Genomic DNA, 56,514 nt, shown 5'->3' with positions numbered 1-56,514 from the left:
GATCAAGACCGCCGGCGCCAATGTGTCACCGGCCGAAGTAGAACGCGCCATCGCGAAGGTGACCGGCGGCGCCGTCGCCCATGTGGTCGGTGTCCCCGACTCCGACCGCGGACAGCTGGTGGCCGCCGTCGTCGTGCAGAGGGATGGGCATCCGGATCTGGAGTCGCTGCCAGAACTGCTGAAGCCGGAGCTGTCGGCCTACAAGATCCCGCGCCGCTTCACGGGGGTTCCTGCTGCCGAGATCCCACTGCTGACCAGCGGCAAAGTCGACCGCCTCAGGTTGGCGGAGGTCTTCGATGTCTGACGCCACGACCATCGACGCCCTGGTCCGATCCCGGGCCGGCTCACAACCGGACAAGCCCGCGGTCATCGATCCGGCCGGCCGGCTCAGCTACGCCGAGCTCGACGCGTCGTCGCGGGACCTGGCGGCGGTCTTCGTGCAGGCCGGCGTCGGCAAGGGCACCCGGGTCGGGCTGATCATGCCCAACGGCGTCGACTGGGTGCGAACCGCGATCGCGCTGACCCGCATCGGCGCGGTACTGGTTCCGCTGAGCACCCTGCTGACTCCACCGGAGCTGACCGCCCAGCTCCGCGTCGCCGCGGTGCAGTTCCTGGTCAGTGTCGAAGAGTTCCGTGGCCGCCGCTACCTCGACGGCCTGGATACAGCTCATGCGCCCCTACCTGCGCTGCAACAGATCTGGACAACAGACCGATTGGCCGCCGCCGTCCCCGCCGAGGCCGGGCCCGCCGGAATCGTCGACGCGCTGGCCGCAAGCGTCACGCCCAGCGATCCGCTGGTGATCATGTTCACCTCCGGCAGCAGCGGCCCGCCGAAAGGGGTGCTGCATTCGCACGGCAGCGCACTGGGCGCCGTGCGCGCCGGTCTGGCGGCCCGCTGCATCGACACCGACACCCGGCTGTATCTGCCGATGCCGTTCTTCTGGGTCGGCGGTTTCGGCGGCGGCGTGCTATCGGCGCTGCTGGCCGGGGCAACCCTGGTCACCGAAGAGATCCCGCAGCCCGCGACCACCCTGAAACTGCTGGAATCCGAACAGGTCACGCTGTTTCGCGGCTGGCCAGATCAGGCCGAAACCCTGGCCCGTCATCGCGGGGCCGCCGACCTGTCGGCGCTGCGGCCCGGCAGCCTGGAGGCGCTGCTTGCTCCGGAGTTGCGCTCGCAGCCCGGGGCGCGGGCCAACCTGTTCGGGATGACCGAGTCGTTCGGGCCGTACTGTGGCTACGCCGCCGACACCGACATGCCGCGGTCGGCCTGGGGAAGCTGCGGAAAACCGTTCGACGGCATGGAGGTTCGGATCGTCGACTTGGACACTGATGCACCGGTCTCCTCCGGGACGATCGGCATGATTCAGCTGCGCGGACCGCACATCCTGCTCGGCATCTGCCGGCGCAGCCGCGAAGAGACGTTCACCGTCGACGGCTTCTACCCCACCGGCGATCTGGGCCGCCTCGACGACGACGGGTTCCTGTTCTACCACGGCAGATCCGACGACATGTTCAAGGTCAGCGGCGCCACCGTGTACCCGAGCGAGGTGGAGAAGGCTTTGCGAGTCATCGACGGTGTCGAGGCCGTCTTCGTGACCAACGTGCCCGACGCCGGCCGCGAGCGAGTCGGAGCGGTGGTGACCGGCGATGCGCTGGGGGTCGAGCAGTTGCGGGAGCAGGCCCGCGCGCTGCTGAGCCCGTTCAAGGTGCCGACACTGTGGCTGCTGGTCTCAAGTCCCGACGCCGTGCCACGCGGGCCGACCGGCAAGATCGACAAGCGCCGGCTGCGAGAGATGTTGGCCGAGGCGAATTACCTATAAGTCAAGGAAAGAAACTGATATGCCACGAATCGCTCCAGTCAAGCCCAAAGACTTCTCCGAGGAGTTCCGAGCCGCCCTGGCAATGTTGCGCCCGCCGAACCCGCGTCATCAGCCACTGCCCACGACGGACCGGCCGAAGGCACTCAACACCCTCGGGACGCTCGCCCATCACCCCGAACTGGCCCGCGCCTATTTCACGTTCAACGGTCATCTGCTGCTGGGTACGACGCTGACTGCGCGGCAACGCGAGATGGTCGTCATGCGAGTCGCCGCGCTGCGCAAGTCCGGTTACGAGTGGTACCAACACCTTTTCATCTCGCGCGACGTCGGCCTGACCGACGAGGAGATCGGACGCATCGCCTACGGCCCCGACGCCCCACTGTGGAGCGCACTGGAGGCCAACATCTTGCGCGCGGTCGACGAGATCATCCTGGACGGCGGGATCCGCGAAACCACCGTGACAGCGCTCAAAGCCGAGTTCGATACCCGCCAGTTGCTGGATCTGGTCTTCACCGCCGGTGGTTACGACATCCTGGCACGCATGTTCAAGTCGTTCGACGTCGCCCTCGACGATGACATTCCCGAGCTGATGAGCCGATACGATCAGCTCTTCACCGAGGAGCGCTGAGCTTCTTCGCCGACTCCACCACGCCGCGCTCGACGAGGTGCTCGAGCATCGGCGCCGCACCGGCAGCCAGATGCTCGGCCATCGCGGCGCGGGCCAGCTCCTCGTCACGCTTGGCCAGCGCCGCCAACACCGCGCGGTGGTGCCGGGTCGACTTGGCCGGCCAGCCCGAAACGGTAGGAAACACCGATTCCGGTGCGTAGCGGGTGATCTGGTACATCAGCTGGGCAAGCTTGGGCGAGTCGGCCGCGACGTTGATGGCCCGGTGGAACTCATGGTTGAGCCGCACCGCGGCCTCTTCGTCGTCGCCGGCATAGGCGGATTCGAGTTGGTCCTGGATGTCTTCGAGCTCACGCAGCTGGTCATCGGTGATGCCGGCCGCCGCCCGCGCGGCGAGTTCACCACCGATATGCGCCTGGACATCGGAGACATCAGTGATGTCACGCTGGGTCACCGGCAGCACCACGAATCCGCGGTGCGGCTGCTGGTCGAGCAACCCTTCGGCGCGCAGCCCGAACAGCGCCTCACGCACCGGGGTCACGCTGACACCCAGCTCGGCCGCCAGTTGGTCCAGCCGCACGTACGCTCCGGCGGCGTAGTCCCCGTTGAAGATCCGCTTGCGCACGAAGCGGGCCACATCCTCGGAGAGCTGTGACCGCGCCGGGAAGTCCGGGACGCTCACCGGTCAGACCCGGTAGTCGGCGAGCAGCCGCTTGCTGATGATCTGCTTCTGGATCTCGCTGGTGCCCTCACCGATCAGCAGGAACGGGGCGTCACGCATCAACCGTTCGATCTCGTACTCCTTGGAATAGCCGTAGCCGCCGTGTATCCGGAAACTCTGCTGGGTGACCTCCGAGCAGAATTCGCTGGCGAGGTACTTGGCCATCCCTGCGGCGACGTCGTTGCGCTCCCCCGAGTCCTTGAGCCGGGCCGCATTGACCATCATCAGATGTGCCGCTTCGACTTTGGTGGCCATCTCGGCGAGCTCGAAGGCGATCGCCTGGTGCTCGGCGATCGGCTTGCCGAAGGTTTCGCGCTGCTGGGCGTAGCGCACCGCGAGTTCGAACGCCCGGATTCCCACCCCGCACGCCCGGGCCGACACGTTGACCCGGCCGACTTCGATGCCGTCCATCATCTGGAAGAAGCCCTGCCCGGGCGCCCCGCCCAGTACGTCGTCGGCAGCGGCGGCGTACCCGTCGAAAATCAGCTCGGTGGTGTCGATGCCCTTGTAGCCGAGCTTGTCGATCTTGCCTGGGATGACCAGTCCGGGTAGGACTTCGCCGAAGCCGACCGGCTTTTCCACCAGGAACGCGGTCAGGTTCCGATGCGGTTTATCGGCGCCCTCGTCGGTGCGCACCAGCACGGCGATCAGCGTGGAACTGCCGCCGTTGGTCAGCCACATCTTCTGTCCGCTGATGGTGTATCCGCCGTCTGCCTGTCGGGTGGCGCGGGTGCGGATCGCCGCTACGTCAGAACCCAATTCGGGCTCGGACATCGAGAATGCGCCCCGGGTCTCACCGGTGGCCATCCGCGGCAGGAAACGCTGCTTCTGCTCGTCGGTGCCGTGTTGGCGCAGCATGTAGGCGACGATGAAATGAGTGTTCAGCACGCCGGAGACACTCATCCATCCGCGAGCCAGCTCTTCGACGCAGAGCGCGTAGGTGAGCAGCGATTCCCCCAGACCGCCGTACTCCTCGGGGATCATCAGGCCGAACAGGCCCATTTCGCGCATCGCGTCGACGATGGTCTGCGGGTAGCTGTCGGTGCGCTCCAGCTCGGCCGCCGCCGGAATGACGTCCTTGTCCACGAAACGGCGTACGGTGTCGAGGATCTCGGTCTGGAACTCGGTGAGCCCCAGGGTCTGGGCGAGCTTGGTCACCGCGCACCTACCCTTTCGAAGATTGCGGCCAATCCCTGGCCGCCGCCGATGCACATGGTCTCCAGCCCGTAGCGGGCACCGCGGCGGTTGAGCTCGCGGGCCAGGGTGGCCAGCATCCGCCCGCCGGTGGCGCCGACCGGATGCCCCAGCGAGATCCCCGAACCGTGCACGTTGGTGCGTTCGCGATCCGCGGCACCGAATTTCCACTCGGCCATCACCGCCAGAGCCTGGGCGGCGAAGGCCTCGTTGAGTTCGATCAGGTCGATGTCGGCCAGCCGAAGCCCGGCCTTCTGCAGAGCGACGTCGGTCGCCGGCACCGGGCCGATTCCCATGACGTTGGGCGGGACTCCGGCAACACCCCACGACACCAGCCGAACCAGCGGCGTCAAGCCCAGCTGCTCGGCGTTCTCCGGCGTGGTCACCACGCACATCGACGCGGCGTCGTTCTGGCCGCTGGAATTGCCCGCGGTGACGGTGGCCTCCGGGTCACTTTTGCCCAGAACGGGTTTCAGCTTGCTCAGGGACTCCACCGAGGTGTCGGCCCGCGGGTGCTCATCGGTGTCGATGTGTTCCTCACCGGCGCGGGCGCGCACGGTGACACCGATGATCTCCTCGGCGAGCACACCGGACTGCTGAGCCGCCACCGCACGCCGGTGCGAGGTCACGGCCAGCTCGTCCTGTTCGGCGCGGGAGATGCCGTATTCGCGGCGCAAATTCTCGGCGGTCTCCAGCATGCCGCCGGGTACCGGGTAGTGCCGGCCGCCGGCGGTCGTGCGGCCGCGGGCCAGTCCGTCGTGCACCCGGACGCCACCGCGGGCCCCGCCCCAGCGCATATCGGTGGAGTAGAACGCCACGTTGCTCATGCTCTCGGCGCCGCCGGCGATCACCACCTCGCAGTCGCCGCTGCCGACCTGCAGGCAGGCCTGCAGCACCGCTTGCAGTCCCGAACCGCAGCGGCGGTCGACCTGCATACCCGGAACCGTCACCGGCAGACCGGAATCCAACGCGATCACCCGCCCGATGGCCGGCGCCTCACTGCTGGGATAGCAATGCCCCAGCACCACGTCGTCGATGGCCTCGGCGGGCAGTCCGGTGCGGTCCAGCAGGCCTTTCAGCGCGGCGACGCCGAGCTCGACGGCGGTCAACGACTTGAACATCCCGCCGTAGCGGCCGATCGGGGTGCGGACCGGCTCGCAGATCACCGCCTCCCTCGGCCGACCAGACATGAAAGCCCCCATTTTCGACCCGATTTGGGGGCTTTCGCGTCTTCTCGCGCCGGTCACAGGTGCGCTCATAGGTGCCTGCCGCCGGTCACCTCGAGCACCGTGCCGGTCATATACGAGGAGAGGTCGGAAGCCAGGAACAGTGCGACGCTGGCAACCTCGTCGGGCTCACCGGCCCGGCCCAACGGAACCTCGGCCACCTTGGAGTCCCAAATACGCTGCGGCATCGCCTCGGTCATCGCCGAGCGGATCAGGCCCGGCTGGATCGCGTTCACCCGCACCCCCAGGTACGCCAGTTCCTTGCTGGCGGCCTTGGTCATGCCGACGATGCCGGCCTTGGCCGCCGAGTAATTCGTCTGCCCGACCATGCCGACCTTGCCGGAGATCGAGGACATGTTGACGATGGCGCCGCGCTTCTGCTCGCGCATGATCGCCGCCGCCGCACGCAGTCCGTTCCAAGTGCCCTTGAGGTGCACGGAGATGACCTGGTCGAACTGCTCCTCGGTCATCTTGCGCATGGTGGCGTCGCGGGTGATACCGGCGTTGTTCACCATGATGTCCAGCGCGCCGAACGTCTCCACAGCGGCCGCGACCAAGGCGTCGACTTCGGAGGAACTGGTGACATCGCAGCGGACCGCCCGGGCCACCTCGGATCCGCCCAACTGTGCTGCGGCCTCCTCGGTGGCCGCCAGGTTCACATCGCCGATCACCACCCGGGCGCCTTCGGCGATGAATCGCTGCGCGATGGCGAGACCCAGACCCTGGGCGCCGCCGGTGATGACCGCCGTTTGACCGGTCAGCAAGGACACTGCATCACCTGCCTTCTCCGAGATGTTTGCGCCATCATATTTCATATATGATTCTCGTCGGTAGCCGGTCGTTCCCGTGTCGGACGTAAGGAGAAGCGGCGTCAATGAGTGAAGTCAGCGACGAGGATTTCGCCGAGATCCTGTCCCAGACCCGCCGATTCGTCCGCAGCTCCGTTGTCCCGCGCGAGGCCGAGATCCTCGCCGACGACCGGGTTCCCGACGACCTGCGCGAGCAAGCCAAGGCGATGGGCCTGTTCGGCTACGCCATCCCGCAACAGTGGGGCGGGCTGGGCCTGGACCTGCGCCAGGACGTCGAACTGGCCATGGAGTTGGGCTACACGTCGCTGGCGGTGCGCTCGATGTTCGGCACCAACAACGGGATCGCCGGTCAGGTACTGGTCGGGTTCGGCACCGAGGAACAGAAATCCCGGTGGCTGGCGCCCATCGCCTCCGGTGAGGTCGTCGCCTCTTTCGCCCTCACCGAGCCCGGCGCCGGCTCCAACCCGGCCGGACTGCTGACCAAGGCGCTCCGCGACGGTTCGGACTGGCTGATCACCGGGCAGAAGCGGTTCATCACCAACGCCCCGACGGCAGATCTGTTCATCGTCTTCGCCCGCACCCGTCCGGCCGACGACCAGGGCGCCGGTATCGCGGTCTTTCTGGTGCCCGCCGACGCCCCCGGTGTCGTGGTAAGCCCCAAGGACGCCAAGATGGGTCAGGAAGGCGCCTGGACCGCCGATGTCGGCTTCACCGACGTGCGGGTCCCCGACGCGGCGCTGGTCGGCGGCAGCGAAGATCTCGGCTACCGGGCGGCGCTGACATCGCTGGCGCGCGGCCGGGTGCACATCGCCGCACTGGCGGTCGGTGCCGCCCAGCGTGCCCTCGACGAATCGGTGGCCTACGCCGCCACGGCCACCCAGGGCGGTACCCCGATCGGCAATTTCCAACTCGTGCAGGCGATGCTCGCCGACCAGCAAACCGGTGTGCTGGCCGGTCGGGCCATGGTGCGGGACGCGGCGCGCATGTGGGTCGCCGATGAGGACCGGCGGATCGCCCCGTCGGCGGCCAAGCTGTTCTGCACCGAGATGGCCGGCAAGGTCGCCGATCTGGCGGTGCAGATCCACGGCGGCTCCGGCTACATGCGGGGGGTACCGGTCGAACGCATCTACCGCGACGTCCGGCTGCTGCGGCTCTATGAGGGCACCAGCGAGATCCAGCGCCTGATCATCGGTTCGGGTCTGGTCAAAGCCGCGCAACGACAAGCGTGAATCACCAACGGAGGGAACAGCAATGACGGGACGATTGGCCGACAAGGTCGCGTTCATCACCGGCGCGGCACGCGGGCAGGGGCGTGCGCATGCGGTGCGGATGGCCGCCGAGGGCGCCGACATCATCGCGATCGACGTGGCCGGCAAGCTCCCGGACTGTGTGCCCTACAACCCGGCGAGCCCGGAGGACCTGGCCGAAACAGTGCGCCTGGTGCAGGCCACCGGTCGGCGCATCGTGTCCGCCGTGGTCGACACCCGCGACTACGACGGGTTGCGCGAGGCCGTCGCCGACGGGGTCGCCACCCTGGGGCGGCTGGACGTCATCGTCGCCAACGCCGGTGTCGCGGCCCCGCAGGCCTGGGATGCGATCACCCCGGAGAACTTTCGCGATGTGCTGGACATCAATGTGACGGGCACCTGGAACACCGTGATGGCCGGTGCGCAGCACATCATCGACGGGGGCCGCGGCGGCTCGATCGTCTTGATCAGCTCGGCGGCCGGGATCAAGATGCAGCCGTTCATGGTGCACTACACGGCCAGCAAGCATGCTGTTACCGGGATGGCCCGCGCCTTCGCCGCCGAACTGGGTAAGCACGGGATCCGGGTCAACAGCGTGCATCCCGGCCCGGTCAACACCGACATGGGCACCGGCGACATGGTCAGCGCACTGGGTCAGGCCATGGAAACCAACCCGCAGTTGTCGCACATGCTCACGCCGTTTCTGCCCATCTGGGTGGCCGAACCGGAGGACATCGCCGGCACGGTGTGTTGGCTGGCCGGCGACGACTCGCGCAATGTCACCGCCGCCGCGGTTCCGGTGGACCAGGGCTGCACCCAGTACTGAGGCAGTCATGGAACGGTTCTGCGCAGCCCTCTCCGCGGGCCTGAACAGCTACGGCGCAGCACCGTGCATCGAGTTCGAGCGAACCTGGTACTCGGGCAACGACATCACCGGCTACTTCGCGTCGGTCGAAAACCTGTTGGCCGAGGCCGGAATCGCTGCCGGCGAGCCGGTCGGTGTCGTGGTGCGCAACCGGGTTCCGCACGCCGCGGTGATCCTGGGGTTCATCGCCGCCGGACGCCCGGTCACGATGATCTACTCCTACCAATCGGCCGAATCCATCGCCCGCGACATCACCGCGCTGCGCCTGTCGGCGATCCTGGCCGACCGGCAGGACTGGACCGCACCGGTGCGCCGGGCCGCCGAGCAGATCGGGGCCGCGGGACTGGCCCTGATCCCGCGGCCGCTCGCCGTGCAGACCGTCATGCCACGCGCCAGCGAGATCCGGCCCGAGCCCGCACTCGCGGCCGGGCTGCACATCCTGACCAGCGGCACCACCGGAGCGCCCAAGCGGGTAGCCATACCGATGTCGGCGCTCCAGCACACGGTGCTGACCATGACCGTGGGCCAATCTCCCTCGCCCGACGATCCGCCCGAACTGGTGTATTGGCCGTTCGGCAGCATTGGCGTCTGTCAACTGCTGGTCGGCCCCTACCTCGGCAAGCGGGTGGTGCTGCTGGAGAAGTTCACCGTCGACGAGTGGGTGCGGGCGGTGAAGACCTACCGGATCAGGCGCACCGGCGTCCAGCCGGCAATGCTGCGAATGCTGCTCGACGCCGACGTCGCCGAAGCAGACCTTGCCTCGCTGGAGTATCTGCCTGGCGGCTCCGGACCGCTGGAGCCCGCTCTACGCGAGGAGTTCGAACGCCGCTACCGAATACCACTGTTGTGGGCTTACGGCGCAACGGAATTCGCGGGATCGGTATGCGCCTGGACCCCGGAGCTGTTTCGACGCTACCGCGATACCAAGGCGGCCAGTTCCGGAAAGCCGCTGCCGGGCGTGCAGGTTCGCATCGTCGACGCGGTCACCGGCGCGGCCCTGCCGATCGGTGAGCGCGGGGTTCTGGAGGCCCGGGTGGAGGTGCTCGGCCCGGAGTGGATCTGCACCACCGATCTGGCGTCGGTGGATTCCGACGGGTTCGTCACGCTGCACGGCAGAGCCGACGGTGCGATCAACCGCGGTGGTTTCAAGATCCTGCCGGAGACGGTGCGCGCGGTGTTGGTCTCACATCCGGCCGTTCGCGACGCCTGCGTGGTCGGCATCCCCGACCGGCGGCTGGGCCAAGTTCCAGCGGCTGCAGTCGAACTGCGGCACGGTGGCGCCACCCCCTCGGCCGAGGAGCTGATGACGCTGGTCCGCGACGCACTGCCCAGCCATCATGTGCCGGTGGCGATCGTCGTCGTCGAACAACTGCCGCGCAATGCCGCGCTCAAAGTGCGGCCCGCCGATGTCGCCGCGCTGTTCGACGCGCGACGGTCATGAGTGCGGCCCGAGCCTGAGCGGTAGCGCGGGCAGCGCGCACGTCGCCGACGGCCAGGTGATCTCTGGTACGAAACCCGGCGCGAGCCCGAAATCGGGAATGCGGGCCAGCCATTCCGAGACCACGAGCCTAAGCTCCATACGAGCGAGGTGTGAGCCCAGACAGCGGTGTGGCCCGCCGCCGAATCCCCAGTGTTTGTGCACCTTTCCATCGAGGATGAGTTCATTCCCGGAAAACTCGTCGCTGCCGTCTCGATTGATCGCACCGAGGCAGAGGCGGACCTGGGCGCCCGCGGGAATCTCAACGCCGGCGATGGTGACCGCGCGTGTCGTCGCTCTCCCGACGACGGGTGCCGCAGGTTCGAGGCGGATCATCTCCTCCACGAAGACCGCGACACCGCCGGGATCGTCGCGCAATTCCGTACGCAACCCGGGTCGGCGGGCCAGTTCCAGCATCGTCATACCGATCATTGCGGTGACGGTGTCCAGCCCGGCCAGCACGAACACCAGGGACAGTCCGATGGCCTCATCGTCGTCGAGCGGGTCTGCGCCGCGCAATAGTTCCGAGAGAATGCCGGGACGCGGTTCCTTGCGTTGTCGCGCAACCGCTTCCGTGAGGTAGCCGAACAGCTCCACCGTCGGGGTCAGATCCACGCTAGCGGGGTCGTCGGTCAGACCCAACGCGATGATCGCGTCCTTCCAGGCGACCAGGCAGTCCCGATCCTCCAGTGGCAAACCGAACAGCGTGAGGAACACCTGCGAGGGGTAGGGGGTGGCCAATTCGGCCATCACCTCACACCGATCGTGCTCGGCGATCTCGGCGATGATCTCGGCGGCCTGCGACTGCAGCGACGGCAGCAGGGCCATCAGGGTCTGGGGGCTGAAGTAGCGATGCAGCAGCTGCCGGTACCGGGTGTGGTCGGGCGGGTCGAACCCCAATGGCACCAGCGGAACCGGGCTGATCATGTCGTCGTAGGGGATCCTCGAGGAGAAGACCTCCCAGTTACGCAGCGCGGCAAGCACATCATCGCGTCGGGTGAGGTAGTACGCGCCCTCGCCGTACACCACGGGCCCGAGATCATGCAGCGCCGCCCACCCTTTACCACGATCGTGGGCCATCGGCAGGTCGGCGTAGGCGAAGTGCGGCAGTGCCGGCGCTACATGCATATCGGTCATGACCGCGCCGGACTGCACGGCTGGGCCGATCCCGGGTCCAGATGCAGCACCTGGCCGGGCGGCGCGGTGCAGACCGCAGAAACGGTGTTGTCGGCGAGATGCCGGATACCGCCCCGCCCGACATCGCCAGTCCTCCACTGCATAACCCGTAGCTTGTCCGGCACCTCAACCACCCTGCTGTTGTGCGGCTTGCTGTCTGGCCAGCCGGGCCTCGTAGCGGTCGACCAGTTCCCGGAAGCCGAGCCGGTCATACTGCGGGACGGGCTGAATCCCCCAGATGTCCTTGGCGGTGTCCTTGCCCTCGGCCCCCTCGGGAGGTCCGAGCGGCGGGTAAGGGTACTTGCACTCGAGGGTGTCGTCGGAGTAGCGCACCTTGAGCAACTCGCTACAGATCTGGGTGAGGCTCAGCGTCGGGTAACCGTAGTAGACCGCCATGAACGGCAAGGTGAAAGCGCCTTCGATGACGAGCGCGACCAGACACACCAAGGTGGCGCGCTTGATCCAGGTGTGCATACGGGCGTAGTAGGGCGTGGTGCCCGGGGGCAGGTCTTCGGCGGCAGGGGTTTCCATCGTGGCGCTCCTTGGTCAGTCGGTGAAAATTTCGCGATTCACCGTGTGCAGATACGGAATGGCGAGGAAGGGGGTGATGTAGAAGATGTCGTAGAGCCACCAGCCGATGACGGGGAAGATCACCCCGGCGAACCGCACGTCGGCGAACATAGTCATGTTGAACACGTAGAGAATCCAGATCAGGACGCCCATCCAGCAGGTGACGATCATCCATTGGTGGCCCCAGCGCTTCATCTGCAAGAAGCCGATCGCCGCGGCGCAGCGCATCGCGAACACCGTGAGGATCATGCCGAAGACCATGGATTTCTCCCCGGGCCCGGCAGCACCGCCGACCCACAGTTCGTTGTAGTGCCAGAAATAGCCGGCATCGAACATGTGACCCCAGCCGATCATCAGCACCCGGTTGATCAGGGTGTGGTTGGCGACCAGATCCAGCGACCAGCCCAGGCTGTTGAGCATGCCGTCGATCAGTACCAGGTAACCGATCAGGGTGACGATCATGGGCCGCACCGACAGGCCCGCCCGCTGGGCCTCGCGCTGCAACCACACCCCGCGCATGAAGATCGGGAAGCCGATCAACCCCGGCGCCCACATACCCATGAGCGCCGCTCCGACGATCATCCATTTGTCGGCCTGCCACTGGGCGAGACGGGACTGCTCCTGATGCTCGTGCAGACCGACCGGCGAATTAGCGGTGGTCACAAGTACCACCAACCCCGTTCGAACGACATGTACAGCTGGATCAGGAACATCGTGAGCAGGTAGCCGTAGATGACGATCTGGAAGACGATCAGGGCCCGCTTGCGTTTCCGCTCTCTCTGGTCGGCCATTTCGGATTTCCTTTCTAAAGCTTGTCGGCGTCGAGCAGAACTGCGGCCGCGATTTCGCGCAGCCCTTCACTGATGGCCCCATCGGTGCTCAGCGGCGCAAGGATGCATGCTTCGGCCGCCTCCAGTTCGCCGGCGCCGGCCGCGATGAGCTGCGCCGCGGTGACCAGGGCCCGGGTCGAGGGCGGCTCGAAGTGGAACGCCTCGTCGGCGGTGCGGATGGCGATAGCGCACTGCACGAGTCGCTGCGCGGCGGCGAGCTCGATGCCCGTCTCCGCGACCACGGCCTGCGCCTCCCGTTCGGGGGGAAGGTAGGTCATCGGCAAGGTGGCGAAGCGCTGCCGGAATGACGGTTTGAGCTCTTTCAACGAACTCCGGTACGCCGGGTTGTAGGAGCACACGAGCATGAAAGCGTCTGGCGCCCGGATCACTTCGTCGGCGCGGTCCAGATACAGGGTGCGCCGATGATCGGTGAGCGAGTGCAGAATCGCCAGTGAGTCATGACGCGCCTCGACCACTTCGTCGAGGTAGCAGATGGCACCGGTTTTGACCGCCCTGGTCAGTGGTCCGTCGATCCAGGTGACGTCACCGCCGGTCACCATGAAGCGTCCGACGAGATCTGAGCTGGTCAGGTCATCATGGCAGCTGATGGTGACGACGGGCCGCCCCAGCAGCGATCCCATATGCTCGACGAACCGGGTCTTACCGCAGCCGGTAGGACCGGTCAGCATCACCGGAGTCTTCCGAGTGAAGGCCAGCTCGAAGAGTCGGACCTCGCTTCCGTTCGAATAGTATGTGTCGCTACTCATGTGACTCCTCCCCTATGTACTGATCAGTTCGCGGTGCACGCGTGCCAGTACGCGCGGCAGTTCTTCCACCCGGCTGATCCGTTGCGAGCGTTTGGGTCCGAAAACCTCGGGCAACGGGTCCACGCGTGTCGGTCCGACGCCCACGTAGTAGACCGACACACCGGCGTCGTTGGCCTCCTCCACCGCATGTGCGGCGTCCTCCCAGGCGTACCTACCCTCATAGCCTTCGTCGGAGATCATCCCGTCGCCGATGATGATGAGTAGTCGGCGCTCGGAGGGCTGGTCCAGCAGTCGGCTGGTCAGATGCCGGATCGGGGCGCCGAGACGGGTGTAACCACCAGTGCACAACCCCAGACCGCTCGGCGGGACGAAGCGGGCTTCTGGAAAGTCCTTCAGACAACGCACTTCCACCCGGTGCCTGGTGTTGCCGGTGAACACGAAGATCCCGTGCCGCTCCCGCGCGTGGGTCATTGCGCGGGACAACGCATCTGCGCAGGCCAGCTCGAGCCGGAACACCCGTCCCCCGTGTACCCCCAGTGAAGAGCTGCCGTCGAGCAGCAGCGCGGTGCTGACATCGCGGTTACAGGGCAACAGCTCGCGGAACAATCGAGGTTCGCCGGCCTCCCCGGTGCGCAGGTCGACGTAATGGCGGACGTACTGGTCGATATCGAGATCCGACCCGTCTTCGAGCCGGTTCACCATCGCGCGATGGGTGTCCTCCTGGAACCATTTGCGCAGGTCAGCCGAGGCCGTGGTGGGGGCACCGACTCGTCGGTCACGCGCGAGCTCCACAACGGCCACGTGGCCGGGCATCAGGCGTTGGGTCCAGGAGTTCCACTCCGGATACGGGATTCCCGGACGGTGCTCAGGGGTGACATCGGTGTCGTTGTCCTGCGGCCGGCTCGGGGGAGGCAGGTTCGGATTGCGAACCCCACCGTCACCGCCGACGGGCACCGAATAGGGTCGCGGCATCCGTGTTTGCGTCGTGGTCCAGGGCATCCTGCCGAACTGCCGCCGCAGTCTGTCGGTCAGCCCGGTGGGCGCTGTATAGATCGCCGGCAGCTGGCCCAGCAGCGGGTCGAGCTCTGCCGGATCCGATCCCCGGGCCATCGCGATGGCCCGACCGATCATGTCCCGCGCCTCGAGCTGCGGGTCTGCCGGTACGAGTTCGGGTAGCAGACGGCCGAACTCGGATATCAGGCCCGGCCACCGCGACGCGATCCAGCCCAGAGCGACGCCGGCTTCCACGACGGTCAGCGCCCGCAGTTCGCGTGTCGACAGTTCGTTGATTCGGTACTGACCCAGCCGGTCCTTCGACGATGCGCATTGCAAGGCGATACCGCAGGTCAACGATCGCCGGGTCCAGTCGGCCCGCAATACCGGGTAGGGCACGTGCACGTGACTGCGCGACGCGCTGAGGCTGAATCCGCGGTGGTCGCCGGTGACCAGCCGCACACCGGCGCGGTTCTCCTCGCTCAGGGCGACCGCGGTGACCGAGCAGCTGCGTTCCAACGCCATGGCGGCCGTCTGGTCGAGGTCAGTCATGAACCGTCAATCCCGGGCAGTGGCGCGCCGGCCTCAGAACGTGCCGATGTTGGAGAACATCCAATACCAGAACCAGATGACCAGACCGGTGCCGCCCCACGCCGCGACGTAACGCAGAATCTCCCAGACGTAGTCCATGGTCGGACCTCCTTGTTGACGGGTTCGGGCCACGCCCTGCGGCGCAGGACAGCTTGTTACGCACGCTGTTTCGTTGGCCACCGCGACACCGCCCGACGACCGCGATGGCCCGCGTGTGGCGTCGGCGGGTGCCGCACCGGACCTGGCGCACCTGTGGGGTCATGGTGCACTGTTTCTAACCCATTGACTGACTTCAGTCAATAGAACGGTTGTGGTGGAAGTCGACCCGACTCGAAAATCCACCGCCCGAGACGGGTTCAATCGGTGAAAATCTCGCGGTTCACCGTGTGCAGATACGGGATCGCGAGGAACGGGGTGATGTAGAAGATGTCGTAGAGCCACCAGCCGACGACCGGGAGGATCACCCCGGCGAACCGCACGTCGGCGAACATCGTCATGTTGAACACGTACAACACCCAGATCACCACGCCCATCCAGCAGGTGACGACCATCCACTGGTGACCCCAGCGCTTCATCTGCAGGAACCCGATCCCGGCCGCGATCCGCATGGTGAAGACGGTGAGGATCATGCCCGCTTCCATGGCCTTTTCGCCGGGACCGGCAGCGCCGCCGACCCAGAGTTCATTGAAATGCCAGAAGTATCCGGCGTCGAACATGTGGCCCCAGCCGCTGAGCAGCACCCGGGCCAGCAAGGTGTGACTACCGATCAGGTCGAGAGCCCACCCCACGGTGTTGATCGCCGCGTCGACAATGACCAGGTATCCCAGCAGGGTCACCAGCATCGGCCGCACCGACATGCCGTTCCGCTGCGCCTGCCGTAGTAGCCACACGCCCCGGAGGAACAACGGCAGGCCGAAAATGCCCAGTGCCGCAGTGCCTATCAGGATGCTTCCACTGATCAACCATTTGTCCGCCTGACGCTGAGCTAGGCGAGACGCTTCCATATGCTCATCGACCGGCGGTGCACTGCGCATGCTGACTGACTCTAGTCATGCAATATCGCCGACGACAAGCATTGATCAGGCGAGCACGGCCATGCTGTGCATGGTGCGTTTCGCCAGATCTTCGAGCAACTCGTGACGCATCGGATCGTTGGTGGTGATCGCCAGTGCGTAGATGCCGAGCAAGAAGAACACCGCGCTGTTGATCGGCCGGACCTCCGAATCCACCTCCCCCTCGGCCTGGGCCTGCTCGATGCGCTTGCCCAACAGCAGCACCAGGGCGTGGTCACTACCGCCCTCGGCGGCCGGGCGGGTCTGGGAGAAGTGCAGCGCCAGGAAATCCTTGAACAGCAGCTCGCCGAGGCGGCGTTCCAGCCCCAACACCAGTCGCACCGCCTCGGTCAGGGCGGATTCCAGGTCATGTCCCTTGTCCAGGTACCGGCCGAAATGCTTTGCCATCCGGTCCTCTTCGCGCTTCTCGAGTTCCAGCAGCACGTGTTCCTTGGTGGGGAAATGAAAGAAGAACGTCCCGTGCGCGACACCGGCGGCGGCCACGATCGCGCCCACGTCCGCCTGGGCCATCCCGGTCCGCTTGAACTCGGCGGTCGCCGCACCCAGCAGTCGCTCCCGCGTCTGCAGCCGCTTGGTTTCGCGCGCCGACATCTTCTCCGTCTTATCCACCACGGCCAAGACAGTATCGCCTCGACGCCAGCACCCGCACTAGATGACTTAGGTCATCGTCGCGGTCTCCTGCGAAGACGCGGCGATCAGGGCGCGGATGTTGGTCTTGCAGCGCCCGCACACCGTGCCCGCACCGGTGCACTCACCGACCTGCTTGGTGGTCGAGGCGCCGGCCTCGACGGCGTCGATCACCTGCTGGCTGGTCACCCCGACACACAGGCAGACGTACATGACGCCTCACGCCCCGGACTCGGTCTCCAGTCGCGCCTTGTCCACCTTGCCGGTGGCGTTCAGCGGCAAGCGGTCCACGAACGACACGTACCGTGGGGCCTTGAAGCCGGCCATCCGGTCCCGGCTCCACGTGATCAGATCCGATTCCGAAATCTGCCCGTGGGAGGCCTCTTTCACCACGAACGCCTTGCCGACCTGGCCGAGGCGCTCATCGGGCACGCCGATCACCGCGACCTGTGCCACGGCGGGATGCTCCCGCAGGAAGCCCTCGATCTCGGCGGGATAGGCGTTGAAGCCGCCGACGATGAACATGTCCTTCTTGCGTCCGACGATCCGCAACCGGCCGGCATCGTCGATCGTCCCGGCGTCGCCGGTGTGCAGCCAGCCCTGCGCGTCGATCGCCTCGGCGGTCGCCTGCGGGTCGTCGAGGTAGCCGGCCATCACGTTGTAACCCCGGACCAGAACCTCGCCGTCATCGGCGATCCGCAACTCGACGTCCTCGCACGCCACGCCGGCCGTGGTCGCGATGTCCTCGAATGAGTCGCCGCGGCGCGAGGCCGTCACCGTACCGGCTTCGGTGAGCCCATATCCGGTCATGATGGACTGGAACGGCAATTCGCTGCGGATCCGCCGGATCAGATCCACCGGGATATCGGCGGCGCCGGTGACCGCGGCGCGCAGCGACGACAGGTCACGCCCGGAGGCCGCGTCCAGTAGCGACTGATACAGAGTCGGCGGCCCCGGCAACATGGAGATCCGTTCGGTCTCAATGAGTTCCAGCACGGCATCGACGTCGAATACCCTGACCGGGAACATGGTGGCCCCGCGGATGCAGGCAGCGATGCAGCCCGCTTTGTAGCCGAAGGTGTGGAAGAAGGGATTGACCATCAGATAGCGGTCGCCCTGACGAAGGTCGGCCAGGTCGCACCACTCGGCGTAGAGCCGCAGATTCTGCTGATGGCTCATCATCACGCCCTTGGGCCGGCCGGTCGTGCCCGAGGTGAAGATGATGTCGGCGATGTCGTCACCGTCGACCGCGCGCTGCGTCGGCGAACCGGCATTCAGGAAGTCCGACTTGAGGTCGATCACCGGGACGCCGGGTGGTGCAGTGAAATCCAAACCCAGGAAACCCTTTTCGATCAGTACCAGCTTGGCGCCGCTGCGGCGGATGACGTCGTCGGCTTCGGCCGCCTTGAACCGGGTGTTGACCGGGACCAGCACGCCGCCGGCGGTCAGCAGCCCGAAAGCGGCGATGATCCACTCCGCTGAGTTGGGCGCCCAGATCGCCGCCCGATCGCCCTTCTCGATCCCGGCGCCGACGCTCAAGACCATCTCGGGAATGGTCTGCCAGCGGGGCACCTCTAAACGGTGACGAGGCGACCGAGGTTACCGCCCATGATCTTGGCCTGGTCCTCGACGGAAAGGTGCGACAGCGCCGTCACGTAGTGGGTCGGCTCGGCCAAGCCCTCCGGGTGCGGCCAGTCGGAGCCGTAGAGCACCTGGTCCACGCCGATCAGGTTGATCAGGTCGTCGATGCCCTCTTCGTAGAACGGGCTGACGTAGATGCGGTTCTTGATCTCTTCCATCGGGTTGCCCAGGAAGGCTTCGGGGGCCTTCTTGTACACCTCGGCCATGGACTCCATCAGCGGGAACATCCACTTGGAGCCGGCCTCGACGATGCCCACCTTGAGCTTCGGGTGGCGGAACAGCGCGCCGTGGATCACCCAGGACGCCACCGCATCCTGGATCGGGCGCCACTCATTGAGGATCTGCATGGCGTTGGTCTGGAACGGCAGCATCTCCTGGGCGGCGCCGTCCCACTCGGAGGTGTAGCGGGAGTAGCCGCTGTCCGACGAGTGCATCCCGACGAAGACGTCGTATTCGACGCACTTCTCCCAGAACGGGTCGAACTCGGGCAGCGCGAAGGACCGCGGCCCACGGAATCCGGGCACCGGGGCCGGGCGGATCAGGATGGCGCGAGCGCCACGCTTGACAGCCCAGTCCAGTTCTTCGATGGCCTTCTCGACGATCGGCAGGGTGATCACCGGCGTGGTGAAGATCCGGCCCTTGTAGTTGAAGCCCCACACCTCGTCGAGCCACTGGTTGAGCGAGTGGATGATGACGTGGATGGCCACCGGGTCGTCGCGCAGCCGCTCCTCGATCAGGCTGGCCAGCGTCGGGAACATCAGCGAGCGGTCGACGCCGAGCTCGTCCATCAGCTCCAGACGCGCCCCCGGCTCGAAGAACGCCGGAATCGACTTCATCGGCTCACCGAACAGCTCCCGCTTGGTCTTGCCGTCGGGGTTGCCGAACTTGAAGTACTCCTCCCAGGCGCCCGGCTTGGCCACCACGGAGAACGTCGGGTTGGGGATGTACTCGCTGATCTGACCGCGGATGGCGATCTTGGTACGCCCGTTGATCTCGACGTACTGGACGATGTCCTTGTACTCCTTGGGCAAGTACTTGGTCATCGCCTCCGGCGGCTCGTAGAGGTGGTTGTCGGCGTCGAACAGCGGGAAAGGAATCTCGACGCGGTGTGACAGTTGACCCATGAAATGCTCCTTTTCGGCTCGAGAGAATCATATTCTCACAATGGTGTCGGTGCAACCTCGCCGGCGAGCTGCTGGCGCACCACGTACTTCTGCACCTTGCCGCTGGCGGTACGCGGAAAGTCGTCGACCTCGTGCAGCTGCTCCGGCCACTTCTGGCGAGCCACGCCGAGGCCTTCGAAATGGGCCTGCAGTTCCGGCATCGTCGGTAACGCACACCCGGGCTTGAGGCGCACGACCGCCGCCGCCCGCTCCCCCAGGCGGGCGTCGGGCACCGCCACCACCACAGCCTCGGTGACGGCGGGCAGCGCCAACAAAACCTCTTCGACCTCGACGGCGCTGATGTTCTCGCCGCCGCGGATGATGACATCGGCCTTGCGGTCGGTGATGGTCAGATAGCCGTCGGCATCGAGCACCCCGACGTCCCCGGTGTGGTACCAGCCGTCGGCGTCGAAGGCCGCTTCGGTCAAGGCGTCGTCGGTATAGCCGAGGCACAGGTCGGGCCCGCGGCTCAGGATCTCCCCGTCGGGGGCCAGCCGGATCTCCACGCCGGGCCGCGCATTGCCGTCGGTGAACAGTCGCTTGTCCTCGGCAGCGCTGGGGGTGGAGCCGGTGATCGACGGGTGTTCGGTGCTGCCGTAAGACCGGTACACGAAGATGCCCAGATCCGCGAGCCGGCGGGTGACCGCCGCGGGCACCGTCGACCCACCCAGGCCGACGTGGCGGATGTGCCGTAGGTGTTCGGGAGCGAAATCCGGATGGTCGAGCAGGCTGGTGACGAAATACGGTGGCCCGCCGCCGATCGACACGCCCTGCTCGGCCATCAACGCCAGCGCCTTCGCGGGATCCCAGACGTCGGCGAGGTCGATCGGCGTGCCCTCCAGCACCGGGATCAAAAACGCCCCGATCATCCCGATGAAGTGCCCGACCGGGGTTGCGGTCAGTTGCCGGCCGCGGTCCTTGGGGTAGTTGGCGAGCAGCTGGCGCGTCTCGAAGCACAGCGTCTGGTGACTGTGGATGACGCCCTTGGGGTTTCGCGTGGTTCCGGAGGTGAAGGCGATCAGCGCGGGTGCGCCGGGGTCGGTGGCAAGTACGCCGGGCATCGGCTCGGCGGCCAGCAGGTCCTCGAAGTTCTGTGCGGCACCGCTCCCGCCCACCACGCTCGCACCGCTCCCGCCCACCACGCTCGCACCGCTCCCGCCCACCACCCCGACGATCGGGACATCCGCCACGAGTTCGGGTGCAAATGTCATCCGCCCGAACTTCTCAGCGGTGATGAATACTCGCGGCTTGCTGGCGGACAGGATGTAGCCCAGCTCTTTGGCCCCGTAGAAGTGCACGACCGGCACCACGACCGCCCCCAGGAACGCCGCGGCCCAGAAGGTTGCGGCGGCCTCCATCCAGTTGGGCAGTTGGAACGCCACCACGTCGCCGGGGCCGACACCGCGGGCGGAGAGCCCGGCCGCGAGCCGGCGCGCGGTCTGCTCGACATCGCCGAAGTTGCCCCGCCATGGGCGGACCTCGGAGTGCACCTCGAAGCGGCAGTCCGCCGCCTCGGACAAGCACTGTGTGAGCAGGTCACCGAGGGTTTCGTGGGTCCACCACCCGTTGGCTTCGTAGTGCCGCGCCAGGTCGTCCGGAATCTTTCGCATGACGCCCGTGATGTTATTCTCCTAATCCGAGAATGCCAATATCTTCATTGGAGAGTCATGGTTGATGTCGAGTTGGATGAAGGATTGGCGGTCATCACGATCGATCGTCCCCAAGCGCGCAACGCGATCGCCCCGGAGACGATGGATCAGCTCGATCGCGCGCTGGACGCGGTCGCCGCGGCCCGGGCAGTGGTCATCACCGGCGGTGGCGATCGGGCCTTCGTCTCCGGCGGAGATCTCAAGCAACTCGCCGCCATCCGCACCGAGTCCGACGCGCAAGCCATGGCGTGGCGGATGCGGTTGTTGTGCGACCGGATCGCCGCCTTTCCGGCGCCGGTGATCGCCGCGCTCAACGGGCACGCGCTCGGAGGCGGCGCTGAGGTGGCCGTTGCCGCCGACATCCGGATCGCCGCCGCCGACGTCAAGATCGCCTTCAACCAGGTGTCGCTGGCGATCATGCCGGCCTGGGGTGGCGCCGAGCGACTGGCCGCCCTGGTCGGACACAGTCAGGCGCTGCTGCTGGCCGGCACCGGAACCATGCTGGACGCCCCGGCCGCCGAACGGATCGGCCTGGTCAACCGGGTGGTGCCCCGCGAGTCGTTCGAGGCCGAATGGCGTGGCCTGGCACGGTCGTTGGCCAACCCGTCAGCCGGCGAGATCAAGCGTGTGCTCGCCGGCGCGTCGGCCGACGAGGCGGTGGCGGCGTTCGCTCGGCTGTGGGTCTCCGACGAGCATTGGGCGGCAGCGGATCGCTTGCAGCAGGGCCGGGCGCAACGCTAATGCGCCGCGTGCCCCGAGGTCAGTGCGGCGCCGGGGGCAGGCTCCCCCGGCTCACCCTCGAGTCGGCGCAGCCAGCGCTCGACGAACTCGACGGTCTCGGCGTGGCCGAGCGTCATGCCCAGCGCCTCTTGTTCGATGATCAGCATCCGCGACGCGCTGGTCATCAGCACCATCAACACCGTCGCCGGAAACTCTTGCGCGTCGATGCCGTAGCGCGCCAGCAGTCCGGCCACCGCCTCGATCTGTTCGGCGCGAAGCCGTTCGGCATAGGTCGCGATCTCCGCCCGCAACGCCTCCCGCTGGTTGGCCAGCGCCATGAACTGCATCGTCAGCGCGGTCCATGCCGGGTCGGTGTTGAAGCGCCACAGCGCCCACAACGGCTGCGGCGAGGCGAGCACCTCGGCCTGTTCGGCCAAACCCTGGTCCCCGCGCCGGCGGAACATCGCCAGGAACAGCTCGTCCATGGTGCGGAAGTAATAGTGCACGAGTTGGTGCTTGAGGCCGGCCTGCTCGGCTACCCGGCGCGAGCTCACCGCACCGTGACCGGCGGTCAGCAGCAGCTGTTCGGCGGCATCGAGCAGCAACGTCCGGTTCTTGGCGTCCGGGGCCCCAATTCTGCGCTGCCCCTTAGGTTCGGGCATATCGTCCGCTTTGCATCGTCGTCGTCCACCTTTACACGTCCGGCGGCCATCGTAATGCCGCCTCAACCCTTGACCCCCGGTGCCACCCATGCTAAGCAGATGCTCAGCACCTGTCAGCCCATTCTGCAGAGAGGTCCACGTTGACCGACTTCGACACCATCGACTTCTTCACCGATCAGTCCCTGGTACCCGACCCGCACCCGTACTTCGACTACTTGCGCGCCCAGGGCCCGGTCACCCCGCTGAACGTCTACGGCGTGTTCGCCGTGACGGGTCACGAAGAAGCGAACGAGATCTACCGCGACTCCGACACCTACTCCAATCTGGTCGCGGTCGGTGGGCCCTTCCCGCCGCTGCCGTTCACCCCTGAGGGCGACGACATCAGCGAGCAGATCGAGGCGCACCGCCACCTGATGCCGATGACCGAGCACATGGTCACCATGGACCCGCCGATGCACACCAAGGCGCGGTCACTGCTGAGCCGGCTGCTCACCCCCAAGCGGCTCAAGGAGAACCAGGACTTCATGTGGCAGCTGGCCGACCGGCAGCTGGACTACTTCATCGACAGCGGCAAGTGCGAGTTCCTCTCCGAGTACGCCCGGCCGTTCGCGCTGCTGGTGATCGCCGACCTGCTCGGTGTACCTGAGGAGGACCGCCCGACGTTCCAGGAGGTGCTGGGCGCACCGCAGCCGGGCGCTCGGATCGGCTCGCTCGATCACGAAGAACTGGCCCACGACCCGCTGGCCTGGTTGGACGGCAAATTCAGCAACTACCTCAGTGAGCGGCGCGAGAATCCGCGCGCCGACGTGCTGACCGACCTGGCCACCGCCACCTACGAGGACGGGTCGATTCCCGAGATCGGCGACGTGGTCAAAAGCGCCACGTTCCTGTTCGGGGCCGGGCAGGAGACCACCACCAAACTGCTCAGCGCCGCACTGCGTTTCCTTGCCGAGGACCCGAGCCTCGTCGCGCAGCTGCGCGCGGACCGCAGCAAGATCCCGAACTTCCTCGAGGAGACGCTGCGGATGGAGAGCCCGGTGAAGACCGACCCACGGCTGGTGCGCAAGACCACCACGCTCGGCGGGGTCGAACTGAAAGCCGGCACCGTGGTGGTGATGTTCCCCGGCGCGGTCAACCGCGACCCTCGCAAATTCGACGACCCGCACGAGTTCCGCATCGACCGGCCCAACGTGCGCGAGCATCTGGCCTTCGCCCGCGGCACGCACACCTGCCCGGGCTCACCGTTGGCGCGCGCCGAGAGCCGGATCTCGCTGGAACGCATCCTGGATCGCATGACCGACATCCGGCTCGACGAGTCGCAGCATGGCCAAGCAGGCGAGCGACGGTTCACCTTCGAACCGACGTTCATCCTGCGCGGCCTGACCGAGCTGCACCTGGAATTCACCCCGGTGGCGGCTCCCGTCCCCGCCGGCCTGTAGATCGCAGCTCTGCCGAAGGGACGGACACACACCATGACGGTCACCACCACCAGCGCAGCGCGCTACGACCCGTACGACATCGAACTCAACAACGATCCGTACCCGATGTTTCGCCGGCTGCGCGAAGAGTCGCCGCTGTACTACAACGAAGAGCACGACTTCTATGCGCTGAGCCGGTTCGACGACGTGCACGCCGCGTTCGCCGACTACCAGACGTTCAGCTCAGCCAAGGGCGCGGTTCTCGAGATCATCAAGTCCGGCATGGAGATTCCGCCGGGGATCCTGATCTTCGAGGACCCGCCGATCCACGACATCCACCGCAATCTGATGGCCGGGATGTTCAGCCCACGCCGGATGAACGCGTTGGAAGCGCAGATCCGGGAGTACTGCGCGCGCTGCCTGGACCCGCTGGTGGGCACCGGGCGGTTCGACTTCGTCAACGACCTCGGCGCGGAGATGCCGATGCGGGTGATCGGGATGCTGCTGGGTATCCCAGAAGATCAGCAGGAGCATGTCACCGAACACGGTGACGCCACCATTCGCACCGAGCCGGGCCAGAAGATGACCGACAACCCGGACGGGCCGATCGCCACCGGCGACGTGTTCGCCGACATCATCGACTGGCGGGCGAAGCACCCCTCCGACGACTTGATCACCGAGCTGATGAACGCCGAGTTCGAGGACGAAACCGGCACCCGACGCCGGATGGGACGCGAAGAACTGCACCTGTTTCTGACCGTGCTGGCCACCGCCGGCAGCGAGACCACCACCCGGTTGATCGGTTGGAGCGGCAAGGTGCTGGCCGAGCATCCGGACCAGCGGGCGGAAATGGCGGCCAACCCGGCACTGATCCCACGGGCGGTCGAGGAACTGGTTCGGTTCGAGCCGCCGGCGCCGCACGTAGCACGCTACGTCACCCGCGATGTGGAGTACTACGGCCAGAAAGTGCCCGAAGGCTCGGCGATGCTGTTGCTGATGGGTGCCGCCAACCGTGATCACCGCCGGTTCCCGCCGGACGGCGACGTGTTCGACATCCACCGGGAACGCCGCCCGCACCTGGGTTTCGGCCACGGCACGCATTTCTGCGTGGGCAACGCGCTGGCACGGTTGGAGTCGAGGATCGCCATCGAGGAGATCCTCAAGCGCTTCCCCGAGTGGGAGGTCGACCTGTCCGCGACGCAGCTCTCCCCGACATCGACGGTGCGGGGCTGGGTCTCCATGCCGGCGATCATCCCCTGATTCCACTGTCCCCCAGGCTTTTCCCCTAACTGACAGAATTGAGGTTTCCATGACTGGACGTGTTGAAGGCAAGGTCGCGTTCATCACCGGTGCGGCGCACGGGCAGGGCCGCAGCCACGCGGTCCGGTTGGCCGAGGAGGGCGCCGACATCATCGCGATCGACGTCTGCAAGCCGATCGTCGAGAACTCGCCCATTCCACCGGCCACCCCGGAGGAACTGGCCGAGACCGCCGAGCTGGTCAAGGCGCGCAACCGCCGGATCTTCACCGCGGAAGTCGATGTGCGCGACTATGACGCACTCAAGGCTGCAGTCGACGCCGGCGTGGAGGAGCTGGGCCGGCTGGACATCATCGTTGCCAACGCCGGCATCGGCAACGGCGGCGACACCTTGGACCAGTGCAGCGAACACGACTGGCAGGAGATGATCGACATCAACCTGTCGGGCGTATGGAAGACGGTCAAGGCCGGTGTGCCGCACCTGATCTCCGGTGGCAATGGCGGGTCGATCATCCTGACCAGCTCGGTCGGCGGGTTGAAGGCCTACCCGCACTGCGGCAACTACGTCGCCGCCAAGCACGGCGTGGTGGGCATCATGCGCTCGTTCGCCGTCGAATTGGGCCAGCACATGATCCGGGTCAACACGGTGCACCCCACCCATGTCAGCACCGGAATGATCATGAACGAGGGCACCTGGAAGATGTTCCGCCCCGACCTGGAGAACCCGGGCCCGGACGACATGGCCCCGATCTGCCAGCTCTTCCACACCATGCCGATTCCGTGGGTGGACGCGGTGGACATCAGCAACGCGGTGCTGTTCTTGGCCTCTGACGAAGCCCGGTACGTCACCGGCGTCACCTTGCCGGTAGACCTCGGAAGCTGCCTGAAGTAGCCGCGCCGGTGATTCCCGATGACTGGGAGGCGATCTCACCGGAGTGGATGACCGCGGCGATCAGCGGTCACCACCCCGGTGCGGTGGTGGAGGCGGTTACGGTCGCCTCCCGTGACGACGGCACCAACCGGCGTGCGCGGCTGGCGCTGCGCTACGCGACCGGAAGCGGACCGGCCACCGTCTTCGTCAAGGCGATCGACCCCGAACACGCCGATCTGGTCGAGCTGACCAGCGGCCTCTACCACGAGCCGCGGCTGTTCCTGTCTGAAGTCGCGCTGCCCCTTGATCATCCGAGGGTCTACCGGGCGATCGTCGACGAGGAACGACGGGATTTCTTGTTGCTGATGGAGGACGTGGTGGCGCGCGGGGCCGACCCGCGCGACGCGACCCGGCCGCTCAGCCTCGACGAAGCGGCGCAGGGGGTGCGCGGGCTGGCCCGATTGCACGGCGCGTTCTGGGGCGAGCGCATCACCGGCAATCCCGCCCTGAGCTGGGTGGAGCCGTTCGTACCGTTCGCCGGCTTAGAGCTTGCGCCGCTGGAGGTCGCTCACCAGCGGCTGGGCAGCTCGGTGCCCGCCGAGATCACCGCGATGAGCGGCGCGGATCTTTTCGGCGACATCTGGGCCCGCTACATTCGCAGCCTGACCCGGGGCCCGCAGACGCTGCTGCACGGCGATCCGCACATCGGCAACACCTATGTGCTTCCCGATGGTGCGGTCGGTTTCCTGGACTGGCAGATGGTGCGGCACGGCAACTTCTCCCTCGACCTGGGCTACTTCCTGCAGGGCGCGCTGAGCATCGCCGACCGACGTGCCGGCGAACGGGAGCTGCTGGAGGAATACCGTGGCGCCCTGGGTCTTCCGGAAACGGAGTTGCCCGCGGCAGAGCAGATCTGGTTGCACTACCGGGCCTCGGCAGCGCACGGCCTGGCGATCTGGATCGCCACGCTCAGCGGCGGCGACAGCTGGCAGCGGCCCGATATCAGCCTGGCCTTCGCGCAGCGGTACGCCGCGGCGTTTACCGACCTCGACACCCGCGCGGCGCTGGACACCCTGGAAAGCTAAGGCTCGTCTCCGGGCCTCGGCTAGCCCAGTGCGCTGCCGATCACCCCGTCGGCCGCCAACGCGGCGATCTCGGCGTCGTGCAGCCCCAACTCGCGCAGCAGTTCGTGATTGTGCTGGCCCAACAGCGGCGCGGGGCTGGTGTGAACGGGGCCGGGCGACATCCGGGCCGGCAGCGTGCTGTAGGCGGCCCGGCCGTTGACCGGGTGTTGTACCTGCTCGAAGAATTCCCGGTCGTCCAGCTGCGCCAGTTCGGTCTGGCGGTGCGGTTGCATCACGTTGGCCACCGGAACCCCGGCGCCCCAAAGCGTTTCGACGACATCGTCTGCGCTGCGGGCCGCACACCAGGTCGCCAGCTGCTCGTCGATGAGGTCATGGTGGGCGCGTCGGCCGGCCACCGTGGACAGTGCCGGGTCGGCGGCCCAGGACGGCTCGCCCAGCGCGGTGCACAGGCTGGTCCACTGCGCATCGGTGGCGACGGCTACCGCGACCCAGCAGTCCTCGCGGCCGAACTCGTCGATACCGGCGGTGCGGTAGAGGTTCTGCGGGGCCGCGGCCGGGCCCCGATTGCCGTTGCGTTGCAGCAGTGCACCGTACGCCGAGTACTCGATCACCTGCTCGGCGGCGATGTTGAGCGCGGCATCGATCATCGGCGCCTCCACCAGGACGCCCTCGCCGGTACGCCGGCGATGCTCCAGCGCCAACAGCAGGCCGGTCAGGGCGTGCACGCCGGCGTTCGGGTCACCGATCGAGTACGGCTCGTACGGGTTGCGGTCCGGGAAGCCGGTGAGCCAGGCCAGCCCCGAGGCATCCTCGATGACGTAGGCGAAGGCCGGGTTGTCGCGCCACGGGCCGTCGAGGCCGAAACCGGGCATCCGCAACATGATGACGTCGCTGCGCAGTGACTGCACGGATCCGAAGTCCAGGCCGAGGTTGTCGATCACTCGCGGGGTGAAGTTCTCCACGACCACGTCGCAGGTCGCGATCAGCCGGTGCAGGACGTCGCGGCCGGCCTCGGTCTGGAAGTCCAGGGTGAGGCCTTTCTTGTTGGTGTTGAGCGCAGCGAAGATCGGTGACTTCTCCCACCACTGCTCCTCGGTGGCCGGTACTCCGGCGATCAGCCGGGTGCCGTCGGGGTGGCGAGTCGATTCCAGGTGGATCACCTCGGCGCCGAGCATGGCCAGCAGATGGGTGCAGGACGGCCCCGCCCAGAAGGTGGTCATATCCAGCACACGTAAGCCGCTGAGCGGCAACGATTCCGACGCCGCGGCCACCTGCGGGGCGTCGCGCTGCGGCGGCGGTGACTGCCGGTAGTGCTGCGTGTGTTCGCCCAGGCGTGGCGCCGGCGCCGGCGCCGGCAGCGGGACCCCGCTGAGCCGGTACGGGGGAAGCGGCTGGATGAACCCGTCCCGCGGGTTGCGGGTGAACACCTGACGATGCTGGAAGTGGTCCAGCATCGGCACGTTTTCGCCGTTGCCGACCGGCGAATTGGGTATCCGGAACGCCGACGCCAGGTCACGGACATCGTCGACCTTGTGATTGCGGACCCATTCGTACAGGGCCGGTGCGTGCAGGTTGGCCTGCTCGGTGATCGACAGCGGCGAGTTCTCGTCGATCCACTCGTCATGGCCCGTCATGGCGCATAAGTCGAACCACTGCTGCGCGGTGCCGCATCCCAGCGCGACCAGCCCGTCGGCTGCTTGGGCCACCCCCGGCACCGTGGGCCTGCGTTCCGAGCGCCACGGTCGGTCGAGCACCTGGAAGTAGGTCACGGGATAGTAAGTGAGACCGAGGATCTGGACTTCCAGCTTGGACAGGTCGATCAGTTCGCCGCGGCCGTCGCGCTGGGCCCGGGCGCGTGCGGCCAGCGTCAGCGCCGCCGCATAGGCGCCGGCCAGCCAGTCCCCGACCTGCCCGCCGATGTGTACCGGCGCGCGATCCTGCGATCCGCGCCCGAGACCGACCGCTCCCCCCGACCACGCCTGCAGGGTGAACTCGGTGGCCGCGCGATCCCGCCACGGCCCGTCCAATCCGAACGGTGTTATCGCGGTGACCACCAGATGCGGGTGGCGGCGGTGGATCTCGACCGGTGCCAAGGACGGGTGAGAACCCAAGCACCCCTCCGGTGACCACACCACGGCGTCGGCCGAGGCCAGCAACCGGTGGACGAACTCGATATCGGAGGGCGCGGCTGGGTCGCTGATGACGCTGTGCTTGGAGCAACCCAGGAAGCTGAACAGCGCACCCCCGAGGCCGACGTCGACCTCGGCTCCCGATGCGGACCAGCTCCGCAACGAATCGCCTTCGGGCGCCTCGACGTTGATCACCGTCGCTCCGCCGTCGGCGAGCATCTTGGTGGCGTAGGCGCCGGCGATGCCGTCGGACAGATCGACGACGGTGTAGCCGTGCAGCGGCGCCACGACGTCAGGAATCCTTGTTGCGGCTGGACTTGCTCAGCCGGAAGTCGGGCGGGAACCTCGCGTCGTTGTCCTTGACCGCGCCGGACAGGCCCGATTCGATGGCATCGTCGAGCATCAGGTCGTCGGCGTCCGGCGCCACCCCCGAGCCCATCGACTCGAAGAACGCCGACAGCAGGCTGCCCATGTACTCGCCCTGGTGCTGCTTGTAGACCTCGAAGAACATCTTCTGCATGAAGACGGTGTCGACTGGACGGTTACGCGCACAGGCCAGCGCGTACTTGTCGACTTCGGCTTCGAGCTCATCGCGGGACACCACCTTGTTGAGGAAGTTGCACTTCTCCATATCGGCGGCGGTGAAGGGCCGCCCGGTGAACACCATCTCGGAGAACTTGCGCAGGCCCATCATCTGCACCCAGGTCCACATCCGCGGTCCCCACCCGTAGTAGCGGAACGACGGGTGACCGAATAGCGCGTCGTCGCTGGAGATCACCAGGTCGGCATCGGCGGCCTGGTAGAAGTGCCAGCCGTAGCAGTAGCCCTTGGCCTCCACGATGCTGATCTTCTTGAGCTCCTGCAGCGGTCGATTGCCGGCCTGCACGTTGGCGTACCACGCGCTGATGGTGGCGCCGTTGCGGAAGGTGCCCTTGGGCGGATAGGTGACGTCAGCACCCAGATCGCCTTCCAAACGCAGTTCGGCCAGCCGCATTTCGGGTGCCTCGACGCCCTCCATGAATTCCGGCAGATCGGCCCCGCTGCCCAGGTTGTCCCCGACACCGCGGATCACCACCACCTTGACGTCGTTGTCGACGCTGGCTCCGCGCAGCAGGTCCGCGTAGCGCAGTCGCGCCGCCGAGGTCGGTGCGTTGAGGTACTCCGGCCGATCGAAGGTGATCGTGGCGATCTTGGTGGCCGGATCCTTGTGGTAGCGGATGATCTCCTCGGCTGACGGCCGTTCGGAAGTGCCTGGCGTACCCGACATTCTGCTCCTTATTTGGACGGACTGGTGGTCAACACTTCGTGGCCTTCATCGGTGATCAGCACCGCTTCGCGCCCGAACACCGCACCCACACCGGGCTCGAACACGTAGCCGGTGACGGCCAGCACCATTCCGGGCTCCAACCGTTCGGTTGCGGCGGTCTGGGGAAGGTGAGCCGATACAACCGGCAGGTCGAAGCCCATTCCCAGGCCGTGGGCCACCGGTACCGGCGGCAACGGCTCCCCGGCCTCGGCGTAGGCGGTCAGCAGGTCACTGCCCGCGGCGCCCGGCCGGCAGGCTCCGGATAGCCGCTGCCACAGCGCTTCTGACCGGTTGTACAGCGCTGCGGCGTTGCGGTCCGGTGCTTCGCCGACCTGGTGAGTGCGCCCCACTTCGCCGACATAGCCGCCGGCCAGCACCCCGGCAGAGAACCCCACCAGGTCACCCGGGCGTGCCCGGCGATCGCCGGCGGCGCGACGCCAGGGGTGGTCCCGCGAGGTCACCCAGGCGATGTCCTGGTTCGCTGGGCTGCTGACCCCGGCGGCGATCATCGCCTCCATCAGCACCCCGGCCAGGGACTGCTCGCTGACACCGGGCTCCAGTGCCGCCACGGTCGCCGCCAGCGCCGACTCGGCCACTCCAATCGCGCCCCGCAGCGCCGCGACCTCGTCGGGGGTCTTGATCCGCCGGGCCGCACGCATGACCAGTTCGCCGTCGATGAGGTCGGCCTTGGGGAAGGCCAGCGGCAGCAGCTGCGCGAACATCGGTGACATCGCGTCGGTTCCGACTCGGCGCGCGGTGAACGCTCCCTCGATGTGCGCCAGCGCCGCGGTGATATTGGTTGGATTCCACGAGTTCTCGTAGATGTTCTCGTGCGGAATGTCGTTCGGCACACCGTCATCTGTGGTGCTCAGCAGGTGGACGGCCCCGGTCGCCCGCACCAGCACGCAGCTGGGACCGAACGGGCGGGTTCCCGCCGCCCAGCGCTGCGGCGCCCCGGTGACATAGCGGATGTTGGCCTGGCGCCCCAGCACCAGTACGTCGAGGTCGTGGGCTTCCATCTCGGCCAGCGCGCGCTCACGTCGTCCTCGGCGCAGCGCGAGACCGTCCGGCAGCACTTCGGTGGTGGTGGTCATCAGCACTCGCTGTAGGGGGCGTACGGGTAGTCGGTCAGCGAGAGGAACCCGTCCTCGGTGATCACCACGACCTCTTTACCGCGGAATCCGCCGGTGCCGTCGGCCCACACCATCGGCTCCAGCACCAGCACCATTCCCGGCTCGAACGCGAAGTTCTCGTCGAACTCCGCTCCCAGGTCGGTGCCGATCATCGGCGTCTCGGCGGGACTTACGCCCAGGCCGTGGCCCAGGTAGCCGTGCGGCAGCCAGGGCCGCTGCCGCCCGTTCGCGGCGGTGGCCGCGCGGGCCAGATCACCGGCGGTGGCGCCGGCGCGGGTCCGGTCGAGCATCGCGGACAGGATCTCGCGCCATCGGCGGAACTGCGCCTGCTGACGAGACGTCGGGGCGGCCCCGACGATCCAGGTCCGGCCGAAGGCCGAGCAGTAGCCGCCGTGGCTGATCGAGACGTCAGTCCACAACACGTCACCCGCGGTCAACTCGCGGCCGGTGGCCAGCAGCGGCAACGCGAGATCGCCGTGGGTGGTCCACACACCGGAGTGTCTGCTGTCGGGCATCACCTGCCAGATCGGCTCCACCATGCTGGCGTCGGCGCCCGATTCGAAAGCCGCCCGCAGAAAGTGTGCCGACAACTCCATCTGACGGACGCCGGGTGCCAATACGTCCTGCACCCCGGCCATCGCCCGCTCGGTGATCCGGCAGGCGGCGCGGATGTAGGACAGTTCGTCGGCAGTCTTGATCAGCTTGGCTGCGCTGACCAACTGAGCTGCATCGACGGGCCGCCGGCCCGGAAACAGCTGCTGCTGGGCACGTCGCATGGCGCCGGTGCACTCGTCGATCGCGACCACGGCGGTGCGCGGAACCAGACCGGCGAGCTCCCGCGCGAAATGGTCGACGCCCTCGTCGAATTCGAGATACAGCGGCCCGTGCACATGATCGGCGGGCAGTTCCGAATCACAACCGTCCCGAAACGGCGGGAACACGTGCGGCCACGGGTCATCGGCGAGCACCACCGCGACCGGTCGTTCGACGTGGGACAGTCCGGCGTCGCCGAGGCGCCAACTGGTTCCGGTGGCGTAGGTGACCGCGTCGTTTCCCAACAGCACCAGGGCATCGACACCCCGGTCGGCCATCGCCGCCCGCAGCCGGGCGCCGGTCTCCCGACGCATCCGGCCTCGGTCCGGAACGTCCGAGATCTCGACGCTGCCGGCCTCGGTGGCCGACGCTGTCGCCGACGCCACTGTCACAGTCCCAAGAACGCCTTGACGTTGCCGCTCACCACTTTCGTGGCGGCCTCCGGACCCAGTGCGTTCACCACGCTGGCCAGCGACTTCTCCGAATAGCCGAAGGTGCTTTCGTTGTGCGGGTAGTCCGACGACCACATCACGTGGTCGACCCCGATCTGGTCGATCATCCGCAAGCCCAGCGGGTCGACCATGAACGACGCACTCATGTGGGTGTCCCAATAGTGCCGGATCGGGTGTTCCAACTGGTGGTTGAACATGTGCTGGTAGGAGGCCAGCAGGTGCTCGGCGTCCTGCAGTGCTGACGGCACCCAGGCGATTCCGCCCTCGAACCAACCGACCCGCAGCTTCGGGTGGCGGTCCAGGATGGCCCCGAAGATGTACTTGGAGAACATCTCCCGGAACGAGTCGACATTGATCATCATGCCCACGACGACACTGTTGACCTCACACGGAGTCTTCGGCGGGGTCTCGCCGATGTGGTGGGTCACCGGTAGCCCGGCGTCCTCGATCTCGTCCCATACCGGGCGCATCGCCTCGCTGGAGTAGTCGATGATGCCGCCGTCGTCGTCCTTGCCGGGATTGAGCGGCAGCAGGAACGTTTTGAGCCCCAAAGATTTCAGCTCGGACAGCGTGCGCCGGGTGCCGGCGGGGTCCCACCAGTTGATCAGGCCGACCCCGTGGAAGTGGCCGCCGGAGCGCTCCTGCAACTCCGCCATGTACTCGTTGTAGATGCGAAAGACCCGCTCCCGCAGTTCTTTGTCGGGGAAGTGGAACAGCGCGAGCACGGCGTTGGGGAAGGCCAGCTCCTTGTCGACGCCGTCTTCAGCCAGCTCGGCGATGCGCGCCTCGATGTTGGTGCTGGCGGCGCCGGCCAGGTCGTCGTACTGCATCAGCACCGCGGAGAAGTCGCCGGGCAGGAAGGTCTGCCCCTTGCGCCCGACCATGTAGGCGCCGTCCTCGTACCAGATCCGCGGCGCCTTGTCGCGCAGTTCCTCGGGGAACTTCTGGTAGAAGATGTCGTCGGCCAGCGAGATGTGGTTGTCGGCGGAGAAGATCTCGGTGCCGGCGGGCAGGCCGACCTTGCCGGCGACGCCCCGGGCCTGGCCGCGACGGTCTTTGGGTGCCCCGTATCCGCCCGGCGGATAGAATTCAGCGGTCTGCGTTGCGCTACTTGACATCTCAATCCACTCCAATCGGGCGGGTTACCAGGTGACGGGGAGCTCGTAGACGCCGTAGGCGAGCCGGTCGTTCTTGAACGGGATCTCGTCGACGTCCACCGCGAGCTTCAGCGTCGGGATGCGGCGGAACAGGGTGCGGAAGGCGATCACCATCTCGGCGCGGGCCAGCTGCTGGCCCACACACTGGTGCGGGCCGAACCCGAACGCCATGTGCTGGCGGGCCGGCCGCGCCAAGTCGAGGACCTCGGGCTCGGGGAAGACGGTGCCGTCCCAGTTGGCCGGGGCCAAATCGATGATGATGCCATCGCCGGCCGGGATCGTTTGGCCGCCGATCTCGATGTCGTCCAGGGCGACCCGGCGCTGGCCGGTGTGGATGATCGACAGGTAGCGCAGTAGTTCCTCGACCGCGTTGGCGATCGCGGCGTCGTCGTCACCGCGGAACACCGCGGTACGTTCGGCGATCTTGTCGGGCTCGTGCAGCAATGCCACGATGCCCAGGCCGATCATGTTGGCGGTGGTCTCATGGCCGGCGATGAGCATCCCGGTGCCCAGCTGGGTGGCCTCGCGCACCGACAGCTCGCCGTTTTTCACCCGCTTGCCCAAGTCGGAGACCATGTCGTCGGCCGGTTCGGCCATCCGGGACTCCAGCAGCCGGACCAGATACTTGGACAGTTCGGTGGCGCCTTCGGCGAGGTCGTCGGAGGTGGCGTTGCGATCCACGCCCATGGTGGCGTGCTGCTGGAAGAACTCGTGGTCCTCGTAGGGCACGCCGAGCAGTTCGCTGATCACCAGGGAGGGAATCGGTAGCGCGAATCCCTCGATCAGGTCGGCCGGTTGCGGGCCGGCCAGGATCGCGTCGAGGTGCTCGTCGGTGATCCGTTGCGCCACCGGGGTCAGCGCGTCGACCCGCTTCATGGTCAATGACGGGGACAGGATCCGCCGGTAGCGGATGTGCTCGGCGCCGTCGGTCGTGAACACCGACTTGGGCCGGTGATCGACGCTGGCGCGCATCATCTCGTTCCAGTGCGGGAAGCCGGGCTGGTGGTCGTCGACGCTGACCCGGGGGTCGGAGAACAGCGTGCGTACCGCCTCGTAGCCGGTGATCAGCCACGGGGTGCTGCCGTCCCAGATCCGCACCCGGCTCAGCGGAGTCTGCGCGGCCAGCGCCATGGTCTCCGGCGGCGGGGCGAACGGGCACCGGCCGTCCCGGCTCATCGGGTACTCCGGTGTTTCGGTGGCCGCAATGGTGGTTGCGTCGGTCACGCTTGTCACTCCTCCACGATCTTGATGGCTCCGGACGGACAGACGCGTTCCGCCTGCCGAAGGGCTTCGGCCAGTTCTTCGGGTGGGTTCTCGTCGAGTACGACGACGACGCCGTCCTCGTCGCGCTGGTCGAATACCCGCGGCGCGAGGGCCACGCACTGCCCCGACGACGCGCAGATGTTCTGGTCGGCGGTGACTTTCATGCGGTTCCTCCCGTGACCGGGGCGCGCCACAATCCCACGATCGCGTCGATGAGGTTGGAGCTTGCCTCTTGCCAGCTGGTTTTCGGTTTGCTGCCGGCAGCCAGCGCGCGTTCCCAGTCCGCGCAGGTGTGCATCAACAGATTGCGGGCCATCACGTTGCGGGCCTGGCGAACCGGCGCCGGCAGGTCCGGCAGGCAGCGGTTGATCCCCTCGATGACTTCCACCAGTGACGGTGAACTCAGCGCGTCCTTGACGACGATGTCGTGGTAGGCGGGATCTGCCATCACTTGTGCGGCGAATCGCGCGTACCAGGTCGGATTACCCAGTGCCGCAAGGTGATCGGTGAGCGGCCGGACCAGACACGACACCCAGTCCCGCAGTTCCGCCGAGCCCGCGGCGGTGGCGACCATCTCCTCGCGCAACCGCTCGACGGGCGCCCGGTGGCTGCGCTCGATCTCGCGCACCAGGTCGGTTTTGGTGCCGAAGTGGTAGCCGACCGCGGCGTTGTTGCCCTGGCCGGCGGCCTCACTGACCTGGCGGTTGGACACCGCGAACACCCCGTGCTCGGCGAACAACTGCTCCGCGGCGGTCAGAATCGCTTCCCGAGTGGAGTTCGCCCGCTCGGCCCGCACTGCCCTATCAGCGGTGGTCACGGCCGCCAGTCAACCCCGTTCCGCGAATTAAGTCAAGCGCTTGATTTAACGGGCTTGGTCGCTGCGCCGGCGGATGGCCTTGCCGGCCACAGTCCCGCCGTCGACCGGTAGCACCACCCCGGTGACATACCGGGATCGTTCACCGGCGAGGTAGAGCGCGGCCTCCGCGACATCGTCGGCGCTGCCCTCGCGCTTGAGCGGCCGGTCGGCGCGCATCGTCTCGCGGATCGCCGCTTCGTAGCGCACGATGGCTTCTTCGTCCAGATTCGCCGCCGCCGACGACGCCACGAAAGGTGTCGGAATATTGCCGGGGGCGATGGCATTGACCCGGATCTCATAGTGGGCCAATTCGATTGCGGCGGATTTGGTGAACTGGATGACCGCGGCCTTGGACGCGCGATACGTCATCACCCCGCCACCGGCCTGAATCCCACCGATCGAGGTCAGGTTGATGATCGCCCCGCCGCCGGTCTTGGACATCTGCCGGGCGGCGTCGCGGGTGCCGGCCATCACGCCGAGCACGTTGACCGCCATGATGCGGTGAAAGTCGGCCAGGTCGTCGTCGAGGAAGCGTTTGTGCATGGTGCCCGAGACGCCGGCGTTGTTGACCATGATGTCCAGGCTGCCGAACTTCTCGACGGCGGCCTCGACCAACGCGCCGACTTGGGCCGGGTCGGCGACATCGACGACCTGGAACGACGCCTCGCCGCCGAGCTCGCGCGCCAGTGCCTCGCCGCGCTCGGGATCCAGGTCGGCGATGACCACCCGAGCGCCCTCGGCGAGAAACCGCTCGGCAATGCCACGGCCGAGACCCGATGCTCCCCCGGTGATGATCGCCGTTCGACCCGCCAGCTCGTTGACCATCGACAACCCTTCGTTTCGGAGAACACCGCAGCGGTTCGACTCAACCCGCTTCGCCGCGATCAGTCAAGCGACTGATTTAAATCTGTCTTGTCAGCTAGTGCGAGCGGAGATTGGCGCGCCAGTCATCGAGCAAGACTGTGTAGCCCGGACGAATCAAATCCTCGGATCGTCGCTGGAAGCCGTGGCTACAGGCTGTGTCCACTCAGAGTGAAAAGCACGTTGATGGCTCCTGTGTCGCTTGGGCGAATGCCCGCTTGGCGGTACAGGGTCCCGACGGTTGTTCCGCGCGTAATCCAATCATCGCTGTACATCTGCCACTGCTCAACGGCTGCGCAGCGTTCGAAAATCCCGGAGTCAGACCACATCTCGGCCGATGGCGGCGGTGGTTCCCTTACCAGAGTCTGTCCGCTCGGCAGCGGAGGACAGTCCTTCGCGGACACCGTTGATCTTCCGCACGGCGTCGCCGATGGGAACGTCTTGAGTGGACACCTTCGTGACGTCGTTGAACCCGCAGGCGGTCGGCACATGAGCAACGAGAAGCGCGACTGTGATGGTGATCAGCCGTATGGGTGGCATCAGCGCACCGCGCTTTCAGCGTTGACCGGCGTGTAATTGGTGGGGACAGGAAGGGTTTGAGTGTCGACTTGGGCCGAGCTGGCTGCGATCACCTCGGCACCGAGCGGCGGGGCGATGGCCAACACTCGCATCAGCGCGCGCCTACCGGCTGAAATGATCACGCCCGCGAGGACGATCGGGCAGGGACGGGGGCTCCAAAGATCACGTTTCAGTGGCGCGAGGCCCGGCGTTCCATCGACTGCGCACGTTGCAGCGGTCGGCACTGGGCGAGGTAATAGGCGGTCAGGTACACCAGAGCGAAGCCGCCAACCGTGATGACCGACGCGACGCCGAACTGTACGAACTGTCTGCGCGCTACCGGATAACGCCAGTTCGCGTCCCCGTATCCGGTGCCGGCAGCCAGCAATGCAAGCAGCGTGGCCACCATTATCGCGACCCAAACCTCCCCTTCCCCGACCGCCAAGCCATATACGTTCCCGGCGGCGATTGCCGCTATCACCACGAGCATCCACCACATCGTTGCCGGCGTGAGTAGCCCGCTGTACGAATCCCGCGTCGGATCGGTTCCCGGCTCCGTGGAAACGTCTTCAGCGTGAGGCGCAACTTCAGCATCGGGGCGCTGCGCGCCGACGGACAGTGAGTAAATTTTTCCGCCGATCTTGACATAGGGCGTGGCCACATACGCCATCACCACCATCGCCGCCACCGGCAGAATGCCCAGCGTGGCAGCGCCGTCCCACGTCGGATACGTCGACATGGCCCCAGCCACTCCCGCCGCGCAAGCACAGCTCCAGTAGAGGCGCCGTTGCGTTCTTCTGCTGATCTTGAGGAACGAAAGCAGGAATCCCCCAACGAAACACAGGGCAACTACCCAGAAAAACAAATCGCTCATCATTGACCACCTAGGTCCAACGTCGCGAGCTTCTCCCCGCCAATACCGCCTGCAACCGCACCGAGAAGTCCGACGATCAAGGTACCCTCCCTCCGGTCCCACCAACGAGCGTCACTGCGGCGACGATCCGGCTGAATGCCGTGGCATCGCGTGGCAGGGTGAGTAGCAGGGCTCAGCCGATCGCGCCCTGTGTTGTCGTCAGCCGCAGTCATGTCGTGTTCGGGGTAAAGGTCGCCGTGGTCGCGTGGTGCGGTGCGGGGCGGATCAGTCCGCCCGCAACACCCGCGGGAACGGGCTGCGTTCTTCGGGCACGTCGCCGGGGAAGCACGGCGACACACCGCTGAGACCTGGCGGCTGGTCGGGACGGTACCGGGCCATGATCTGGAGGTTATAGCCATCGGGGGCGTAGCCGAAGCGGTTCGGCTTGTAGAAACCGTCGCGTTCGATCACGTACCAACCCCAGCTCTTCCAGATTTCCCCCGCTTGAGCAACGAGAGTGGCGGTGTCAATGCCGGGCGGCAGGGTGATATCACCCCACGTGCTGAATTCCTTTGGTGCAGCGGGCCGGTTGTCGTTGTCATCGCACCCGACCGTGGTCGTTCCACCGCCGTATCGGGTCGCGTCCAAGGTCGTTCCGGCCGGCAACGCCGACAAGGTCTTCTTCAGGTAGCCCAGGATGGTGTCTTGTGCCTCCTGCTGCCTGGTGGGAATGCCGGATGCTGTTTCCAGCCCGGCGGTGGCGGTGCGTCCGGCGACACCGGCCCATTGAGTATGGTCGCGCCTTCGGGAATGGGCGGCCCGAGCGGGTTGTGGTGGCCGCACCCCTCCTTCACGGCCGCGATCAATCCAGCTGTTGCGATCACCCGCGCCGCGGTCACACGTGTGGAAGCCATCCGGATCCGTTCGGAGAAAGCACAAACCCACTGCACAGCGGATCTTTGCAAACGGTGGTTTTGTCGTCATTGACACCGCAGACCGCTGCGTCAACGGTGATGGAGTGCTGCGGAGCGAGGGTCTTGATCGGCCGCCCCTGGATCGGGTTGCCACGGGTTGGATCGTTCGACTGCTTCTGACCCGCCATCGTCCTGACTCGGACCGGTGTGTACCCGCTGATGTCACGGAAGGCTAGCGTTTCCGCGTGGGCGCAGCCCCCGCCAATCACCGCGGTGCCGAGGGGCGCGGCGATGGCCAACATTCGCATTAGCGCGCGCCTACTGCCCAAGGGCGGTGAGCACCAAGACCGGCGCTCGCTCCGCAAGAAATGCCTTCGATCTGATCTTCGCAGACGAAAACGCTTCGTCCAGAGCGCTGCTGGTGAGGTAACCGCCAGCAGGTAACGCTCCAGCCAGCGTTTCCCATACGTCGGGCTGCGCTGTTGTTGGGACAGGGTTGTAGCGCGCCTTCAAATCAGCAACGGTCGTAGGGTTCAGTTCCACGATGGAGTCGAGCCAGTAGGTTGACGGTCCAGGAACTCGGGGATCCCCCATCTCCCCGCTCGCCCACGACGCCGCAACCGGTGATCCCAGTTTGGGGAACCGCTTTATCAACGGCTCAGGGTCATGACGTACCGGATTGGGTAAGTGCTTGGTTGCGATGGTCCCCACCGCTGCCTCCCTATCTTGAGCGTCATGGGTGTGCGGCGTGCATGCCGCAACGTTCAGAGACGCGACCAGTACGGCTGCCGCTCCCACCCCCTGTAGGTATGAAACCCTTCTCATGGCATCCGTGCCGATCCAGTGCTGCGGTCGTTGGCGGGCAACTGTATGCCGCCTGAACTGCCGAAACCGTCCACCCGATCCTCCCTTCCCGGATTGAATGCTGGCGCGTTTCCTGACTGCGTGGCCGGCGCGTTTCCCAAATCCCAGGTGACCGTTCTGGTGACTTCCCCATGTGAATCGAAGGGCTTCCCCCAACCCAGTTCGGTGAACCTACCGTTCACGTTATCGGCGGCTCCGGTCGCGATGTCGGCCTGGCCACGATTGAAGTTGTAGTGGTCTTCGGCGTGCACGGTGACGGTCATCGTCGCCTTATTGCCGTCTACCTGCACATCGGCGCTGCTCCATTGTTGGTATCCGCCAATTGCTTTCTGCCAGTTCTCTGTCGTCGGGTACGCCGCTGCCGGAGATGCATCACCGGTCATCGAGAAAGATGTGTTGCCCGCGCGAATCAAGTCCTCGGCTCCTCGCTGCGCACGGCTTATCTGATCTTCGACATTCGTCCTGATAGTAGGGTCCTCTCGAAACGCTTCCTCGTAATCGAACTTGATGGGCTTGCCGTCGTTGTCCCAGTAGTGCTTGTACATCTGCGTTGCATCGTCCAGGTCAGGGCGCAGCAGCCGTCCGCCTGCCAGCTTGGCCTCCCATTCGGCGCGCGAAATGTAATCACGCCATGTGGGTTTCGCCGAGCCGTACTCGAAATCCTCGTCATGCTCGAAAACGGGTTTGGTCGGGGGTCCGATCACAAACTCGGGTCCGCCTGGTTCGCCCGGCTTCGCTCCTGGATCAGCTGAGTCATCGGATGGTGCCTTCGTCGGCCCGCTCCCCCCGCCGTCGCCATCGGCCCCCTCATCCGGGAACCGAAACCCGTGCAGATCGGCGGCGGCGGTGGTGAGGTTGCGGGAGATGTCGTCCTCGTCGCCGGCGAGCTTGATGACCTTGGATTTGAGGAAGTCGGAGCGCCCCTGGGCCTCCAGTTCCCGCTGCTCCAGCTCGGCTGCGGAGCTGTACCAGGTGATCTTGTCGGTGACGGACCAGTCTTCACCGACCGCGAAGTTGTCACTCTCGATCTCGTCGACGGTATCGAGCACCGAACTCTTGTTGCCGTCCTGGGCGTCAGCGCCACGCTCGGCGATCCCCGCGAGGGTGTCGGTAGTGTCAACGGGCGTGCGGATTTTCACCAGGTCGAGGTAGGCGCGGTCCTGGAAGGCTTCGGCACCCGCACCGGTCCAGTCGGTCCCGCCGGGGCGCAGGGAGGATTGGTGCACTTCGGTGAATGCCGCCTCCCAGGTGCGCCCGAGGTTTCGCCAAGCGGCGGCGTTGGTCCGCAGGTGGTCCCAGCTGGCAGCGCGGACCTCGGACAGGGTGGGTAGACCAGACATCGGGGCTACCTGCCTATCCCGAACCCGCCGGCTGCGCCGCCATCGATGCCCGACCCGCGCGGGGCGAGCGGAGTGAAGCTGGGCGGCAGGCCGCCGGCACTGCCGTCGCCGCCCGATCCGGCGGGCAGGTGCGAGCCCACCGCGGTGAGGCGCTGCGCGGCGTGGTCGTCCTGGTTCTGGTAGATGCTCGCCGCTTTGGTGAGCTTGCCCCCGTTCGCGGTCATCCGGGATTTGCAGGCGGTGCCGAGGGTGCTCATCCCCGCATTTACCGCACTCGTGGCTGCGCCGGTTGACTGCCAGCCGGAGGTGGTCACGGTTGGCAGGCCGGTGCGACCGTCGCCGCGAGGGCTTCACAACGCTGCGCCGCGGTGCGCAGACCTTCGGGTGTGACCTTGAGGATGGGGGAGGTCATGGGGAAACTCTATTAGAGGAAAACCGCTCGTGGAATTCGTCGGACGGATGACCGTCGGCCGGAAATGTGCCGTGTGGGCCCGGTTGCGCCAAGTCGCACGGACTCCGAAGGCCGCGGGCAAACAACCGGCTTGGCGCACCACAGCGCGAGGCTGCGGTGCGCCGAGCCGCGCAGCGTCTGAACACCGGCGGGGTCACGGCACGTTCGGTTTGATCTCCTCCATCACCCACTGGGCATAGTCGAGGTATTCGTCGACGCCGCGCACGGCCGGCAGCGGTACGGCACTGACCGTCACACCCTGTTCGCCCAGCCAGCTCAACCGGTCGATGATCTGCTGGCCGCTCATGCCCGAGCGGGCGTTCGGGTCGTCGCGCCGGACGTGGCCTTCGCCGACTCGGGTGGTCGCCATCCCGTGCACCACGTCGAAGGCGCGCCCGTCGTACTCCGGCTGGGATTTGATGAAGTCCACCCGTTCGCCGATCTTCTCCGGCGGGGTCAGGAAGCTCCACCACCCCGAGGCGAACTTCGCGGCCCGGCGCAACGCCGCATCCGCGTCACCGCCGATCCAGACCGGAAGATGGGGCCGCTGCACCGGCTTCGGCTCGAACGCCACCTCGTCGAAGGACACGTAGCGACCCGCGAACCGCGGCGCCTCGCTGGTCCACAGCTCGATGATCGCCGCCAGATACTCGTCGGCGATCCGTCCGCGTTCGCCGAAAGGCACACCGAGCACGTCGAACTCGCGCTGCAGCCAGCCCACGCCGAAGGTGACCATCATCCGGCCGCCACTGAGCCAGTCTGCGGTGGCCAGCGCCTTGGCGAGCACGATCGGCTGGTGCAGCGGCAGCACGGTGACGCACGAATTGAGCATGATCCGCTCAGTCGCCCCGGCGAGGTAGGCCTGGGCGGCGGTCGACTGAAAGTAGTGCGGGCCGGAGAGTTCGACGTGCTCGGCCGGGATGACGATGTGCTCCGGCACGGCGATCATGTCGTAGCCCAACTCATCAGCACGCTTGGCCATCCGGGTCTGGTCGGCTCCGGTGACAGCCGCCTCCCACGGCTGCATCATCCCTTGCAGCCGCAGCATGTGGGGCAGGCTGAACACCAGCTTCATCCGCGCGACTCTACAACAGTAGAGATGGCTGCGGACTAGACTCGGCCGAACCATGCGACGTAAGCCCAACCCAGATCAGCGCCGGCGCGAACTCTGCGACACCGCCATCCGACTGCTCGCCGAGGACGGCGTGAAAGGGGTCAGCCATCTCAAGGTGGACCGCAAGGCCGGTTTACCGGACGGGACCGCCTCGTTCTATTTCCGCACCCGATCGGCGCTGCTGCAGGCCGTTGCGATCAGGATCTCCGAACTGGATCTCAAGGACCTGACCGCGGCGGCCCGATCCCAGTCGTCGTCCGACTCGGTCACCGGGAGCCACCCGTCGGCGTTGGCGACCCTGGTGATGCGCTCGGCGCGGGGGGCCAGGTTGGTACGCACCAAGGCGCGCTATGAACTCGCCCTGCAGGCCGTCCGAGATCCTCTGCTCGACGAGGCATTTCGCAGCTACCGCGATCAGTTCCACGCATTGATCCGCGATGTGGTGCTGCAGTTGCGGCCCGCAGAGGCCGACCCGGACCAAGCACTGGCGGACCGGCAGGCCTACGTCGTGATGATGTTCATCAGCGGTGTGATGCAGGCTTCCGCCAGCGGGGACCGCAGAATCCGGAGCGCCGAGGAGCTGGACGGGCTCATCTCGGGCATCGTCGCCGGATTCGGCCCTTCCGCCTCTCTACGTTAATAGAGTAGCGTTACCGGGCAATACGGAAGGATCTGCTATGACTGCGGTACAAGGTGATTCGGGTGTGCTGGCCGGCGAGGCCCGGATGCTGGTCGACGGTGAGCTGACCGGAACCGGCAGTGGTGCGACGTTTGACGTCGTGCACCCCGCCAGCGAGCAGGTGGCCGGAACCGCCGCCGACGGCACCGTCGAGGACATGCAGCGCGCGGTCGGCGCGGCCCGGCGCGCGTTCGACAGCGGCGACTGGGCCCACGATGTGGAATTCCGCTACCACTGCCTGATGCAGCTGCACGCCGCGCTGGAGGCCGACAAGGAGCGGCTGCGCCGAATCCTGATTACTGAGGTGGGATGCCCGGTCACCGTCACCGGCAGCCAGATCGAGAGTCCGATCGCCGAGGTGAAGCATTGGGCCGATCACGCCCGCGCCTTCGACTACCTGGTGGACACCGGACTGCACGACACACCGCTGGGCCCGGCGCGCCGCAAACTGCACTACGAGCCGATCGGTGTGGTCGGTGCGATCACCCCGTGGAATGTGCCGCTGTATCTCAACATCGCCGAGACCGTCCCGGCGTTGATGGCCGGCAACACCGTCGTGCTCAAGCCGGCCCAGCTCACCCCGTGGTCCGGCAGCGAGCTCGGCCGGATCGTGGCCGAGCACACCGATATTCCGGCCGGGGTGTTCAACGTCGTCACCTCGAACGCCAACGAGGTCGGTGCGGCGCTCTCGGCGGATCCCCGCGTCGACATGATCACCTTCACCGGTTCCACCGCGACCGGACGGGCCATCCTGGCCGCCGGTGCCGCCACGGTGAAGAAGACATTGCTGGAGCTCGGCGGCAAGTCGGCGCACATCGTGCTTGACGACGCGGACTTCAACTCGGCGCTGCCGATGGCCGCGATGATGGCCTGCGTCATGTCGGGCCAGAGCTGTGTGCTGCCGTCGCGGATCCTGTTGCCCCGCAGTCGCTACGACGAGGGGCTGGCGGTGCTGAAGGCGTCGATGGAGAACTTCCCGATCGGTGACCCGTGGATGCCGGGCAATATGCAGGGCCCGCAGATCAGCGAGACGCAGCGGCGCAAGGTGTTGGACCTGATCGCCTCCGGCGTGGATTCGGGTGCGCGGCTGGTCACCGGCGGCGGTATCCCGGAGCAGTTGCCCACCGGCTACTACGTGCAACCGACGCTGCTGGCCGACGTCGACCCCGACAGCCGGATCGCGCAGGAGGAGATCTTCGGTCCGGTCCTCACCGTCACGCCGTACGACACCGACGACGAAGCGGTCGCGATCGCCAACAACTCGATCTATGGACTCTCCGGTGAGGTCAGCAGCGCCGACGTGGACCGGGCGATGGCGGTGGCCACCCGGATGCGCACCGGCAACGTGAGCATCAACGCCAAGAGCCACTTCGGCATCGACAGCCCGTTCGGCGGCACCAAGCAGAGCGGCCTGGGATACCGCAATGGCACAATCGGTTTCACCGAGTACCTGCACATCAAGACCATCGGGATGCCGCAATGACGTTGCCGGCCGAAGACCAGCTGGAGATCTCCGCCCTGCTGTATCGCTACGCCCGCGCCGTCGACACCAAGGATTGGGCACTGTACCGGTCGGTGTTCACCGACGACGCCGTCATCGACTACACCTCGGCGGGGGCCATCCGCGGCACCCGCGAGCAGGTGGCCGACTGGCTGGCCGCCGGCTTCACCGCAATCCCGATGTCGATGCACTACGTCACCAACATCGAGATTCTGGAACACACCGGTGACAGCGCCAGGGTGCGGGCGATGTTCTACAACCCGATGCAGCTACCCGCAATGGCCGAGATGAGCTACTGCGGCGGCTACTACCACCACGAGCTGGTTCGCGCGGCCGACGGCTGGCGCAGCCGCAACCTGCGCGAGGAGAACCTGTGGTTCACCAATCCTCCGGGTTCAGCGCAGGAAGTCCAGCAGTAATCTGTTGACCTGCTCGGCCTGCTCGATCTGCGGGCAGTGCCCGGCGTCGTCGACGACGACCGCCCGGCCACCCGGGATCTGATCGGCGATCTGTTTCGCCCAGCCGGGTGGCAGCAGCTTGTCGCAGCCCCCCTCGACCACCAGCGCCGGCACCGAGATCCGTTCGTAGCGGCGATCACTGGATGCCGGTGGGGGCGGCTCGGCGCCGGGCCGGCGAAACCGGGCGGCCGCGATCGCCTCCCAGGCGCCGGGCGCGGTGCTGGAGGCATAGCGGCGCTGCACGTAGTCCTCGTCGGCGGGATAGGCCGGATCATGAAACAGCGCCTCGACGATCCGGCGCATCGCGGGCAGGGTGGCGTCGTAGTCGTAGAGCGCGGCCATGTGCTGGTTCTGCTGGATCTCGCCGCCGCCGCAGATGGCGACCATTCGGCGCACCGGCAACAGCGGTGCCTCCGAAGTGGTGTCGACGAGCAGCATGATCGCGCCCATGGAATTGCCAACGAAATCAGCGGATTCGACGCCGAGCGCGGCGCAGAACCGCGCGACATGGCGGATCCGCATGCCCCGGCCGTCGTTGAAGTCGATGACCTTGGCCGACTCCCCGAAGCCGAGCAGGTCGGGTGCGAGCACGTGGTGTTGCTGCGCCAGGGCGGTGATGGTGCGTTCCCAACCGATTTCGGCACCGGCGCCGAACTCCCCGCCGTGCAGCAGCACCACGGCCGGGCGGGCCGGATCACCGGCTTGAAGGTAGGAGGTGCTCAGCCCGTCCACCAGGACGGTCTTTCTCGCAACCAGCAACGTCGGCTCCTTTAGTTCGGGATCAGCGGGCCGGTCGGGCGCGTCGTGGTGGCGTGCACCAGCAGTTCGGCCAGTTCGGCGGGTCGGCTCAAGAAGGGCGAGTGCGACGCGTCGATGGTCAGCGGCTCCACCCCTAGTCGCTTGCAGACCAGGTCGGCCAGCCACCGCGGGTAAGCGCGGTCCTGTTCGCAGCGAATGAAGCTGCGGCCGATCTCGGCCGCCCAGAAGTTCGGCACCGATACCGGCGCAACCGTGGTCTCGCCGAACCTTTCCGGCCCGAGCCGTTCGAAGGCCCACCGCACGGTTTCGTCATCGCAGTCGTGGTAGAAGTACTGCCGCGCGCCGTCGACGTCGGCGAAGGTCATCGCGCCGTCGTCGGCGAAGTGCAGGTGGGACAGCATGTCAGCGGCGGCGGTATCGAAGAACTCGGTTCCCTCGCTGCCCATCGTCATCGCATCGGTGTAGCTGTGTCCCTCCCGTGGCAATGCCGCGGCTAGATAGACGATGTGGCGCACCAGCTCCGGTGCGCTGTCGGCGCCCAGCGTCGCGTCGAATCCGCCGCCGGAATGCCCGACCAGGACGTCGCCGGACTGCAGCACCGCCGCGACGGCTTCCCGCCGGTTCGCCAGGGTCGACTCCTCGTACAGCCGGGCGCCATGGCCGGGCAGGTCGATCGCGATGCCGGTATGGCCGATCTTGTCCAACGCCGCCACCGTGCGGCTCCAGCACCAGCCGGCGTGAAAACCTCCGTGGACAAAGACGAATCGCATGACAACTCCCCTGCCGGCTACTTGATCGCGATCGGGTTCACCGGCGACCCCACTGCGCCGGTCACCCGTAACGGCGGTGCCACCAACTGGAATTCGTACACCCCGTCGGCGGCGCAATCGGCGGCCAGCGCGCCGAGATCCCAGTACTCGCCCAGCATCATGCCCATGTCGCGCAGGCACAGCATGTGCATGGGCAGGAAGGTTCCCTCGACGCCGGACACCGGGTCCTCGACCATCAGGTTGTCGGCGGCCACTGCGGCGACATCGTGTTCGTGCAGCCACACCGCACACCGCCAGTCCAGCCCGGCGCCCGGCGCCGCGCCGTCACCGGTTTGCAGAAACCGTGTCCACCAGCCCGTTCGGACCAGCACGATGTCGCCGGGGGCGATCGTGACCTGCTGGGCGCGGGCGACGTCGTCGAGTTCGTCCGGGGTGATCGGGGAGCCCAGTGGCAGGAAGGTGTCCGCGCCGCGGTGGGCGACCACATCAAGCAGCACCCCGCGGGAGGTGATGCCCTTGCCGTCGACTTTGTCGATACCGCAGTGATAGGCGCCCAGGCTGGTCACCGAGTTCGCCGGAAAGCCGTTGTAGAGCTGGTCGTCGTAGTAGACGTGCGACAGCGCATCCCACTGGGTCGCGGCCTGCAGCGGCATGACGATCATGTCATCGTTGAACCGGAACGGGTTGTCGACGAAGAACTTGCTCAACTGCTGGGCAACGATGTTGCGCTGCCATTCCGGCCCGTACTGCGCCAGCGTGTTCACGTCGCCGCCGTCGACGGTCATGGTGTGAATCGGGTTGTGCCGGAAGGCGAATGCGCCCTGCGGTCCGGACGAGCCGAAGTCCACCCCGAGCGGGAAGACCTTGCCGTGGCGCACCAGGGCGGCGGCTTCGGCGACTTTTTCAGGCGTGATGAGGTTCAGCGTGCCCAGCTCGTCGTCGTCGCCCCAGCGCCCCCAGTTGCGCACCGCCTCACCAACGCGGCGGAACTCGCTCAGGCCGACCACGGGCACGCTCCGTTGGCAAGCACGGCGGCGGTGCGGCCGGCGATGTTGCCGCCGTCGACCCAGAGCACCTGGCCGGTGATGTAACCGGCTGCCGGGCTGTTGAGGAACACCAGCGGAGCGGCCTGTTCGCTCGGGCTGGCCACCCGACCCAGCGGCTTGGGGATGTCGTCGAGGTAGCTCTGACCGTAGCTGCGGCGCAATTGGTCGAGGATCGGGGTTTCGGTGACTCCGGGTGCGGTGCAGTTGATCCGGATACCGCGACTCGCCAGCCGATCGGTATTGAGCATGCTGTACAGGATGATCGCCTCCTTGGCGAGCCGGTATCCGCCGTCGGCGAGCGCCTCGGGATGCGCTCGGCACCACTGCAACCCGCCGGCCAGGTCCGTGGAGTTCAGCAGGCCGGCGGTGGTCTGCGCGTTCTCCCGGTAGCCGGCGGCGGCCAGCGAAGAGACATTGGCGATCGCCGATCCCGCCGGCATCGCCGGCACCAGTGCCTCGGTGAGGTGGCGGGTGCCCAGGAAGTTGATCGCGACCACCCGCTCCGGATCCCCGATGCCCGACGACACCCCGGCAACGTTGAACAGCGCATGCACGGGTGCTCGAATGGCCCCGGCCGCTACCTCGATCGATCCCGAGTCAGCCAGATCCAGCCGGTGGAACTCGTCGACGCGCACTGCGGGCTCGGCAAGGTCCAGGCCGATGACAGTCGCCCCCAGCTCAGCGAGCTGGCCCACCAGCTCCGCGCCGATTCCCGACGCGCAGCCGGTGACCACGGCCCGTCGACCGTCATAGCGCCACAGCCCGCCGGACGCGGTCATTGCTGACCGCGGTCCCGCTCTTCCTTTGCGCGCTGCGCAGCCTGGACCCGCCCCTCGTTGATCTCGGCCATGGCCTCGGGGATCTCGGTGGCGGTGAACTTGTCCCGCCCGGTCGGCAGGCCGCCGAACGAGTAGTCCTCATCGAACTCCGGCGCGCTGGACTTCGGCCGGCGCGCCTCGAGCTTCTCGAGGATCGGCGCGAGTCTTTTGGCCTTGTCGGCCACCGCCTTCTCATCGCGTTCGATGAACTCCGGCAAGACCTGTGTCCCCATCAGTTCGATCGCCTCCATGGTCGCTTCGTGACTGCGCGGGTTGAGCAGCAGGATAATCTCGTCGACGCCGCTTTCCTCGTAGCCGCGCAGAAATTCCCGCACCATCGCCGGGGTGCCGATCGCGCCGCGTCCGGGACCGTAGGCCAGCGTCGGGTCTTTCTCGACCTCTTGGAGATAGCGCTCCCACACCCCGGTCCGGCCCGGCGTGTGCTGACCGGTCATGTAGTAGTGCATGATCCCGAAGGAGAAGAAGCCGCCGCCCACCCCGAGGCGGTCGAGGGCCTGCTCCTCGGTCGGCGCGACCATCATCGACAGGTCGCCGCCGATCGCCAGGATGTTGGGGTTCATCTGCGGGGTGGCCGGGACACCGATTTCTTCGAGTTGCTTGTAGTAGCCGTTGACCCGCTCGGCCAGCGGTCCGGGTCCGGTATAGGCGAAACTCAGGGCGCCGATGCACTTCTCGGCCGCCATTTGGATCGACGCCGGTCGAGTGCAGGCCACCCAGACCGGGGGGTGGGGCCGTTGCAGCGGCTTGGGGACGACGTTGCGGGCCGGCATCTGCACGTGCTCGCCGCTGAATCCGGTGAACGGCTCCTCGGTCATGCAGCGGATCGACACCTCGAGGGCTTCCTCCCACTGGGCGCGCTTGTCGGCCGGGTCGATGCCGAAGCCACCGAGCTCGGCGATCGAGGATCCCTCCCCCGTGCCGAACTCGACACGGCCGCCCGACAGCAGGTCCAAGGTGGCGACCCGCTCGGCTACCCGGGCCGGATGGTTCACCACCGGCGGCAGGTGCATGATCCCGAAGCCGAGCCGGATGTCCTTGGTCCGCTGACTGGCCGCGGCCAGGAACATCTCGGGGGCGGTGGCGTGGCAGTACTCCTCAAGGAAGTGGTGCTCGGTGACCCACACCGTCGAGAACCCGGCCTTGTCGGCCGCCTCCACCTCGTCGAGGCCGTCCTGGAAGAGCTTGTGCTCGTCGTCATCCGACCACGGACGCGGCAGCGCGAATTCGTAGAACAGTGAGATCTTCACGGGTTACCTCCTGATTGGTTGGGAGTCTGCGCGCCGAGGGGTCGACGACTGTTGGAAAGGTGTTGCGCTGCCACGTAACCGAACGTCATCGCCGGGCCGATGGTTGCTCCGGCCCCGGCGTAGCTGCGGCCCATCACCGGCGAAGCGGTGTTGCCCACTGCGTACAGACCGTCGATCACCGAGTCGTCCGCCCGCAGCACCCGGGCGTGCTCATCGGTGCGCAGGCCACCGGAGGTACCGAGATCGCCCAGGATGATCTGGAACGCGTAGTAGGGCGGCTTGCCCAGCGGGTGCAGGTTGGGGTTGGGCAGGGTGGGATCGCCGTAGTAGTTGTCGTAGACGCTGTCGCCGCGGTTGAAGTCGTCGTCGTGGCCTGCGGTGGCGAGCTTGTTGAACCGGTTCGCGGTGTGCCGTAGCCGGTCGGGCGGCACATCGATCGCGGCGGCCAGCTCGTCGAAGGAGTTGGCCGCCTTGACCACCCCGGAGTCCAGCCAGGCCTGGGGTATCCGGCGCCCGGTGGGCACCGGCGCACCGGGCACCTTCGGGATCGGCAGGTGCCCGGCCACCACATAGCGGTGAAAGGACCGCTGGTCGGTGATCAGCCAGCACGGGATGTGGGTGATGCCGGATTGCTGGCCGGCGATCATGGCGTGCGCGAAGTCCATGTAGGGCGCCGCCTCGTTGATGAATCGCTCCCCGTTGCCGTTGACGATGAACTGGGACGGCATCATGCGTTCGTTGAGCATGAACTGCAGGCGGCCGTCGGGCCAGCACAGCGCGGGGAACCACCACGCCTCGTCGAGCAGTTCGGTGGCGGCCCCGACGCGCTCCCCGGCCCGGATCCCGTCACCGGTGGCCAGCGGGTTGCCGAAGCTCCAATCCTGTTCCAGCACCGGCTGATACTGCTTGCGCCAGGCCATGTCGTGGTCGAATCCGCCGCTGGCCAGAATGACGCCGCGACGCGCGGTGATGCGCTGCGCTGCGCCGTCGCGGTGCACCACGGCCCCAGTGACCGCACCCGAGCCGTCGCTGATGAGATCAGTCATCGGTGTGTCGAGCCAGAGCGGGATGTCGCGTTCGAGCATGGCCAGGCGCAGCCGCGCCGCCAGGGACTGGCCGATGGCGGCCATCCGGTCCCCGAACACCCGGGCACGGAACATCCGCCACAGCAGTTTGACCAGCACGGCTTTGCCGCGCCATGACTGGCGCACCTGGTAGAAGAGCCGAAGGTCTTTGGGCCCCAGCCAGATTCCCTTGGGGGCCAGCGCCAGCGGGGCCAGCAGGTGCTGCTCCTCGTCGCCGAGTGTGCGCAGGTCGATGGCCGGAACATTGATGGTGCTGCCCAGTTCCGACCCGCCGGGCAGTTCCGGGTAGTAGTCGGCGTAGCCGGGTTTCCAGACGAATTCGAGCCAGCTGCTGGCCTGCTCCAGAAATTCCATCATCCGCGGGGCGGCATCGACGTATTGCCGCAGACGCGCCTCGTCGACCAGGCCGTCGGTGATGGCGCGCAGGTAGGTGACGACGTCGTCGGGGTCGGGGATATAGCCTTCCCGGCGCTGCGCGGGGGCGCCGGGCACCCAGATGCCGCCGCCGGACAGGGCGGTGGATCCGCCGAAGTACGCCGACTTCTCCACCACCAGGGTCTCCAGCCCGCGGGCGTCGGCGGCCAGCGCTGCGGTCATACCGCCACCGCCGGAGCCGATCACCAGCACGTCGACGACATGCTCTGTTTCGGTCATCCGCTCACCTCCGTGCGTTCTGCGGTGCGGATGGCGAACCCGGCGATCAGTTCCGGGGCCGGGCGGTAGTAGCGGTCGACGGTGCGGTAGCCGCCCTGAGCCGCCAGGGCGGCGAACGCCGCGGCCCAGGTGCGGATCTCGTGAGCGGAACCACCACCGGCCTCGGTGATGAACGCGTTCGACCAGTCGGCGAGCTCATCGAGCCGCCCGCTGTCGAGGAGGGACAGGAACCGTTGATCGAAGTCGGGGTTCAGCGGCGCGAGGTCGTTCGTTCCGGCCGCGAAGTCGCGCGCCGCCGCGATGACCGCGTCCTGGCGAGCCTGCCGCTGCTCGGCGCTCATCGCGGTGCCGTGCAGTAGCCGGTCTCGGGTGACCGGCGGCGCGGTCGCCAGAGTGGGGATCGGCGGATCATGCGAGAGCCCACCGGATCCCAGGATCAGCACCCGCAGATCCAGGGTGGCCAGATAGTCGCCGACCGCGGCGCCCAGGGCGCGGGCACGGTGGATCGGCCCCAACGGGGCGGCGACGGCGTTGATGAAGATCGGGATCACCGGGCACGCGGTGGCGTCACCGAACAGTCGCTGCAATGGCTGCACCATGGCGTGGTCGACGTCCATACCGGCCGAAACGGCCACATCCACACCGCGGTCCAGCACCGCCGCGGCGCAGTCGGCGGCCAGATCCGCGGCGACGTTCAGGGGGCCGGCGTAGGTGCCGTAGTCGCCGATGCCCTGCGCGGAGGTGCCGATGCAGAACGGCGGCATCAGCCGCAGGAAGAAGCCGTTGTAGTGATCCGGCGCGAACACCACCGTCAGCTGCGGGTCGAAGTCGGCGACGAATGCCGCGGCCTGATCGATCGCGGTCTCGATGTCGTGCATCAGCTCAGGGGGCGGTCCCGGCAGATTCAGCAGCGGGCTGTGGGACATGCAGCACAGGGCCAGTGCCATCGGGGCGATCACCCCCTTCGGCAGGCAGAGCCGGGCCGAGGCCCAAGGCACCGAAGAGCTGAGCGCTCACCTCGGGTGCGCGCTGGGCGATGCAGGCGGCGGCGATGCAGCGGTCCGGGCGCAGGAACAGCACCGACTCGGCGTGGCGGTCGAACCAGGACTTCAACGCCCCGCTGCGATCACCGACGATGGTGATCGCCGGGTCGTCTTCGGCTCCCGGCGGGGTCCAGTGCAGCTGAGTCGAGGGCCGAACGGCGATGAAGCTGGCCCCCAAGGCTTTCCATCGTCCGAAGGCGTCTTCTCCGAGCAGGATGCGGGGATTGTTGTTCCAGGCCAGCACCGCGAAGCCGGTGCCGATCACGTCGTCGAGCAGGAGATCCGTTGCGGTGCGGGTGCCGACGCGGGGCTGAATGAACAGGGTTCCGGCCGGCGAGTCGGGACGGCGGGGCTGGTCGTGGACGACCGCACCCTGTTCGTAGCGCGGCATCGGTTTGAACCGCATCTCCAGCACGTAGCGCTTGAGCGTTGGCACCGCCGAGGCGGCGCGAATCACCCGGTCCCGCACGGCGGCGACCCGGCGATTGGTCGGGGAGATCACTTTGCCCACCATCGTGGACAGGTCGATCATCGCCCGGGCGTGCTTGCGGCGTTCGGTGTCGTAGCTGTCCAGCAGGCACGGCTGCGCCTGCCCGCGAACCACGGCGGCCAGCTTCCAGCCGAGGTTCATCGCATCGCGGATCCCGCTGTTGTAGCCCTGGCCCTGCCAGACCGGCATGAGATGGGCGGCGTCACCGGCCAGCAGCAGCCGGCCGCGGCGGAACGCGCCGGCGATCCGGGAGTGGTGGGTGTACACCCGGTGCCGGATCACGTCGACGTCGTGCGGACGGGGCAGGAAGGGGGCCAGCATCGCCGCGACGAATTCCGGGTCCTCGGCCTGCTCGTCGGTTTCGTCGGCGTGGATCATGAACTCGAAGCGCCGGATGCCGTGCGCGATAGAGATCGAGGCGTACGGGCGCGCCGGGTCGGCCCCGACCTCACTGTTGGGATGGCCCAGTGGGTCGTTGGCGACATCGACGACCAGCCAGCGGGTGGAAGATGTGGTGCCGTCGAAGGAGACGCCCATCAGCCGGCGGGTGGCGCTGCGGCCGCCGTCGCAGCCGACGACGTAGCGGGCGGTCACCTCGGCCGGCTCCGCACCGCCCAACTGCACCGTGACTCCGTCGGTCTCCTCAGCGCAGCCGGTCATCGGGCGGCCCCACAGCACCTGGACGTGCTCGAAGCGCTCCAGGCCGCGCAGCAGCTCGGCGTCGACCAGTGGCTGCACGAAACCGTTGCGTTTGGGCCAGCCGAAACAGGCGTCGGCGGGCGCCATTTCGGCCAGCAACCGTCGCCTGCCGTCGAAGAACCGCAGGATCTGGTTCGGCACGGTATGCGGCAGAACGGCATCGACCAAGCCGATCGCCTGGAACGTGCGCAAGGACTCGTCGTCGAGCCCGACCCCCCGGGGGTAGTCGATGAGCGTGTCGCGGTCCTCGACCACCAGGGTGCGAACCCCTTGCAGTCCAAGGATATTGGCCAGGGTGAGGCCGACCGGGCCGGCACCGACCACCACGACGTCGACATCACTGAGTGCGGTCACCTCAGCGCCCCAGCAGGAAGTCCAGGTGAAGGCGGTCGAAAGTCTCGGCGTCCTCGTACTGGGGCCAGTGGCCGCAACCGGGCATCAGCTCGAAGCGGGAGCCCGGAATCATCGACGCGATCCGCTTGCCCTCCGCGACGTCGGCGGTCGGGTCGTCACTGGTCCAGACCACCAGCGTGGGCGCGGTGATCTTGCCGTACTCGCCGGGCCCCAGCAGGTTGCGGGCCCGGATCTCCGGGTCCTGCAGCGCCATGATGTCGCGCATCGCGTCGACGAATCCGGGCAGCCGGTAGATCCGCTGCCGGCTGGCCACGATGTCGTCGTAGTCCTTGGACTTGTCGGCCATCAGCCACTTGATGCGAGCCTGGACGGTTTCCCAGTCGGGGTTCTCGACGGCGGCCATCGACAGGGTGATGATCCGCTTCATCACCTCGGGGTCGGCCTGGGAACCGCCCGCGGTGTTGAGCACCAGGCGGGCGACCCGGTCGGGGTGGTCGATGGCGGCACGCGCCGCTACCCAGCCGCCGAGCGATTCACCGCTGATGCTGGCCTGATCGGCGCCGATGGCGTCCAGCACCGCGATCAGGTGTGCGACGTAGTGCGGGATCTCCAGCGGATGGCCGGGTTTGTCGGTATAGCCGTGGCCGAGCATGTCGATGGACCAGGTCCAGAAATGCTCGGCGTGGGCGGCCAGATTGCGGACGTAGGCCTCGGCGTGCCCGCCGGAGCCGTGCAGCAGCATCAGCACCGGTTTGGCGGGATCGCCGGCGCGCAGGTAGCGGGTGCGAACGCCGCCCGCGTCCAGATACCCCTGCTCGAACGCGACGCCCTGAAGATCGCTCCAGATGCTCTCGAACTCCGGCACCGGCCACCTCTCCCCTGCACTGCGCGGAAATGCGATTCTCGTATTCCGGCATATTTTGCGTGCTTTTATCGCACATGAACGTACGTTATATTGAAGAGCATCACTCTCGAATGGGGGTATGTCAAGGAGGCCGCTGCTGATGACCACGCTGAAGTCCGACGCGGCCGCCGACACCGCTCCCGGGTCGCAGACCCTGGCTCGGGGGCTGGCCGCATTACAGGCGGTGGCCGCCACGCCCGAGGGATTGACGATCCAGCAGATCGCCGACCAGATCGGCGTGCACCGGACCATTGCCTACCGCCTGCTGAACACTCTGACCAGCTACCGGCTGGTGGCCAAGGGAGAAGACGGCCGGTTCCGCTCGGCCGCCGCCCTGGCCGTCCTCGGCGCCTCGTTCGACAACAACCTGCGCCAGCTGAGCCTGCCGACGCTGCGCGCGCTCGCCGACGAACTCGGGACCACGGTGTCGCTGCTGGTGGCCGAGGGCGACCAGCAGGTGGCCGTCGCCGTCATCGTGCCCACCCAGGTCGGTTACCAGCTGGCGTTCCACGAGGGCAGTCGCCATCCGCTCAGCCTGGGCGCTGCCGGGATCGCGCTGTTGGCCGCGATGCCACGGCGCCCGGACGAACGCGAGATCGTCCCGCAGACCCGCGAGCGGGGCTGGGTGGTCACCCACGGCGAGATCGAGCCCGGGACCTTCGGACTGGCGGTGCCGGTGCGCCGCCAGCACGGCAGCTCGGCCACCCAGCACGACATCCTCGCGATGCGAGATCAGGTTGATGCAGGTGGGCGGCGCGGGAGGGCGGCGGCGCACCGGCACCGCCAGTCCGAAGGTCCCGGGCTCGATCTCGCCGTGGGTGACCACCCAGCCCCGCTCGCGG

57 protein-coding genes (1 of these 57 only partly in view) are annotated in these 56,514 nt (G+C 67.0%); 15 read left to right on the top strand and 42 right to left on the bottom strand.

From position 1 onward, the window contains the following. The 3 genes in view from A5648_RS03895 to A5648_RS03885 are tightly spaced (at most 19 nt apart) and all read left to right on the top strand, a layout consistent with a single transcriptional unit that may run on beyond the window. Nucleotides 1–304: the end of a class I adenylate-forming enzyme family protein gene (locus tag A5648_RS03895; protein WP_065023279.1), read on the top strand. It extends 1,220 nt beyond the left edge of the window; 304 of the gene's 1,524 nt are visible here — the last part of the coding sequence; its start codon lies beyond the left edge, outside the window; the stop codon is at nt 302–304. Next, complete coding sequence (locus tag A5648_RS03890) at nt 297–1,823, top strand: class I adenylate-forming enzyme family protein (protein WP_065023278.1); 1,527 nt, start codon at nt 297–299, stop codon at nt 1,821–1,823. The genes A5648_RS03895 and A5648_RS03890 overlap by 8 nt, the downstream gene beginning before the upstream one ends. A gap of 19 nt (nt 1,824–1,842) precedes the next feature. Next, entirely contained in the window at nt 1,843–2,451 is a 609-nt protein-coding gene (locus A5648_RS03885; protein WP_065023277.1) for a carboxymuconolactone decarboxylase family protein, read from the top strand. Here A5648_RS03885 and A5648_RS03880 read toward each other — a convergent pair. The 4 genes from A5648_RS03880 to fabG all read right to left on the bottom strand — a co-directional run bounded on the left by A5648_RS03880 (nt 2,435) and on the right by fabG (nt 6,359). Then, nucleotides 2,435–3,130, bottom strand: coding sequence for a GntR family transcriptional regulator (locus A5648_RS03880; protein WP_065023276.1), 696 nt, complete (start codon nt 3,128–3,130; stop codon nt 2,435–2,437). The genes A5648_RS03885 and A5648_RS03880 overlap by 17 nt on opposite strands. Before the next feature lie 3 nt (nt 3,131–3,133). Further along, nucleotides 3,134–4,327: an acyl-CoA dehydrogenase family protein gene (locus A5648_RS03875; RefSeq protein ID WP_065023275.1), complete on the bottom strand. Its 1,194-nt coding sequence runs from the start codon at nt 4,325–4,327 to the stop codon at nt 3,134–3,136. Then, the gene (locus A5648_RS03870; protein ID WP_065023302.1) at nt 4,324–5,553 is read right to left on the bottom strand and encodes an acetyl-CoA C-acetyltransferase; all 1,230 of its coding nucleotides are present in this window, start codon (nt 5,551–5,553) and stop codon (nt 4,324–4,326) included. The genes A5648_RS03875 and A5648_RS03870 overlap by 4 nt, the downstream gene beginning before the upstream one ends. A gap of 65 nt (nt 5,554–5,618) precedes the next feature. Further along, on the bottom strand, nt 5,619–6,359 hold the full coding sequence (fabG, locus tag A5648_RS03865) for a 3-oxoacyl-ACP reductase FabG (protein ID WP_234787281.1): 741 nt from the start codon (nt 6,357–6,359) through the stop codon (nt 5,619–5,621). Nucleotides 6,360–6,463: 104 nt separating this feature from the next. On the opposite strand from fabG, the gene A5648_RS03860 reads away from it, so the two are divergent. Genes A5648_RS03860 through A5648_RS03850 form a run of 3 tightly spaced genes read left to right on the top strand, consistent with a single transcriptional unit; the run spans nt 6,464 to nt 9,951 of the window. Continuing rightward, nucleotides 6,464–7,627, top strand: a complete 1,164-nt coding sequence (locus tag A5648_RS03860) for an acyl-CoA dehydrogenase family protein (RefSeq protein WP_065023273.1) — start codon at nt 6,464–6,466, stop codon at nt 7,625–7,627. Nucleotides 7,628–7,649: 22 nt separating this feature from the next. Then, nucleotides 7,650–8,471, top strand: coding sequence for a mycofactocin-coupled SDR family oxidoreductase (locus A5648_RS03855; RefSeq protein ID WP_065023272.1), 822 nt, complete (start codon nt 7,650–7,652; stop codon nt 8,469–8,471). 7 nt (nt 8,472–8,478) lie between these two features. After that, nucleotides 8,479–9,951 (top strand): class I adenylate-forming enzyme family protein, encoded by a 1,473-nt coding sequence (locus tag A5648_RS03850; protein WP_065023271.1) that lies wholly within the window; start codon nt 8,479–8,481, stop codon nt 9,949–9,951. Here A5648_RS03850 and A5648_RS03845 read toward each other — a convergent pair. The 12 genes from A5648_RS03845 to A5648_RS03795 all read right to left on the bottom strand — a co-directional run bounded on the left by A5648_RS03845 (nt 9,946) and on the right by A5648_RS03795 (nt 21,028). Next, nucleotides 9,946–11,124, bottom strand: a complete 1,179-nt coding sequence (locus A5648_RS03845) for a cytochrome P450 (RefSeq protein ID WP_065023301.1) — start codon at nt 11,122–11,124, stop codon at nt 9,946–9,948. The two genes, A5648_RS03850 and A5648_RS03845, sit on opposite strands and share 6 nt — an antisense overlap. A gap of 165 nt (nt 11,125–11,289) precedes the next feature. Further along, nucleotides 11,290–11,694 (bottom strand): hypothetical protein, encoded by a 405-nt coding sequence (locus tag A5648_RS03840; RefSeq protein ID WP_064853206.1) that lies wholly within the window; start codon nt 11,692–11,694, stop codon nt 11,290–11,292. Nucleotides 11,695–11,709: 15 nt separating this feature from the next. After that, nucleotides 11,710–12,396 (bottom strand): hypothetical protein, encoded by a 687-nt coding sequence (locus A5648_RS03835; RefSeq protein ID WP_065023270.1) that lies wholly within the window; start codon nt 12,394–12,396, stop codon nt 11,710–11,712. Next, a complete protein-coding gene (locus A5648_RS24795; protein ID WP_267887450.1) occupies nt 12,393–12,524 on the bottom strand; it encodes a hypothetical protein in 132 nt (43 codons plus the stop codon). Before A5648_RS24795 ends, A5648_RS03835 begins: the two co-directional genes overlap by 4 nt. A 14-nt stretch (nt 12,525–12,538) precedes the next feature. Further along, nucleotides 12,539–13,330 (bottom strand): CbbQ/NirQ/NorQ/GpvN family protein, encoded by a 792-nt coding sequence (locus A5648_RS03830; protein ID WP_065023269.1) that lies wholly within the window; start codon nt 13,328–13,330, stop codon nt 12,539–12,541. A 12-nt stretch (nt 13,331–13,342) separates the two neighbouring features. Next, complete coding sequence (locus A5648_RS03825; protein ID WP_065023268.1) at nt 13,343–14,875, bottom strand: nitric oxide reductase activation protein NorD; 1,533 nt, start codon at nt 14,873–14,875, stop codon at nt 13,343–13,345. A 395-nt stretch (nt 14,876–15,270) separates the two neighbouring features. Further along, complete coding sequence (locus A5648_RS03820; protein ID WP_065023267.1) at nt 15,271–15,948, bottom strand: hypothetical protein; 678 nt, start codon at nt 15,946–15,948, stop codon at nt 15,271–15,273. Nucleotides 15,949–15,993: 45 nt separating this feature from the next. After that, nucleotides 15,994–16,578, bottom strand: coding sequence for a TetR/AcrR family transcriptional regulator (locus A5648_RS03815; RefSeq protein WP_065023300.1), 585 nt, complete (start codon nt 16,576–16,578; stop codon nt 15,994–15,996). Nucleotides 16,579–16,644: 66 nt separating this feature from the next. Further along, nucleotides 16,645–16,827, bottom strand: a complete 183-nt coding sequence (locus A5648_RS03810) for a (2Fe-2S)-binding protein (RefSeq protein WP_065023266.1) — start codon at nt 16,825–16,827, stop codon at nt 16,645–16,647. Nucleotides 16,828–16,833: 6 nt separating this feature from the next. Then, nucleotides 16,834–18,159, bottom strand: coding sequence for a FadD3 family acyl-CoA ligase (locus A5648_RS03805; RefSeq protein ID WP_234787283.1), 1,326 nt, complete (start codon nt 18,157–18,159; stop codon nt 16,834–16,836). Between the two features lie 29 nt (nt 18,160–18,188). Then, nucleotides 18,189–19,379 carry an amidohydrolase family protein gene (locus tag A5648_RS03800; RefSeq protein ID WP_065023265.1) on the bottom strand — a complete coding sequence of 397 codons (1,191 nt, stop codon included), beginning with the start codon at nt 19,377–19,379 and terminating at the stop codon, nt 18,189–18,191. Nucleotides 19,380–19,414: 35 nt separating this feature from the next. After that, complete coding sequence (locus A5648_RS03795) at nt 19,415–21,028, bottom strand: AMP-binding protein (RefSeq protein WP_065023264.1); 1,614 nt, start codon at nt 21,026–21,028, stop codon at nt 19,415–19,417. Between the two features lie 57 nt (nt 21,029–21,085). On the opposite strand from A5648_RS03795, the gene A5648_RS03790 reads away from it, so the two are divergent. Then, complete coding sequence (locus A5648_RS03790) at nt 21,086–21,808, top strand: enoyl-CoA hydratase/isomerase family protein (RefSeq protein ID WP_065023263.1); 723 nt, start codon at nt 21,086–21,088, stop codon at nt 21,806–21,808. Here the strand turns inward: A5648_RS03790 and A5648_RS03785 are convergent. Beyond that, nucleotides 21,805–22,449 carry a TetR/AcrR family transcriptional regulator gene (locus A5648_RS03785; RefSeq protein ID WP_065023262.1) on the bottom strand — a complete coding sequence of 215 codons (645 nt, stop codon included), beginning with the start codon at nt 22,447–22,449 and terminating at the stop codon, nt 21,805–21,807. The two genes, A5648_RS03790 and A5648_RS03785, sit on opposite strands and share 4 nt — an antisense overlap. A 140-nt stretch (nt 22,450–22,589) precedes the next feature. Here A5648_RS03785 and A5648_RS03780 point away from each other — a divergent pair, with 140 nt between their 5' ends. From A5648_RS03780 to A5648_RS03765, 4 genes are read left to right on the top strand one after another with little or no spacing between them, the layout of a single operon-like run. After that, the gene (locus A5648_RS03780; protein ID WP_065023261.1) at nt 22,590–23,888 is read left to right on the top strand and encodes a cytochrome P450; all 1,299 of its coding nucleotides are present in this window, start codon (nt 22,590–22,592) and stop codon (nt 23,886–23,888) included. A 33-nt stretch (nt 23,889–23,921) separates the two neighbouring features. Next, on the top strand, nt 23,922–25,127 hold the full coding sequence (locus tag A5648_RS03775) for a cytochrome P450 (protein ID WP_065023260.1): 1,206 nt from the start codon (nt 23,922–23,924) through the stop codon (nt 25,125–25,127). A gap of 49 nt (nt 25,128–25,176) precedes the next feature. Then, nucleotides 25,177–26,016 carry a mycofactocin-coupled SDR family oxidoreductase gene (locus A5648_RS03770; RefSeq protein WP_065023259.1) on the top strand — a complete coding sequence of 280 codons (840 nt, stop codon included), beginning with the start codon at nt 25,177–25,179 and terminating at the stop codon, nt 26,014–26,016. Nucleotides 26,017–26,063: 47 nt separating this feature from the next. After that, nucleotides 26,064–27,080 carry a phosphotransferase gene (locus A5648_RS03765; RefSeq protein WP_065023299.1) on the top strand — a complete coding sequence of 339 codons (1,017 nt, stop codon included), beginning with the start codon at nt 26,064–26,066 and terminating at the stop codon, nt 27,078–27,080. Nucleotides 27,081–27,100: 20 nt separating this feature from the next. Here the strand turns inward: A5648_RS03765 and A5648_RS03760 are convergent, their stop codons facing one another. The 16 genes from A5648_RS03760 to A5648_RS03685 form a co-directional block, all read right to left on the bottom strand. Continuing rightward, a complete protein-coding gene (locus A5648_RS03760; RefSeq protein ID WP_082966313.1) occupies nt 27,101–29,497 on the bottom strand; it encodes a CaiB/BaiF CoA-transferase family protein in 2,397 nt (798 codons plus the stop codon). Nucleotides 29,498–29,501: 4 nt separating this feature from the next. Beyond that, on the bottom strand, nt 29,502–30,476 hold the full coding sequence (locus tag A5648_RS03755) for an enoyl-CoA hydratase/isomerase family protein (protein ID WP_065023257.1): 975 nt from the start codon (nt 30,474–30,476) through the stop codon (nt 29,502–29,504). An 8-nt stretch (nt 30,477–30,484) separates the two neighbouring features. Beyond that, a complete protein-coding gene (locus A5648_RS03750) occupies nt 30,485–31,609 on the bottom strand; it encodes a M24 family metallopeptidase (RefSeq protein WP_065023298.1) in 1,125 nt (374 codons plus the stop codon). Then, the gene (locus tag A5648_RS03745) at nt 31,609–32,853 is read right to left on the bottom strand and encodes a M24 family metallopeptidase (RefSeq protein ID WP_428844306.1); all 1,245 of its coding nucleotides are present in this window, start codon (nt 32,851–32,853) and stop codon (nt 31,609–31,611) included. The genes A5648_RS03750 and A5648_RS03745 overlap by 1 nt, the downstream gene beginning before the upstream one ends. After that, nucleotides 32,850–34,031 (bottom strand): amidohydrolase family protein, encoded by a 1,182-nt coding sequence (locus A5648_RS03740; protein WP_065023255.1) that lies wholly within the window; start codon nt 34,029–34,031, stop codon nt 32,850–32,852. Before A5648_RS03740 ends, A5648_RS03745 begins: the two co-directional genes overlap by 4 nt. A gap of 24 nt (nt 34,032–34,055) precedes the next feature. Next, a complete protein-coding gene (locus A5648_RS03735) occupies nt 34,056–35,246 on the bottom strand; it encodes a cytochrome P450 (RefSeq protein WP_109470673.1) in 1,191 nt (396 codons plus the stop codon). A 53-nt stretch (nt 35,247–35,299) separates the two neighbouring features. Beyond that, complete coding sequence (locus A5648_RS03730; protein WP_064854422.1) at nt 35,300–35,497, bottom strand: ferredoxin; 198 nt, start codon at nt 35,495–35,497, stop codon at nt 35,300–35,302. Next, nucleotides 35,494–36,150, bottom strand: coding sequence for a TetR/AcrR family transcriptional regulator (locus A5648_RS03725; protein WP_065023253.1), 657 nt, complete (start codon nt 36,148–36,150; stop codon nt 35,494–35,496). Before A5648_RS03725 ends, A5648_RS03730 begins: the two co-directional genes overlap by 4 nt. Before the next feature lie 45 nt (nt 36,151–36,195). After that, the gene (locus tag A5648_RS03720) at nt 36,196–37,014 is read right to left on the bottom strand and encodes an SDR family NAD(P)-dependent oxidoreductase (RefSeq protein ID WP_065023252.1); all 819 of its coding nucleotides are present in this window, start codon (nt 37,012–37,014) and stop codon (nt 36,196–36,198) included. A gap of 354 nt (nt 37,015–37,368) precedes the next feature. Continuing rightward, a complete protein-coding gene (locus A5648_RS03715; protein WP_065023251.1) occupies nt 37,369–37,590 on the bottom strand; it encodes a hypothetical protein in 222 nt (73 codons plus the stop codon). 208 nt (nt 37,591–37,798) lie between these two features. After that, complete coding sequence (locus A5648_RS03710; protein WP_082966312.1) at nt 37,799–38,485, bottom strand: hypothetical protein; 687 nt, start codon at nt 38,483–38,485, stop codon at nt 37,799–37,801. 261 nt (nt 38,486–38,746) lie between these two features. Then, nucleotides 38,747–39,445, bottom strand: coding sequence for a hypothetical protein (locus A5648_RS03705; RefSeq protein ID WP_234787280.1), 699 nt, complete (start codon nt 39,443–39,445; stop codon nt 38,747–38,749). 248 nt (nt 39,446–39,693) lie between these two features. Next, a complete protein-coding gene (locus A5648_RS23630) occupies nt 39,694–40,086 on the bottom strand; it encodes a hypothetical protein (RefSeq protein ID WP_131810515.1) in 393 nt (130 codons plus the stop codon). Between the two features lie 110 nt (nt 40,087–40,196). Further along, nucleotides 40,197–41,579, bottom strand: coding sequence for a hypothetical protein (locus tag A5648_RS03695; RefSeq protein ID WP_065023249.1), 1,383 nt, complete (start codon nt 41,577–41,579; stop codon nt 40,197–40,199). Nucleotides 41,580–41,584: 5 nt separating this feature from the next. Further along, entirely contained in the window at nt 41,585–41,836 is a 252-nt protein-coding gene (locus A5648_RS03690) for a hypothetical protein (protein WP_065023248.1), read from the bottom strand. Between the two features lie 348 nt (nt 41,837–42,184). Continuing rightward, the gene (locus A5648_RS03685) at nt 42,185–43,105 is read right to left on the bottom strand and encodes a TIGR03619 family F420-dependent LLM class oxidoreductase (protein WP_065023247.1); all 921 of its coding nucleotides are present in this window, start codon (nt 43,103–43,105) and stop codon (nt 42,185–42,187) included. A gap of 52 nt (nt 43,106–43,157) precedes the next feature. Between A5648_RS03685 and A5648_RS03680 the strand changes: the two genes are divergently transcribed. The 3 genes from A5648_RS03680 to A5648_RS03670 are packed head-to-tail and all read left to right on the top strand — an operon-like array spanning nt 43,158 to nt 45,743. Beyond that, nucleotides 43,158–43,784 carry a TetR/AcrR family transcriptional regulator gene (locus A5648_RS03680; RefSeq protein ID WP_065023246.1) on the top strand — a complete coding sequence of 209 codons (627 nt, stop codon included), beginning with the start codon at nt 43,158–43,160 and terminating at the stop codon, nt 43,782–43,784. Between the two features lie 37 nt (nt 43,785–43,821). Continuing rightward, on the top strand, nt 43,822–45,306 hold the full coding sequence (locus tag A5648_RS03675) for an aldehyde dehydrogenase family protein (protein ID WP_065023245.1): 1,485 nt from the start codon (nt 43,822–43,824) through the stop codon (nt 45,304–45,306). Continuing rightward, nucleotides 45,303–45,743 (top strand): nuclear transport factor 2 family protein, encoded by a 441-nt coding sequence (locus A5648_RS03670; protein WP_065023244.1) that lies wholly within the window; start codon nt 45,303–45,305, stop codon nt 45,741–45,743. The genes A5648_RS03675 and A5648_RS03670 overlap by 4 nt, the downstream gene beginning before the upstream one ends. Here the strand turns inward: A5648_RS03670 and A5648_RS03665 are convergent. From A5648_RS03665 to A5648_RS03625, 9 genes are read right to left on the bottom strand one after another with little or no spacing between them, the layout of a single operon-like run. Further along, a complete protein-coding gene (locus A5648_RS03665; protein WP_065023243.1) occupies nt 45,720–46,541 on the bottom strand; it encodes an alpha/beta fold hydrolase in 822 nt (273 codons plus the stop codon). The two genes, A5648_RS03670 and A5648_RS03665, sit on opposite strands and share 24 nt — an antisense overlap. A gap of 11 nt (nt 46,542–46,552) precedes the next feature. Next, entirely contained in the window at nt 46,553–47,311 is a 759-nt protein-coding gene (locus A5648_RS03660) for an alpha/beta fold hydrolase (RefSeq protein ID WP_065023242.1), read from the bottom strand. A 17-nt stretch (nt 47,312–47,328) separates the two neighbouring features. Continuing rightward, nucleotides 47,329–48,318, bottom strand: a complete 990-nt coding sequence (locus tag A5648_RS03655; RefSeq protein WP_065023296.1) for a cyclase family protein — start codon at nt 48,316–48,318, stop codon at nt 47,329–47,331. Then, nucleotides 48,306–49,136: a coniferyl-alcohol dehydrogenase gene (locus A5648_RS03650; RefSeq protein ID WP_065023241.1), complete on the bottom strand. Its 831-nt coding sequence runs from the start codon at nt 49,134–49,136 to the stop codon at nt 48,306–48,308. The genes A5648_RS03655 and A5648_RS03650 overlap by 13 nt, the downstream gene beginning before the upstream one ends. Beyond that, entirely contained in the window at nt 49,133–50,443 is a 1,311-nt protein-coding gene (locus A5648_RS03645; protein ID WP_065023240.1) for an LLM class flavin-dependent oxidoreductase, read from the bottom strand. The genes A5648_RS03650 and A5648_RS03645 overlap by 4 nt, the downstream gene beginning before the upstream one ends. Then, entirely contained in the window at nt 50,440–52,182 is a 1,743-nt protein-coding gene (locus A5648_RS03640; protein WP_065023239.1) for an FAD-binding protein, read from the bottom strand. Before A5648_RS03640 ends, A5648_RS03645 begins: the two co-directional genes overlap by 4 nt. After that, nucleotides 52,179–53,108, bottom strand: a complete 930-nt coding sequence (locus tag A5648_RS03635) for a 3-carboxyethylcatechol 2,3-dioxygenase (RefSeq protein WP_065023238.1) — start codon at nt 53,106–53,108, stop codon at nt 52,179–52,181. Before A5648_RS03635 ends, A5648_RS03640 begins: the two co-directional genes overlap by 4 nt. Continuing rightward, nucleotides 53,065–54,768, bottom strand: a complete 1,704-nt coding sequence (locus tag A5648_RS03630) for a bifunctional 3-(3-hydroxy-phenyl)propionate/3-hydroxycinnamic acid hydroxylase (protein WP_065023237.1) — start codon at nt 54,766–54,768, stop codon at nt 53,065–53,067. Before A5648_RS03630 ends, A5648_RS03635 begins: the two co-directional genes overlap by 44 nt. Before the next feature lies 1 nt (nt 54,769). Then, a complete protein-coding gene (locus tag A5648_RS03625; protein WP_065023236.1) occupies nt 54,770–55,633 on the bottom strand; it encodes an alpha/beta fold hydrolase in 864 nt (287 codons plus the stop codon). Nucleotides 55,634–55,772: 139 nt separating this feature from the next. Here A5648_RS03625 and A5648_RS03620 point away from each other — a divergent pair. Then, nucleotides 55,773–56,514: IclR family transcriptional regulator (locus A5648_RS03620; RefSeq protein ID WP_234787279.1), on the top strand; the 742-nt coding region annotated here is incomplete at its 3' end.

This window comes from Mycolicibacter sinensis (assembly GCF_001673565.1).
In the GTDB taxonomy this organism is placed as follows: domain Bacteria; phylum Actinomycetota; class Actinomycetes; order Mycobacteriales; family Mycobacteriaceae; genus Mycobacterium; species Mycobacterium sinense_C.
The sequence above is the reverse complement of the archived record's forward strand: the minus strand, read 5'-3'. Positions and strand labels throughout refer to the sequence as shown.

What these genes read in the sequence shown, in the direction of transcription:
- A5648_RS03890 (WP_065023278.1), top strand. Translation starts at nt 297, where the DNA reads ATGTCTGACGCCACGACCATCGACGCCCTGGTCCGATCCCGGGCCGGC.
- A5648_RS03715 (WP_065023251.1), bottom strand. Translation starts at nt 37,590, where the DNA reads ATGCCACCCATACGGCTGATCACCATCACAGTCGCGCTTCTCGTTGCT.
- A5648_RS03795 (WP_065023264.1), bottom strand. Translation starts at nt 21,028, where the DNA reads ATGCGAAAGATTCCGGACGACCTGGCGCGGCACTACGAAGCCAACGGG.
- A5648_RS03785 (WP_065023262.1), bottom strand. Translation starts at nt 22,449, where the DNA reads ATGCCCGAACCTAAGGGGCAGCGCAGAATTGGGGCCCCGGACGCCAAG.
- A5648_RS03805 (WP_234787283.1), bottom strand. Translation starts at nt 18,159, where the DNA reads ATGGTCTTGAGCGTCGGCGCCGGGATCGAGAAGGGCGATCGGGCGGCG.
- A5648_RS24795 (WP_267887450.1), bottom strand. Translation starts at nt 12,524, where the DNA reads ATGGCCGACCAGAGAGAGCGGAAACGCAAGCGGGCCCTGATCGTCTTC.
- A5648_RS03855 (WP_065023272.1), top strand. Translation starts at nt 7,650, where the DNA reads ATGACGGGACGATTGGCCGACAAGGTCGCGTTCATCACCGGCGCGGCA.
- A5648_RS03650 (WP_065023241.1), bottom strand. Translation starts at nt 49,136, where the DNA reads ATGACCGCGTCCGGCGGGCTGTGGCGCTATGACGGTCGACGGGCCGTG.
- A5648_RS03705 (WP_234787280.1), bottom strand. Translation starts at nt 39,445, where the DNA reads ATGACGACAAAACCACCGTTTGCAAAGATCCGCTGTGCAGTGGGTTTG.
- A5648_RS03640 (WP_065023239.1), bottom strand. Translation starts at nt 52,182, where the DNA reads ATGACCGAAACAGAGCATGTCGTCGACGTGCTGGTGATCGGCTCCGGC.
- A5648_RS03730 (WP_064854422.1), bottom strand. Translation starts at nt 35,497, where the DNA reads ATGAAAGTCACCGCCGACCAGAACATCTGCGCGTCGTCGGGGCAGTGC.
- A5648_RS03635 (WP_065023238.1), bottom strand. Translation starts at nt 53,108, where the DNA reads ATGTCCCACAGCCCGCTGCTGAATCTGCCGGGACCGCCCCCTGAGCTG.
- A5648_RS03720 (WP_065023252.1), bottom strand. Translation starts at nt 37,014, where the DNA reads ATGGTCAACGAGCTGGCGGGTCGAACGGCGATCATCACCGGGGGAGCA.
- A5648_RS03810 (WP_065023266.1), bottom strand. Translation starts at nt 16,827, where the DNA reads ATGTACGTCTGCCTGTGTGTCGGGGTGACCAGCCAGCAGGTGATCGAC.
- A5648_RS03675 (WP_065023245.1), top strand. Translation starts at nt 43,822, where the DNA reads ATGACTGCGGTACAAGGTGATTCGGGTGTGCTGGCCGGCGAGGCCCGG.
- A5648_RS03815 (WP_065023300.1), bottom strand. Translation starts at nt 16,578, where the DNA reads ATGTCGGCGCGCGAAACCAAGCGGCTGCAGACGCGGGAGCGACTGCTG.
- A5648_RS03845 (WP_065023301.1), bottom strand. Translation starts at nt 11,124, where the DNA reads ATGACCGATATGCATGTAGCGCCGGCACTGCCGCACTTCGCCTACGCC.
- A5648_RS03825 (WP_065023268.1), bottom strand. Translation starts at nt 14,875, where the DNA reads ATGACTGACCTCGACCAGACGGCCGCCATGGCGTTGGAACGCAGCTGC.
- A5648_RS03735 (WP_109470673.1), bottom strand. Translation starts at nt 35,246, where the DNA reads ATGAGCCGGGACGGCCGGTGCCCGTTCGCCCCGCCGCCGGAGACCATG.
- A5648_RS03670 (WP_065023244.1), top strand. Translation starts at nt 45,303, where the DNA reads ATGACGTTGCCGGCCGAAGACCAGCTGGAGATCTCCGCCCTGCTGTAT.
- A5648_RS03740 (WP_065023255.1), bottom strand. Translation starts at nt 34,031, where the DNA reads ATGTCAAGTAGCGCAACGCAGACCGCTGAATTCTATCCGCCGGGCGGA.
- A5648_RS03770 (WP_065023259.1), top strand. Translation starts at nt 25,177, where the DNA reads ATGACTGGACGTGTTGAAGGCAAGGTCGCGTTCATCACCGGTGCGGCG.
- A5648_RS03885 (WP_065023277.1), top strand. Translation starts at nt 1,843, where the DNA reads ATGCCACGAATCGCTCCAGTCAAGCCCAAAGACTTCTCCGAGGAGTTC.
- A5648_RS03765 (WP_065023299.1), top strand. Translation starts at nt 26,064, where the DNA reads ATGACCGCGGCGATCAGCGGTCACCACCCCGGTGCGGTGGTGGAGGCG.
- A5648_RS03820 (WP_065023267.1), bottom strand. Translation starts at nt 15,948, where the DNA reads ATGCGCAGTGCACCGCCGGTCGATGAGCATATGGAAGCGTCTCGCCTA.
- A5648_RS03680 (WP_065023246.1), top strand. Translation starts at nt 43,158, where the DNA reads ATGCGACGTAAGCCCAACCCAGATCAGCGCCGGCGCGAACTCTGCGAC.
- A5648_RS03860 (WP_065023273.1), top strand. Translation starts at nt 6,464, where the DNA reads ATGAGTGAAGTCAGCGACGAGGATTTCGCCGAGATCCTGTCCCAGACC.
- A5648_RS03660 (WP_065023242.1), bottom strand. Translation starts at nt 47,311, where the DNA reads ATGCGATTCGTCTTTGTCCACGGAGGTTTTCACGCCGGCTGGTGCTGG.
- A5648_RS03870 (WP_065023302.1), bottom strand. Translation starts at nt 5,553, where the DNA reads ATGTCTGGTCGGCCGAGGGAGGCGGTGATCTGCGAGCCGGTCCGCACC.
- A5648_RS03775 (WP_065023260.1), top strand. Translation starts at nt 23,922, where the DNA reads ATGACGGTCACCACCACCAGCGCAGCGCGCTACGACCCGTACGACATC.
- A5648_RS03850 (WP_065023271.1), top strand. Translation starts at nt 8,479, where the DNA reads ATGGAACGGTTCTGCGCAGCCCTCTCCGCGGGCCTGAACAGCTACGGC.
- A5648_RS03710 (WP_082966312.1), bottom strand. Translation starts at nt 38,485, where the DNA reads ATGATGAGCGATTTGTTTTTCTGGGTAGTTGCCCTGTGTTTCGTTGGG.
- A5648_RS03685 (WP_065023247.1), bottom strand. Translation starts at nt 43,105, where the DNA reads ATGAAGCTGGTGTTCAGCCTGCCCCACATGCTGCGGCTGCAAGGGATG.
- A5648_RS03750 (WP_065023298.1), bottom strand. Translation starts at nt 31,609, where the DNA reads ATGACCACCACCACCGAAGTGCTGCCGGACGGTCTCGCGCTGCGCCGA.
- A5648_RS03790 (WP_065023263.1), top strand. Translation starts at nt 21,086, where the DNA reads ATGGTTGATGTCGAGTTGGATGAAGGATTGGCGGTCATCACGATCGAT.
- A5648_RS03800 (WP_065023265.1), bottom strand. Translation starts at nt 19,379, where the DNA reads ATGGGTCAACTGTCACACCGCGTCGAGATTCCTTTCCCGCTGTTCGAC.
- A5648_RS03755 (WP_065023257.1), bottom strand. Translation starts at nt 30,476, where the DNA reads ATGTCGGGTACGCCAGGCACTTCCGAACGGCCGTCAGCCGAGGAGATC.
- A5648_RS03695 (WP_065023249.1), bottom strand. Translation starts at nt 41,579, where the DNA reads ATGTCTGGTCTACCCACCCTGTCCGAGGTCCGCGCTGCCAGCTGGGAC.
- A5648_RS03840 (WP_064853206.1), bottom strand. Translation starts at nt 11,694, where the DNA reads ATGGAAACCCCTGCCGCCGAAGACCTGCCCCCGGGCACCACGCCCTAC.
- A5648_RS03830 (WP_065023269.1), bottom strand. Translation starts at nt 13,330, where the DNA reads ATGAGTAGCGACACATACTATTCGAACGGAAGCGAGGTCCGACTCTTC.
- A5648_RS03690 (WP_065023248.1), bottom strand. Translation starts at nt 41,836, where the DNA reads ATGAGCACCCTCGGCACCGCCTGCAAATCCCGGATGACCGCGAACGGG.